At 65.9% G+C, this 55103-nt stretch carries 45 protein-coding genes and 2 pseudogenes; 21 read left to right on the top strand and 26 right to left on the bottom strand.

Annotated elements, in window-relative coordinates; all coding sequences use genetic code 11:
* Window positions 1-294: 294 nt before the first annotated feature.
* The 3 genes from C7C56_RS26375 to lpxC all read left to right on the top strand — a co-directional run bounded on the left by C7C56_RS26375 (window position 295) and on the right by lpxC (window position 3060).
* Window positions 295-801, top strand: a complete 507-nt coding sequence (locus C7C56_RS26375; RefSeq protein ID WP_106760316.1) for a peroxiredoxin — start codon at window positions 295-297, stop codon at window positions 799-801.
* A gap of 168 nt (window positions 802-969) precedes the next feature.
* Complete coding sequence (locus C7C56_RS26370) at window positions 970-1812, top strand: DMT family transporter (RefSeq protein WP_106760317.1); 843 nt, start codon at window positions 970-972, stop codon at window positions 1810-1812.
* Between the two features lie 312 nt (window positions 1813-2124).
* A complete protein-coding gene (gene lpxC / locus C7C56_RS26365) occupies window positions 2125-3060 on the top strand; it encodes a UDP-3-O-acyl-N-acetylglucosamine deacetylase (protein ID WP_106760315.1) in 936 nt (311 codons plus the stop codon).
* 39 nt (window positions 3061-3099) lie between these two features.
* Here lpxC and C7C56_RS26360 read toward each other — a convergent pair whose 3' ends face one another.
* Window positions 3100-3492 carry a DciA family protein gene (locus tag C7C56_RS26360; protein ID WP_307719085.1) on the bottom strand — a complete coding sequence of 131 codons (393 nt, stop codon included), beginning with the start codon at window positions 3490-3492 and terminating at the stop codon, window positions 3100-3102.
* Between the two features lie 337 nt (window positions 3493-3829).
* Here C7C56_RS26360 and secA point away from each other — a divergent pair, with 337 nt between their 5' ends.
* The 5 genes from secA to C7C56_RS26335 all read left to right on the top strand — a co-directional run bounded on the left by secA (window position 3830) and on the right by C7C56_RS26335 (window position 10423).
* Window positions 3830-6574, top strand: coding sequence for a preprotein translocase subunit SecA (secA, locus tag C7C56_RS26355; RefSeq protein WP_106760313.1), 2745 nt, complete (start codon window positions 3830-3832; stop codon window positions 6572-6574).
* A 101-nt stretch (window positions 6575-6675) separates the two neighbouring features.
* Window positions 6676-7599, top strand: a complete 924-nt coding sequence (locus C7C56_RS26350; protein ID WP_106760312.1) for a hypothetical protein — start codon at window positions 6676-6678, stop codon at window positions 7597-7599.
* A 271-nt stretch (window positions 7600-7870) separates the two neighbouring features.
* A complete protein-coding gene (gene argJ, locus C7C56_RS26345; protein WP_106760311.1) occupies window positions 7871-9109 on the top strand; it encodes a bifunctional glutamate N-acetyltransferase/amino-acid acetyltransferase ArgJ in 1239 nt (412 codons plus the stop codon).
* A 7-nt stretch (window positions 9110-9116) separates the two neighbouring features.
* Window positions 9117-10004 carry an ATP-binding protein gene (locus tag C7C56_RS26340; RefSeq protein WP_106760310.1) on the top strand — a complete coding sequence of 296 codons (888 nt, stop codon included), beginning with the start codon at window positions 9117-9119 and terminating at the stop codon, window positions 10002-10004.
* Window positions 10001-10423 carry an NUDIX domain-containing protein gene (locus C7C56_RS26335; protein WP_106760309.1) on the top strand — a complete coding sequence of 141 codons (423 nt, stop codon included), beginning with the start codon at window positions 10001-10003 and terminating at the stop codon, window positions 10421-10423. Before C7C56_RS26340 ends, C7C56_RS26335 begins: the two co-directional genes overlap by 4 nt.
* Window positions 10424-10511: 88 nt before the next feature.
* Here C7C56_RS26335 and yacG read toward each other — a convergent pair whose 3' ends face one another.
* The 9 genes from yacG to uraH all read right to left on the bottom strand — a co-directional run bounded on the left by yacG (window position 10512) and on the right by uraH (window position 19128).
* Window positions 10512-10697 (bottom strand): DNA gyrase inhibitor YacG, encoded by a 186-nt coding sequence (yacG, locus tag C7C56_RS26330; protein ID WP_106760308.1) that lies wholly within the window; start codon window positions 10695-10697, stop codon window positions 10512-10514.
* 17 nt (window positions 10698-10714) lie between these two features.
* Complete coding sequence (gene zapD / locus C7C56_RS26325; protein ID WP_106760307.1) at window positions 10715-11470, bottom strand: cell division protein ZapD; 756 nt, start codon at window positions 11468-11470, stop codon at window positions 10715-10717.
* Between the two features lie 73 nt (window positions 11471-11543).
* Window positions 11544-12194, bottom strand: coding sequence for a dephospho-CoA kinase (coaE, locus tag C7C56_RS26320; protein WP_106760306.1), 651 nt, complete (start codon window positions 12192-12194; stop codon window positions 11544-11546).
* Window positions 12194-13060 carry a prepilin peptidase gene (locus C7C56_RS26315; RefSeq protein WP_106760305.1) on the bottom strand — a complete coding sequence of 289 codons (867 nt, stop codon included), beginning with the start codon at window positions 13058-13060 and terminating at the stop codon, window positions 12194-12196. Before C7C56_RS26315 ends, coaE begins: the two co-directional genes overlap by 1 nt.
* 155 nt (window positions 13061-13215) lie before the next feature.
* Complete coding sequence (locus tag C7C56_RS26310) at window positions 13216-14451, bottom strand: type II secretion system F family protein (protein WP_106760304.1); 1236 nt, start codon at window positions 14449-14451, stop codon at window positions 13216-13218.
* A 7-nt stretch (window positions 14452-14458) separates the two neighbouring features.
* Entirely contained in the window at window positions 14459-16186 is a 1728-nt protein-coding gene (gene pilB / locus C7C56_RS26305; protein WP_106760303.1) for a type IV-A pilus assembly ATPase PilB, read from the bottom strand.
* Between the two features lie 202 nt (window positions 16187-16388).
* Entirely contained in the window at window positions 16389-17678 is a 1290-nt protein-coding gene (locus tag C7C56_RS26300; RefSeq protein ID WP_106760302.1) for an HlyC/CorC family transporter, read from the bottom strand.
* A 385-nt stretch (window positions 17679-18063) separates the two neighbouring features.
* A complete protein-coding gene (locus C7C56_RS26295) occupies window positions 18064-18633 on the bottom strand; it encodes an ATP-dependent Clp protease proteolytic subunit (protein ID WP_106760301.1) in 570 nt (189 codons plus the stop codon).
* 141 nt (window positions 18634-18774) lie between these two features.
* Window positions 18775-19128 (bottom strand): hydroxyisourate hydrolase, encoded by a 354-nt coding sequence (gene uraH, locus C7C56_RS26290; protein ID WP_106760300.1) that lies wholly within the window; start codon window positions 19126-19128, stop codon window positions 18775-18777.
* Between the two features lie 121 nt (window positions 19129-19249).
* Here uraH and puuE point away from each other — a divergent pair, with 121 nt between their 5' ends.
* From puuE to C7C56_RS26260, 6 genes are all read left to right on the top strand, one after another.
* Entirely contained in the window at window positions 19250-20203 is a 954-nt protein-coding gene (gene puuE, locus C7C56_RS26285; RefSeq protein WP_106760299.1) for an allantoinase PuuE, read from the top strand.
* A gap of 606 nt (window positions 20204-20809) precedes the next feature.
* Window positions 20810-22285, top strand: a complete 1476-nt coding sequence (xdhA, locus tag C7C56_RS26280; protein WP_106760298.1) for a xanthine dehydrogenase small subunit — start codon at window positions 20810-20812, stop codon at window positions 22283-22285.
* 30 nt (window positions 22286-22315) lie between these two features.
* On the top strand, window positions 22316-24655 hold the full coding sequence (gene xdhB, locus C7C56_RS26275; protein WP_106760297.1) for a xanthine dehydrogenase molybdopterin binding subunit: 2340 nt from the start codon (window positions 22316-22318) through the stop codon (window positions 24653-24655).
* Window positions 24655-25674 (top strand): xanthine dehydrogenase accessory protein XdhC, encoded by a 1020-nt coding sequence (gene xdhC, locus C7C56_RS26270; RefSeq protein ID WP_106760296.1) that lies wholly within the window; start codon window positions 24655-24657, stop codon window positions 25672-25674. The genes xdhB and xdhC overlap by 1 nt, the downstream gene beginning before the upstream one ends.
* Before the next feature lie 82 nt (window positions 25675-25756).
* Complete coding sequence (gene guaD, locus C7C56_RS26265; protein WP_106760295.1) at window positions 25757-27070, top strand: guanine deaminase; 1314 nt, start codon at window positions 25757-25759, stop codon at window positions 27068-27070.
* A 72-nt stretch (window positions 27071-27142) separates the two neighbouring features.
* Window positions 27143-28615 (top strand): amidohydrolase family protein, encoded by a 1473-nt coding sequence (locus tag C7C56_RS26260; protein ID WP_106760294.1) that lies wholly within the window; start codon window positions 27143-27145, stop codon window positions 28613-28615.
* Between the two features lie 155 nt (window positions 28616-28770).
* Here C7C56_RS26260 and C7C56_RS26255 read toward each other — a convergent pair whose 3' ends face one another.
* On the bottom strand, window positions 28771-29136 hold the full coding sequence (locus C7C56_RS26255) for a response regulator (RefSeq protein WP_106760293.1): 366 nt from the start codon (window positions 29134-29136) through the stop codon (window positions 28771-28773).
* An 11-nt stretch (window positions 29137-29147) separates the two neighbouring features.
* Window positions 29148-29471, bottom strand: coding sequence for a hypothetical protein (locus tag C7C56_RS26250; protein WP_106760292.1), 324 nt, complete (start codon window positions 29469-29471; stop codon window positions 29148-29150).
* Between the two features lie 287 nt (window positions 29472-29758).
* Between C7C56_RS26250 and C7C56_RS26245 the strand changes: the two genes are divergently transcribed.
* From C7C56_RS26245 to C7C56_RS26225, 5 genes are all read left to right on the top strand, one after another.
* Window positions 29759-31489, top strand: coding sequence for a hypothetical protein (locus C7C56_RS26245; protein ID WP_181373368.1), 1731 nt, complete (start codon window positions 29759-29761; stop codon window positions 31487-31489).
* 437 nt (window positions 31490-31926) lie between these two features.
* Window positions 31927-35364, top strand: coding sequence for a TonB-dependent receptor (locus tag C7C56_RS26240; protein WP_106760290.1), 3438 nt, complete (start codon window positions 31927-31929; stop codon window positions 35362-35364).
* Between the two features lie 146 nt (window positions 35365-35510).
* Window positions 35511-37205: a bifunctional metallophosphatase/5'-nucleotidase gene (locus C7C56_RS26235; protein ID WP_106760289.1), complete on the top strand. Its 1695-nt coding sequence runs from the start codon at window positions 35511-35513 to the stop codon at window positions 37203-37205.
* A gap of 29 nt (window positions 37206-37234) precedes the next feature.
* On the top strand, window positions 37235-38308 hold the full coding sequence (locus C7C56_RS26230; protein ID WP_106760288.1) for a S1/P1 nuclease: 1074 nt from the start codon (window positions 37235-37237) through the stop codon (window positions 38306-38308).
* A 398-nt stretch (window positions 38309-38706) separates the two neighbouring features.
* Window positions 38707-39540: a MipA/OmpV family protein gene (locus C7C56_RS26225; RefSeq protein ID WP_106760287.1), complete on the top strand. Its 834-nt coding sequence runs from the start codon at window positions 38707-38709 to the stop codon at window positions 39538-39540.
* Between the two features lie 39 nt (window positions 39541-39579).
* Here C7C56_RS26225 and C7C56_RS26220 read toward each other — a convergent pair whose 3' ends face one another.
* From C7C56_RS26220 to tal, 5 genes are all read right to left on the bottom strand, one after another.
* The gene (locus tag C7C56_RS26220) at window positions 39580-40545 is read right to left on the bottom strand and encodes an ABC transporter permease (RefSeq protein ID WP_106760286.1); all 966 of its coding nucleotides are present in this window, start codon (window positions 40543-40545) and stop codon (window positions 39580-39582) included.
* A gap of 3 nt (window positions 40546-40548) precedes the next feature.
* Window positions 40549-41631, bottom strand: coding sequence for an ABC transporter permease (locus tag C7C56_RS26215; RefSeq protein ID WP_106760285.1), 1083 nt, complete (start codon window positions 41629-41631; stop codon window positions 40549-40551).
* A 10-nt stretch (window positions 41632-41641) separates the two neighbouring features.
* Window positions 41642-43171 carry an ABC transporter ATP-binding protein gene (locus tag C7C56_RS26210; protein ID WP_106760284.1) on the bottom strand — a complete coding sequence of 510 codons (1530 nt, stop codon included), beginning with the start codon at window positions 43169-43171 and terminating at the stop codon, window positions 41642-41644.
* 128 nt (window positions 43172-43299) lie between these two features.
* Window positions 43300-44304, bottom strand: coding sequence for a BMP family lipoprotein (locus C7C56_RS26205; RefSeq protein WP_106760283.1), 1005 nt, complete (start codon window positions 44302-44304; stop codon window positions 43300-43302).
* 67 nt (window positions 44305-44371) lie between these two features.
* Window positions 44372-45460, bottom strand: coding sequence for a transaldolase (gene tal / locus C7C56_RS26200; protein ID WP_106760282.1), 1089 nt, complete (start codon window positions 45458-45460; stop codon window positions 44372-44374).
* A gap of 518 nt (window positions 45461-45978) precedes the next feature.
* Here tal and C7C56_RS30580 point away from each other — a divergent pair.
* Window positions 45979-46992 (top strand): annotated as a pseudogene (locus C7C56_RS30580) (cyclic di-GMP-binding domain-containing protein, MshE-related); the annotation flags it as partial.
* A 153-nt stretch (window positions 46993-47145) separates the two neighbouring features.
* A pseudogene (locus C7C56_RS26195) lies at window positions 47146-48401 on the top strand (GspE/PulE family protein); the annotation flags it as partial.
* A 388-nt stretch (window positions 48402-48789) separates the two neighbouring features.
* Here the strand turns inward: C7C56_RS26195 and C7C56_RS26190 are convergent.
* The 9 genes from C7C56_RS26190 to rpsF all read right to left on the bottom strand — a co-directional run bounded on the left by C7C56_RS26190 (window position 48790) and on the right by rpsF (window position 54969).
* Window positions 48790-49302 carry a hypothetical protein gene (locus C7C56_RS26190; protein ID WP_146204649.1) on the bottom strand — a complete coding sequence of 171 codons (513 nt, stop codon included), beginning with the start codon at window positions 49300-49302 and terminating at the stop codon, window positions 48790-48792.
* A gap of 161 nt (window positions 49303-49463) precedes the next feature.
* Window positions 49464-49793: a hypothetical protein gene (locus C7C56_RS28440; RefSeq protein ID WP_146204648.1), complete on the bottom strand. Its 330-nt coding sequence runs from the start codon at window positions 49791-49793 to the stop codon at window positions 49464-49466.
* 234 nt (window positions 49794-50027) lie between these two features.
* Window positions 50028-51038 carry an inorganic phosphate transporter gene (locus tag C7C56_RS26185; protein ID WP_106760280.1) on the bottom strand — a complete coding sequence of 337 codons (1011 nt, stop codon included), beginning with the start codon at window positions 51036-51038 and terminating at the stop codon, window positions 50028-50030.
* Between the two features lie 13 nt (window positions 51039-51051).
* Window positions 51052-51678 carry a DUF47 domain-containing protein gene (locus tag C7C56_RS26180; protein ID WP_106760279.1) on the bottom strand — a complete coding sequence of 209 codons (627 nt, stop codon included), beginning with the start codon at window positions 51676-51678 and terminating at the stop codon, window positions 51052-51054.
* Between the two features lie 174 nt (window positions 51679-51852).
* The gene (locus C7C56_RS26175; protein WP_106760278.1) at window positions 51853-53238 is read right to left on the bottom strand and encodes a replicative DNA helicase; all 1386 of its coding nucleotides are present in this window, start codon (window positions 53236-53238) and stop codon (window positions 51853-51855) included.
* A gap of 168 nt (window positions 53239-53406) precedes the next feature.
* Window positions 53407-53859, bottom strand: coding sequence for a 50S ribosomal protein L9 (gene rplI / locus C7C56_RS26170; protein ID WP_106760277.1), 453 nt, complete (start codon window positions 53857-53859; stop codon window positions 53407-53409).
* Window positions 53860-53907: 48 nt separating this feature from the next.
* Window positions 53908-54198, bottom strand: a complete 291-nt coding sequence (rpsR, locus tag C7C56_RS26165) for a 30S ribosomal protein S18 (protein ID WP_008450941.1) — start codon at window positions 54196-54198, stop codon at window positions 53908-53910.
* A 33-nt stretch (window positions 54199-54231) separates the two neighbouring features.
* Window positions 54232-54525: a primosomal replication protein N gene (gene priB / locus C7C56_RS26160; protein WP_106760276.1), complete on the bottom strand. Its 294-nt coding sequence runs from the start codon at window positions 54523-54525 to the stop codon at window positions 54232-54234.
* 42 nt (window positions 54526-54567) lie between these two features.
* Window positions 54568-54969 (bottom strand): 30S ribosomal protein S6, encoded by a 402-nt coding sequence (gene rpsF, locus C7C56_RS26155; protein ID WP_106760275.1) that lies wholly within the window; start codon window positions 54967-54969, stop codon window positions 54568-54570.
* Between the last annotated feature and the right edge of the window lie 134 nt (window positions 54970-55103).

The following is a 55103-nucleotide window of genomic DNA, read 5'->3' as shown; positions in this document are numbered from 1 at the left end:
CGTTAAGTCCGGTGGATTGGGTCTGACCCCCACTTATGTACACGATCAATATTCCGCAAACGGGGTCTGACCCCACTTATGAAATAAGTTGCGCCAAACCGGCCCTGCTCGCGCTGAACGCCGGGCTGTCGCGCTTTTTTTGCCTGAAACGTTTCGCTATCGGGGTCTGACCCCGGTAGCGAAATTGATTTGGTTTGGCAATCGTTTTTGCGGGGGGCGCTGCAGAAATTATTGGGATCAGGCATACTAGTTGGCTAAGCTTGTTGTTTTCCACCATATTCACAGGAGTCTTGAATGACCATCAAAATCGGCGAGCGTCTGCCAGAAGGCGCACTTTCGGAATTCATCGAGACCGAATCGGCAGGTTGTTCCCTCGGCCCAAACACGTTCCAGGTCGCCGATTTGGTCAAGGGCAAGAAGATCGCGATCTTTGGCCTGCCAGGCGCATACACCCCGACCTGCTCCGCGCAGCACGTGCCGGGCTATGTCAAACATGCCGACGAACTCAAGGCCAAGGGCGTTGACGAAATCTGGTGCATCTCCGTCAATGACGCTTTCGTCATGGGCGCCTGGGGCCGCGACCAGAAGTCGACCGGCATCGTGCGCATGATGGCCGACGGTAACGCCGCCTACAGCAAGGCCCTCGGCCTCGACGCCGATTTCTCCAAGTTCGGCATGGGCACGCGCTCCCAGCGCTACTCGCTGCTGGTCGACGACGGCGTCGTCACCGAGCTCAACGTCGAGCAGGGCGGCGCCTTCGAAGTGTCGAACGCCGAAACCATGCTCAAGCAACTGGGCTGATCCCGCCGCCGCACCACCCGAAGACGGCGCCGCGGCGCCGTTTTTGTTTTTGCCGGCTATGCGCCTTCTTTGCGCCCGCTTTGTGCCCGCTTTGTGCCCATTCTTTAACCGCTCGACGAGGAAGCTGCCGTGACCGCGCGCTCCAATAAATTACGCAGCATCTACGCGATGCTGCTGGCCGTGGCCATGTTCTCGCTGATGGACACGGCCATGAAGCTGCTCTCGGCCCACTACCCGGCGATGCAGGTCGCCGCCCTGCGCGCGCTCACGTCGCTGCCGCTGGTGTGCGCCTACCTGGCCTGGCGCGGCGCCTTCGCCGGCATCCTCAAGGTGCGCTGGGCGCTGCACCTGAGCCGCGCCGTGATCGGCGTGGCGATGCTCTCGCTGTTCGCCTTCGGCCTCAAAAAACTCTCGCTGGCCGAGGCGTATTCGATCTTTTTCATCGCGCCGGCCCTGATCACGGCGCTCTCGGTCGTGCTGCTCAAGGAGCGCGTCGACGCCGCGCGCTGGAGCGCGATCGCGATCGGCCTGCTCGGCGTGCTGGTGGTGCTGCGCCCCGACGGCGCCGGCTTCCTGACTATCGGCGGCCTCGCGATCCTGGGCGCCGCCGTCTGCTATGCGGTCTCGGCGATCATCGGGCGCATCATGAGCGCCACCGAGCGCAGTGAACACATGGTGTTCTGGCTGATGCTGCTGATGGCCATCGGCGGCTCGGTGCTGGCCGCGCCCAACTGGGTCGCGCTGCGCGCCGGCGACATCGCGCTGCTGTGCGCGCTGGCGGTCACCGGTTTCATCGGGCAGCTGGCCATCACCGAGGCGTTCCGGCTGGGCGAGGCCTCGAGCGTGGCGCCGTTCGAGTATTCGGCGCTGGCCTGGGGCGTGGCGCTCGACTGGCTGCTGTGGCACACGCTGCCCGACCAATACACCCTGCTGGGCGCGGCCATCATCATCGGCAGCGGGATTTACCTGGTCCGCCACGAACGGGTGCACGCGGCGGCTGAACACCCCTGAGGCCGGCGCCGCCGTTCACGAATTTTTCCGTCGGTCGGGGTACGATTTTGCGAACAAAAAAAACCCGCCCCGACGAAGGGGCGGGCCGGTGGTCGCATACAAGCACAGCCCGCAGTTCAAGGTGGCGGCCGGGCCAGCGATCCGGAGCGGGGTCGGGGGTGATGATGGTGGCCGCGCCGCTCGATCTGCTCAATAAATAGTGGAATCGAAGGCGCGCGGTTTTCCAGCGGTGAGGCGTAACTGTTTGATTTTTTGGTAATAATTGCGCTGGAGGCGTCAGCGCCAACTTTCCAAGTTGGATATAATCGGCGGATGCTAAAACAAAGAACAGTCAAACAGTTGATCCGCACCACCGGCGTCGGCCTGCACTCGGGCACCAAGGTCGAGCTGACCCTGCACCCGGCCGCGCCCGACACCGGCATCGTGTTCCGGCGCGTCGACCTCGATCCGGTGGTGTCGTTCCCGGCCAGCGCCGGCATCGTCGGCGACACCCGCATGGCCTCGGTGCTGGTGCGCGACGGCGCGCGCGTGTCGACGGTCGAGCACCTGATGTCGGCTTGCGCCGGCCTCGGCATCGACAACCTCGTGGTCGACATCTCGGCCGAGGAAATCCCCATCATGGACGGCTCGGCCTCGTCCTTCGTGTTCCTGCTGCAGCAGGCGGGCGTGCAGGAGCAGGACGCGGCCAAGAAGTTCATCCGCGTGCTCAAGGACGTCGAGGTGCGCCAGGGCACCGGCAACGCCGAGAAATGGGCGCGCCTGTCGCCGTTCGACGGCTTCAAGCTCGATTTCTTCATCGAATTCAACCATCCCGCGGTCGACGGCACGATGCAAAGCGCGGCGGTCGACTTCGGCAGCGTGTCGTACGTGCACGAGGTCGCGCGCGCGCGCACCTTCGGTTTCATGCAGGACGTCGAAAGCCTGCGCGGCATGGGCCTGGCGCGCGGCGGCTCGCTCGAGAACGCGATCGTGATGGACGAATACAGGATCCTCAATTCGGACGGCTTGCGCTACGACGACGAGTTCGTGCGCCACAAGATCCTCGACGCCATCGGCGACCTGTACCTGGTCGGCCACCCGCTGTTGGCGAGCTACCACGCGCACAAGTCGGGCCACGCGCTCAACAACCTGCTGCTGCTCGAATTGCTCAAGGATCCGAGCGCCTATGAGATCGTCGCGTTCACCGCGCCCGGCTCGGCGCCGGCGTCGTACGTGCGCCAGATGGCGCGCGAGTGGGCGCTCACATAGTTTGCATGGGATTGGCGGCGGGCTTTGGCGCGGCGCTCTTCAGCGGCGGCGCGCGGCCATCGCCCTGACGGCGGCGATCAGGGTCTTGTTTTGTTCGGTCTCGGGCAGCGCGTCGCCCAGTTCGGCGAAGGCGTTGACTGCCTGCGCCGGCAGCACCAGTTGCTGCGTGTGCACCACCGGGGCGATGCTGCGCGTGACCTGCACCTTGAGGCGGATCGCGTTGATCTGCCAGCCCTTGGCGCGCAGCGCGGTCTGCAGCTTCGGGATCTGCTGCTTGAGCTTGGCCGCGACCGCCGAACTCGGCGTGGCCAGCACCAGCTGGGTGTCCTCGAAGGAGAGGATGTCGCAGTTGTCGAACATGGCGGGCAGGGCGGCCGCGCAATCTTTCTGCAGACTGGCCATGCGCATCACGGTCGGCAGCAGGCTGGCCATGCGGTCATTTCTTTGAAGGAAAGCCGTGGCGTCGAGCGTGGTCCTTGGCGCCTTGGTGCCAAAGATGTGGGTCGGGCGTTGGTTGGTGGAAGTAAACCGCATGAGGCGCAACATATCACAGCTGGACCCGGCGTGGTGAAGCGCGGGCGCGGGCTCCCGCTTGCACGCCCGAAACAGATTGTTTTGGGCGCGCCACTTGTTATCCGGGCCAATATCCCCAATTGTGGCCGGACCGCATGATAAAATCACAGTCTTTTTGCCATAGTCGGCCTGCGAGCGATATGTTTTTGATATCATCCTGGCTTCTTTTTGCGGCGTTTTTTTCAAGAATTCAAGCATGTCATTACTGACCCAGATTTTCGGCAGCCGCAACCAGCGTCTGCTCAAGCAATATCAAAAGACCGTGCGCGAGATCAATGCGCTCGAGCCGCAGATCGAAAAGCTGACGGATGACGAGCTCAAGGCCAAGACGCCGGAATTCAAGAACCGCGTCGCCAAGGGCGAGAGCCTCGACGACCTGTTGCCTGAGGCGTTCGCGGTCTGCCGCGAGGCCGCCAAGCGCGTGCTCAAGATGCGCCACTTCGATGTGCAGCTGATCGGCGGCATGGTCCTGCACCAGGGCAAGATCGCGGAGATGGGGACGGGCGAGGGCAAGACGCTGATGGCGACGCTGCCGACCTACCTCAACGCGCTGGCCGACAAGGGCGTGCACGTGATCACGGTCAACGACTACCTCGCGCAGCGCGACGCCGAGTGGATGGGCCGCCTGTACGGCTGGCTCGGCCTGACGACCGGCGTGAACCTGTCGCAGATGGCGCACGACGACAAGCAGGCCGCGTACGCGTCCGACATCACCTACGGCACCAACAACGAATTCGGCTTCGACTACCTGCGCGACAACATGGTCTACGAGTCGAGCGAGCGGGTCCAGCGCGGCCTGAACTTCGCCGTCGTCGACGAGGTCGACTCGATCCTCATCGACGAGGCGCGCACGCCCCTGATCATCTCCGGCCAGGCCGAGAACCACACCGAGCTGTACCACAAGATCAACACCGTGCCGGGCATGCTGGTCAAGCAAATCGGCGAAGAAACGCCGGACGGCAAGGGCGTCATCGAGGTGCCGGGCGACTACCTCAAGGACGAGAAGGCGCACACCGTGCTGCTGACCGAGGCCGGCCACGAGAACGCCGAGGCGATCCTGACCAAAATGGGCCTGCTGCCGGAGGGCGCGTCCCTGTACGACGCGGCCAACATCACCCTGATCCACCACCTGTACGCCGCCCTGCGCGCGCACGTGCTGTATCACAAGGACCAGCATTACGTGGTGCAAAACAACGAAGTCGTCATCGTCGACGAATTCACCGGCCGCATGATGACCGGCCGGCGCTGGTCCGATGGCCTGCACCAGGCGGTCGAGGCCAAGGAGGGTGTGCGCATCCAGAACGAGAACCAGACCCTGGCCTCGATCACCTTCCAGAACTATTTCCGCATGTACACCAAGCTCGCGGGCATGACCGGCACCGCCGACACCGAGGCGTACGAATTCCAGGAAATCTACGGCCTCGAGACCGTCGTGATCCCGCCGAACCGTCCGTCGCAGCGCAAGGACCGCCAGGACCAGGTCTACAAGTCGTCGGAAGAGAAATACAACGCGATGCTGATCGACATCCGCGACTGCTACGAGCGCGGCCAGCCGGTGCTCGTGGGCACGACCTCGATTGAAAACTCGGAGCTGTTGTCGGGCATCCTGGCCAAGGCCAAGCTGCCACACAACGTGCTCAACGCCAAGCAGCATGCGCGCGAGGCCGAGATCATCGCCCAGGCCGGACGTCCGAAGATGATCACGATCGCCACCAACATGGCCGGCCGCGGCACCGACATCGTATTGGGCGGCAACGTCGAGAAGCAGATCCAGATCATCGAGGCCAACGCCGAAATGGTCGAGGCCGCAAAAATCGCGCAATCGAACATCCTGCGCAACGAATGGAAGTCGCTGCACGCCCACGTGGTCGAGGCCGGCGGCCTGCACATCATCGGCACCGAGCGCCACGAATCGCGCCGCGTAGACAACCAGTTGCGCGGCCGTTCGGCGCGCCAGGGCGATCCCGGTTCGTCGCGTTTCTACCTCTCGCTCGACGACGCGCTGCTGCGCATCTTCGCGGGCGACCGGGTGCGCGCGATCATGGACCGCCTCAAGATGCCCGAGGGCGAGCCGATCGAGGCGGGCATCGTGTCGCGTTCGATCGAGTCGGCCCAGCGCAAGGTCGAGGCGCGCAACTTTGACGTGCGCAAGCAATTGCTTGAGTACGACGACGTCGCCAACGACCAGCGCAAGGTGATCTACACGCAGCGTAACGAATTGCTCGAAACGACGGACATGTCCGAGATGATCAACTCCCTGCGCGCCGGCGTGTTCACCGACATGGTGCACAGCTTCGTGCCGCAGGAGTCGCTCGAGGAGCAATGGGACGTCAAGGGCCTGCAAGACACGCTGGCCAACGAGTGGCAACTGCCGGTGCCGCTCGAGAGCATGCTGGCGAGCGAAGCCAACCTCACCGACGAGGACATCCTCGAGCGCGTGATGACGGCGGCCGACGATTCGTACAACGACAAGGTGGCCATTGTCGGCAAGGAATCGTTCAGCGGTTTCGAGCGCAACGTGATGCTGCAAAGCGTGGACAGCCACTGGCGCGAGCACCTCGCCGCGCTCGACCATCTGCGCCAGGGCATCCACCTGCGCGGCTACGCGCAAAAAAATCCGAAGCAGGAATACAAGCGCGAAGCCTTCGAACTGTTCGGCACGATGCTCGACCTGATCAAGAACGACGTCACGCGCATGGTCATGACGGTGCGCATCCAGTCGCGCGAGGAAATCGACGCGGCCGAATTGGCGATGCAGCAGTCGGCCCTGGCGAATGTGCACTACCAGCACGCCGACTTCAATCCGGACGCCTCGCCCGAAGAGTTGCTGGCGCCGTCCTCGCGCCAGGGCGACGACCAGGGCCCGAAGGTCGGCCGCAACGACCCTTGCCCTTGCGGCAGCGGTAAGAAGTTCAAGGCTTGCCACGGCCGCCTCGCGTAACAGCGTGCGTGCAGGCGGTGCGTAAAAAAGAGGCGGAGACACTTCCCGCCTCTTTTTTTACGCCTTTTTCCCGGTTTTTTGACCCCCTCAGAGCATTTTTCATGAACAAAAAACGATTGGCCCTGCTTGCCTTGGCGCTCGTGGTGGTCGGCCTCGGCCTGTTTATCCGTCACAAGGCCAAGGGCGGCGACCCGTTCTGGATCGCCGCCGGCTGGCTGCTGACCGCGGTCGTCGTGCTGCGCGTGGGGCTGGCCCTGCGCCGGGGCTTGAAGCTGTTCCGCGCGCAAACGGCGGCCGAGGGCGTCACCTTGCAGGGCATCGACAAACTGACCACGTCCGCCATGCCACCCTGGATGCGAAGCTACTACACGATAGAGAAAAAGGTCTATGGTGGCTTCTGGCGCGCGTTGACGCGCAAACCGCTGGCCGCGGCGCCGGGATTCACGGTCGCCAACGGGCCCAGGGGGACGCTGGTGCGTGTCGGCTTGCTGCTAGGCATAGCGGTGCTTCTGTGCGCGCCGTCCGGATTCGGTCATCTGGTGCCGGAAACGCGGCTCGGGCTGCTCGCCGGCGTGTTGTATTACGGCCCGGTGCTGTACGCGCTGGTCTGGGTGATCGGCATGCGCCGCGTGCTGCGCGAGAGCGCGCACCGGGTCACCGCCGACGCGGTCGAACTCGACCTCGGCGTGCGCGCCAGCGCGACCGTCGCGGCCGCGCGCATCGTCCGCTGCGGCGCGCTGCTGGTGCCGTTGGCGCAATACCGCGCGATGCACCAGATCGACTCCAACCAGGTCTGGACCGTGGCGCCGCTCGAGAAGGCCAATGTGCTGATCTCGCTCGACGCGGTGGCGGCGCTCGAGACGGTCTGGTTCGGCTATCCCAAAACCGTCAACACGCAACACATCGCGCTGTATGTCGACGAGCCGCACGCCTTCGTCGACGCGCTGTCGGCGCTGATCCCGGCCGGCGCCGACGAGCGCGGTATGCAAAATTGCATGGACTTCGGCCCGGCTCTGCATATTTGAATAGTGCGCCGGGGGCGGGAAGGGCCCGCGCGGCCGCCGCCTCGTTTGTTTGCCATGTTCCTCGTTCGGTCTCGCGGCGGAACTTTCCTCGGCGTCGTTTTCATAGGGAAGGCGGACGAGGATCGCGCAAAGCGGCGAGACAAAACGAGGATTCGCGCGGCGAAACGAGGCGTCGGTCCCGGCGCGGGTGTCCGGCCCCGCGCGTTCGCGCGCGTTTGTTGCCTCAAGCGTTACAATAGCGGCTCCCCATTTACCCGCTAGAGAACCCGCCATGGCCGTTAATTCCCCCTTGCCCGTTGCCGCCGACCTGAAACCGGTCAACGGTATCGAAATCGGCTTTGCCCAAGCCGGCATCAAAAAGCCCAACCGCAAGGACTTGCTCGTCATGAAGCTGGCGCCCGGCGCCACCGTGGCCGGCGTGTTCACCAAAAACCGCTTCTGCGCCGCGCCCGTGCAGGTCAGCAAGGCCAACCTGGCGGCGGTCGCCGACGGCGGCGCGCCGATCGTCGCGCTGGTGGTCAACACCGGCAACGCCAACGCCGGCACCGGCGAGAGCGGCCTGGCCAACGCCAACCAGACCTGCGCCGCGCTGGCCGCGTTGCTCGGCTGCGGGGCGCAGCAGATCCTGCCGTTTTCGACCGGCGTGATCCTCGAGCCGCTGCCGGTCGATCGCATCGTGGCCGGCCTGCCCGCCGCGGTCGCGAATCTGACGCTTGATAACTGGTTCAACGCGGCCGAAGCGATCATGACCACCGACACCCAACCGAAAGCGGCCTCGCGCACGGTCGTCATCGACGGCCACAGCGTGACCATGACCGGCATCAGCAAGGGCGCCGGCATGATCAAGCCGAACATGGCGACCATGCTCGGCTACCTCGCGTTCGACGCCAAGGTGGCGCAACCGGTGCTCGACCAGCTGGTGCGGCACGCGGCCGACCACTCGTTCAACTGCATCACGATCGACGGCGACACCTCGACCAACGACTCCTTCATGCTGATCGCCACCGGCGCCGGCTCCCTCGAGATCGCCGACATCGACAGCCCGCACTACGAGGCGCTGCGCGACGCCGTGACCGACCTCGCGCGCGGCCTGGCGCAGATGATCATCCGCGACGGCGAGGGCGCCACCAAGTTCATCACGATCACCATCGAGCAGGGCGGCAGTGTCGAGGAGTGCCGCAAGATCGCCTATTCGATCGCCCATTCGCCGCTGGTCAAGACCGCCTTCTTCGCCTCGGACCCGAACCTTGGGCGGATCCTGGCCGCGATCGGCTACGCCGGCGTCGACGACCTCGACGTGACCAAGCTCGACATGTACCTCGACGACGTCTGGGTGGCCCAGAGCGGCGGGCGCAATCCCGACTACCAGGAGGCGGACGGCCAGCGCGTCATGCAACAAAGTGAAATCACGGTGCGCGTCACGCTCGGCCGCGGCAACGCCAGCGCCACGGTGTGGACCTGCGACCTGTCGCACGAGTACGTGACCATCAACGCCGACTACCGCTCGTAGGCCCGCGATGACGCCCCTGGAGCAGTTCCTGCTGCGGGTCGAGGCGCTGCTGCAGCGCGTCGAGGCGGTGTTGCCGCCGGCGGTGGCGCGCGAGCCCGACTGGCGGCTCGGGCCGGCCTTCCGATGGCGCAAGCGCGCCAGCGGCGGCGGCAGCTATCTGCAGCCGGTCGCGCACGTCTCGAGCATCCGGCTCGAAGACCTGCGCCACGTCGAGGTCCAGAAAAACCAGATCGAACGCAACACGCGCCAGTTCGTGCAGCGCCGTCCCGCCAACAACGTGTTGCTGACGGGTGCGCGCGGCACCGGCAAGTCGTCGCTGATCAAGGCCTGCCTGAACCGGTTCGCGGCCGACGGCCTGCGCCTGATCGAGGTCGACAAGGCCGACCTGTGCGAGCTGGCCGACATCGTCGACCTGGTCGCGGGCCGGCCCGAGCGCTTCATCATTTTTTGCGACGACCTCTCGTTCGAGGCCGGCGAGGGCGGCTACAAGGCGCTCAAGGTGGCGCTCGACGGTTCGATCTCGGCGCAGTCCGACAACGTGCTCATCTACGCGACCTCGAACCGGCGCCACCTGATGCCCGAGCGCCTCTCCGACAACGCCGCCGCCACCCACGACGGCGACGGCGACCTGCATCCGGGCGAGACGGTCGAGGAAAAAATCTCGCTGTCGGAGCGCTTCGGCCTGTGGCTCTCGTTCTACCCGTTCAAGCAGGACGACTACTTGGCGATCGTGGCGCACTGGCTGGCCAGCTACGGCTGCGACGCGGCGCAGATCGCGGCGGCGCGCGGCGACGCCCTGCGCTGGGCCCTGCAGCGCGGCTCGCGCTCGGGCCGGGTGGCGTGGCAGTTCGCCAAAGACCATGTGGGGCAACTGCCGCCACTGGAGGCCCCATGAACGCGGCGGCGGCGTGCCCGATCGACGTCGCGGTCGGCATCCTGATGCGCCCGAACGGCGACGTGCTGCTGGGGCAGCGCCCGGCCGGCAAGCCGTACGCGGGGTATTGGGAGTTCCCGGGAGGGAAGGTCGAAGCGGGCGAGGCGATCTTCGACGCGCTCAAGCGCGAGTTCGTCGAGGAGCTCGGGATCGAGATTCGCAGCGCCGAGGCGTGGTGCGGGGTCGAGCACGTGTACGAACACGCGCACGTGCGCCTGCATTTTTACATCAGCCGGGAATGGCGCGGCGAGCCGCAGTCGCTCGAGGGGCAGGCGTTCGCCTGGCAGGGCGCGGTCGGGGTGGCGCCGCTGCTGCCGGCGACGATCCCGCTGCTGCACTGGCTTGACCTGCTGCGTTACGACGGCAACGACACCATTTGATCAGATAGCAACGTCGTCCTCGGGCCCGCCGCCCCACCTTGGCGGGGACGACGTTGTTCAAGTTTTGGCTTTGCGATTCTTGCGGCGGCTACCGCGGCAGATTGTCGTCATCCAACAAAGGATCCGACGGCGCGGCGCCGGGGATCGTGTATTTCTCCTCGGCCCAGGCGCCCAGGTCGATCTGCTTGCAGCGTTCCGAGCAAAACGGGCGGTACTTGTTGGCCTCGGTCCATTCGACTTTTTTGGCGCAGGTGGGGCAGCTTACAACGGTCATGGCGTTCACTTACAGTATTAAAAATTGCACAGCGTGAGTTCGAACGGGACGTCCTCTTCGAGCGGCTTTGGCTTGAGGTCGCCCCCCTGGCGCGTGAAGCGCACCCACAGCATGTACTTGTTGGCTGAAATTTCGGGGATCGCGCCCAGGGTCTCGTCCAGGTTCAGGCGCAACATCTGGTAGACCTTGCCCTGCAGCATTTGCTGGTAGCTGCCGGCGCCGGCGATCATTTTGACCGGCCCGCCCGAGTCGCGCAGCAGGCGCAGCACCAGCGCGAGCGCGTCGAACAGCGGCGCGAGCGGCGCGAACCAGTGCATGATGTCGGTGTGGCGCTGTCCGGCGCTGCGCATCTGCCAGGCGTGGTACGAGGGCAGGTCGAATTCGCAGGCGCCGCCGGGGATGATGGTGCGCCCCCGGATGCTCATGAGCCATTCGTTGTCGCGCACGTTCTGGCCCGTCTTGCCCTGCGCCGCCACCAGCGCGTGGCTTACCTTTTCGAGCTCGCCCAGCACGGAATCGAGCATCTCGGCGGCCACGTTCGGGTTCGAGCGGTACGCCATCAGGCTTTGCTTTTGCCGCTCGAGCTCTTGCAGCAGGTCGGACTTGAGGTCGGCGCGGCCGGCCACTTCGAGCATGTCGAAGATGGTCGCCAGCGCCACGTGGTGCTGCATGGGATGTTCTTGCTGGACAAAGAATTTGAACTTCTCGTACAGGTCTTCCAGCCGTAACAACGTGCGTATGCGCTCGTTGAAAGGGTATTCGTAGACGATCAAAATGACATCCCTTTATAGGTGGGCGCGTGAATCTAGGCTCAATCCCCGTGATTTTGAACCAAGCGGCGCAAAATTACAAACGCTCGATTGAGTTTGCGTCCGGTGCCGCGTCCGTCGCGCCGAAAAAGCGCAGGTAGAACTGGTGCAGGCGCTCGACCTGCGGCGCCAGCGCGGCCAAGCCGTCGTCGTTGTCGATGACGTCGTCGGCCGCGGCCAGTCTGGTCTGGCGCGGCACCTGCGCCGCCATGATGGCCCTTACCTGCGATTCCTGCAAGCCGTTGCGCGCCATCACGCGCGCGATCTGGGTGCTCTCCTGGCAGTCGATCACGAGCACGCGCGCGACCCGCTCGCGCCAGTTGCCCGACTCGACCAGCAGCGGCACCACGAAGATCGTGTACGGCCCTTGCGCGGCCAGCGCGGCCGCCTCGGCGGCGGCCCTGATGCGCGGGTGCAAAATGGCTTCGAGCCGGGCCCGGGCCCGCTCGTCGCCGAACACGCGCGCGCGCATCGCGGCGCGGTCGAGCGCGCCGTCGGCGCTGGCGCAGCCGGGGCCGAATTCGGCCACCAGCGCGGCCATCGCCGCCCCGTGCGGGCCGGTCAGCTCGTGGGCGATCAGGTCGGTGTCGACCAGCGTCGCGCCGCGCGCGGCGAACAGGTCGGCCACCGTGCTCTTGCCGCAGCCGATGCCGCCGGTCAGGCCGATGCTGCGCGCGGCGCGCTCCATCAGGAAAGTGTGGTCTGGATGAGGGTCGACACCTGCTCGCCGTAGAACATGGCTATCAGGCCGGCGCCGGCCAGGTAGGGGCCGAACGGGATCGGCACTTCGCGTTTGTGTTTGCGAAACACGATCAGGCCGATGCCGACGGTCGCGCCGACCACCGACGACAGCAAGATGATGGGCACCAGCATGTTATAGCCCATCCAGGCGCCGAGCGCGGCGAGCAGTTTGAAGTCGCCGTAGCCCATGCCCTCCTTGCCGGTGGCCAGCTTGAACAGCCAGTACACCGACCACAGGGCCAGGTAGCCGGCGGCGGCGCCGATGACGGCCTCGTGCAGCGGCACGAAGGTGCCGTTCAGGTTCATCAGCAGGCCGGCCCACAGCAGCGGCAGGGTCAGGTCGTCGGGCAGCATCTGGGTGTCGAGGTCGATGAAGGTCATCGCGATCAGCAGGAAGCCGAACAGCAGCGTCGCAAGCCCGGCCCAGCCGCTGCCGAAATGCCAGACCAGCGCGGCCGACAACAGGCCCGTGAACGCCTCGACCAGCGGATAGCGCGCCGAGATCGGCGCCTTGCAGGCGCTGCACTTGCCACGCAGGGCGAGCCAGCCCAGCACCGGCACGTTCTCGTACGATTTGATCTGGTGGCCGCAGTGCGGGCAGCCCGAGCGCGGCACCATCAGGTTGAATTTGTCGGGGTGGGGCGAGGGCTTGCCGGCCTCCTCGGCGCAATAGCAGTCGGACTCGCGCTGCATCATGATCGGCAGGCGGTAGACCACGACGTTCAGGAAGCTGCCGATGAGCAGGCCGAACACGCCGGCGACGATGGCGGGGAGGAGGGTGCCCGGCGGGGCGAACAGCAGTGTTTCCAGCATGGTCGGATGGGCGGGCTAAGCCGCCACGGTAAGTGGGTGGGTCGGACAAGCGTAGGCGAGCCCGGGGCAAGCCGGGGACAAGACCGGCGGGGGTCAGCTTACAGGCCAGGCGCGGGCGGGGGCGCACCCCCGCCCGCGCCGGCCCGGCCGCGGCGTCAGACCACTGCGCCGAGCTTGAAAATCGGCAGGTACATGGCGATCACGAGGCCGCCGATCAGGATGCCCAGCACGGCCATGATGATCGGCTCCATCAGCGAGGCCAGGCCGGCCACGGCCTCGTCGACCTCGTCCTCGAAGAAGTCGGCCACCTTGCCCAGCATGGCGTCGAGCGCGCCGGACTCCTCGCCGATCGAGACCATCTGGGTGACCATGCTCGGGAACACGTTGGAGTTGACCATCGCCGCCGTCAGGCTGGTGCCGGTGCTGACCTCGTTCTGGATTTTTTTGGTCGCGTCGAAGTAGATCGCGTTGCCGGCCGCGCCGCCGACCGAGTCGAGCGCCTCGACCAGCGGCACGCCGGCGGCGAACATGGTCGCCAGCGTGCGCGTCCAGCGCGCGATCGTCGCCTTGCGGATCACGGGGCCGAAAATCGGCGCCTTGAGCAGCGTCACGTCCATGAAGCGCTGCACCTTGGCCGAGCGCTGCCAGGCCCGCATGAAGAAGTAGATCGCGCCGCCGATGCTGCCGAAGATGGCCCACCACCACTGGACGAAGTATTCCGAGATCGCCATCACGACCAGGGTCGGGGTCGGCAGGTTGGCGCCGAAGCTGGCGAACACCGATTTGAACGCCGGCACCACGAAGATCATGATGACCGCGGTGACCACGAAGGCGATCACGAGGATCGAGATCGGGTACATCAAGGCCGACTTGATCTTGGCCTTGATGGCGATCGTCTTCTCCTTGTAGATCGCCAGGCGCGTGAGCAGGTCCTCGAGGATGCCGGCCTGCTCGCCGGCGCCGACCAGGTTGCAAAACAGCGGGTCGAAGTACAGCGGATACTTGCGGAATGCGTTGTTGAGGCTGGTGCCGGTCTCGATGTCGCCGCGCAGGTCCATGATCAGCTTGGCCATCGACGGGTTGGCGTGGCCCTTGCCGACGATGTCGAACGACTGCAGCAGCGGCACCCCGGCCTTCATCATCGTGGCCAGCTGGCGCGTGAACAGCGACAAATCCTTGTCGGTGATCTTCTTGCCGCTGCGCAGCGTCTTCTTCTTGACCTTGGTGACCATCACGCCCTGGCGCCGCATGGTGGTCTTGACGATGGCCTCGCCGCCGGCGCGCAGCTCGCCGCGCACGGTCTTGCCGGCCTTGTCCTTGCCCTCCCAGGCGTACATGGTTTCCTTGAGCGCGCCCGCGCCCCCGGCTTTCATCGGTGGTGAAGTGGCCATACAGTTCCTATTCGTTGGTGCATCCGAGCACTTCTTCAAGGCTCGTCAATCCCTGTTTCACTTTCATCAGGCCGGAGCGGCGCAAGGACTTGACGCCCTCGAGTTCTGACTGGGCGGCGATTTCCATCGAGTTCCCATGCGCCAGGATGATTTTTTCGATGGCGGAGGTGATCGGCATGATCTGGTAGATGCCGACCCGGCCCTTGTAGCCGCCCTGCATGCAGCGTTCGCAGCCGACCGGTCCGTACGGCTTCCAGCCGCCCTCGAGCTCCTCCTCGAGGAAGCCGGCCCCGAGCAGCACCTCGCGCGCGATCTCGACCGGCTTCTTGCAGGTGCACAGGCGGCGCGTGAGGCGCTGCGCGGTGATCATGATGACCGAGGAGGCGATGTTGAACGGGGCCACGCCCATGTTCATCAGGCGCGTCAAGGTCGACGGCGCGTCGTTCGTGTGCAGGGTCGAGAACACCATGTGGCCGGTCTGCGCGGCCTTGATCGCGATGTCGGCCGTCTCGAGGTCGCGGATCTCGCCGACCATGATGATGTCCGGGTCCTGGCGCAGGAACGACTTGAGCGCGACCGGGAAGGTCAGCCCGGCGCGGTCGTTGATGTTGACCTGGTTCACGCCCGGCAGGTTGATCTCGGCCGGGTCCTCGGCGGTCGAGATGTTGATGCCCGGCTTGTTGATCACGTTCAGGCAGGTGTACAGCGAGACGGTCTTGCCGGACCCGGTCGGGCCGGTCACGAGCACCATGCCGTACGGGCGCTGGATGGCGTCGAGCAGCAACTCCTTCTGGTCCGGGTCGTAGCCGAGCGCGTCGATGCCCATCTGGGCCTGGGTCGCGTCGAGGATCCGCATTACGGTCTTCTCGCCGAACAGGGTCGGGCAGGTGCTGACCCGGAAGTCGATCGCCTTGGTCGCGGTCAGGATCAGGCGCATGCGCCCGTCCTGCGGGATGCGCTTTTCGGAGATGTCGAGTTTGGACAGCACCTTGATGCGCGAGACCAGCTTGTCGCGCACCGACACCGGCGGCTGGGCGTGCTCGCGCAGCACGCCGTCGACGCGCAGCCGGATCCGGTAGAATTTCTCGAACGGCTCGAAGTGGATGTCGGAGGCGCCCAGGTTGACCGCGTCCATCAGGATCTTGTTGAGGAACTTGACGATCGGCGCGTCCTCGATCTCGTTGGCGCCGGTGTCGACCACGGCCTCGGTGGTCGGGCCGTCGTCGAACTGGATGTCCTCGTCGTCGCCGACGAGGTCGCTGATCTTCTGTTCGGTGCTCTTGCTCAGGTTCGCCAGCAGCGCCAGCAGCACGTCGTGCGCGACGATCACCGGCTCGACCGACGATTCGCTCTGGAACTTGATCTGGTCGAGCGCCTGGGTGTTGGTCGGGTCCGAGATCGCGACCGACATCTTGTTGCCGCGCTTGGCCAGCGCGATCACCCGCTGCGACTGCATCAGCCTGGCGTCGATCACCCCGGCCGGCAGCTGGTCGACGCTGAACGCGGCCATGTCCATGATCGGATAGCCGAACGTGTCCGAGCAGAAGGTGGCGAGCGCCGCGCCGCTGAGCGTGCCGCTGCTGATGAGCGTGTCGATGAACTGGAGCTTCTCGGTCGAGGCCTTCTTCTGCAGTTGTTCGGCCTGGACCGATGTGATCTTGCCAGCCTGAATCAGCGCGCGCGCGAGCCCGGAGATGGCCTGGCCTGAAACGGGGGTGGGAAGAACTGCTGCCATAGGTTGCTTACGCTCGGTATGTGTTTAGTTTATTAACTGCCAATTAACTTGTCAAACGAACGACGACGGCGCCGGCCCATTGGAAACTGTCTCGACGAACTGTTGTCGATCATGCCTCCGGGCATCACATTTGTAAAGAGTTTGTCGCAGGTAAGAGGCGTCCATACCACGGGCGGACCCGGCCGGCGCGCGGGCGCCGCGCTCAGCGCCGTTGTTTCGCCCCGTGCCGGGCCAGCTTGCACACCTTGATCGACTGGTTCTGCACCTGGATCACCTCGATCACGCAGGCGCCGATGCGCAGGCTGATCGGGGCGTCGGGGATCTCCTGCAATTGTTCGAGCATCAGGCCGTTGAGCGTCTTGGGGCCATCGAGCGGGAAGTCGAGCCCGAGTTGCTTGTTGATGTCGCGCAGCGGCGTGCCGCCCTCGAGCAGGCATTCGCCGTTGGCGTCCCAGCCGAAGGTCTCGCTGCGCGCCGCGCCCGGCACCGAGGTCGTGAACTCGCCGATCATCTCCTCGATGATGTCGTCGAGCGTGACCAGGCCCTGCACCTCGCCGTACTCGTCGACGATGATGCCGAGCCGCTCGCGGTTCTCCTGGAAGTACTGCAGCTGGGCGAACACGCCCGTGTCCTGGGGGATGAAATACGGCTCGCTGAGCAGTTCCCGGAAATGCCCGGCCGTGAGCGGCTCCTGCGCGTTGAGCAGGGCCACCGCCTTGCGCACGTGCAAAATGCCGACGATGCGGTTGATCTCGCCCTCGTACACGGGCAGCTTGTTGTGGTAGCAGGTGGTGAGCTGCTGCAGGATCTGCCCGGCCGGCACGGCCAGGTCGAGCGCCTCGATCTGGGCCCGCGGCGTCATGATGTCCTCGACCGAGATCGTCTCGAGGTCGAACAGGTTGAGCAGGATGCTCTTGTGCTTTTGCGGCACGAAGTTGCCGCCCTCGAGCACGATCGAGCGCAGTTCCTCGAGCGAGACGCGCTGCTGTTCGATCTGGCCGGCCAGCTTGACGTGGAACACGCGCAGCACCAGAGCGGCGAACAGGTTGACGAACCAGATCACCGGCTTGGCCACGCCGATCATCGCCTTGAGCGCGAGCGCCGAGCGCAGCGAGATGGTGTCGGGGTAGGTGGCGCCGACCACCTTGGGCGAGATCTCGGCGAACACGATCAGCACGAAGGCCAGCGCGGCGGTGGCGAGCAGGATCACGCTCATGTCCTGGCCAAAATACATGATCGCCACCGCCGTCACCAGCGCCGTCGCCAGCGCGTTGACCAGGGTGTTGGCGATCAGGATCAGCGAGAGCAGCTTGTCGGTGCGCTCGAGCAGCCACAGCGTGGTGGCGGCGCGCGCGCTGCCGCGCTTGGCGCGCTGGCGCAGGCGGTATTTGTTGGCCGCCATCAGGGCCGTTTCGGCCATCGCGAAAAAGCCCGAGCACAGCACCAGGATGACGAGGCCGAGCACCAGGGCCCAGGGTTCGATGATGTCCACGCTCAGGCGGCGGCGCCGGGCGGCCGGGCAGGCATCGGGGCGCGGGTCGGGGCGGAAATCGGAGCGGAAATCGGGGCGGAAATCGGGGCGCGGCGGTGGTGACGGCGACGTGGTGGCATGGCAAGCGGGCCGGGCCCAGGAGTCCGGCCGGATGCCGGCCGCAAGGCTTTGAATTCTAAGCCATGCCCCCGGTCATTGCAAGTTTGTCTATCGTGCGGGCGGCTCAGAGGCTGAGAGTTTTTCGGACGTGGCCGAGCAGCGCGCCAGAAGGTGGCCGATCGAGGCGCAAAGCACAGCCATAGCTCGGGCTATGGCGAGCATTTGCAACGACGAGCGGGCGCTTTCCGGCGTGCAGAGCGGGCATGGTCGAAAGACTCTCAGCCTCTCAGCCGCTGGGGCCGTTCCACCAGTGCGAGGTCGCGCCGTGGCTCGGGATGCGGGCCTGGACCGCCTGTTCGATGATGCCCGCGTCGAGCGCCTGGGCGGCGTCGTAGATGCGCGCGGTGCCCTTGAGGTGGGAGCGGATGTCGTCCGGGTGCGCGCCGCCGGCGGTGGCCTCCTCGAAGATGCGCACGTAGCGCTCGGCGTCGAAATCGAGGCAGTCGCGCCACTCGCTCACGCGCGAATGGTCGGCCGCGACAAGCTCGCCGAAGCCCCAGTTCAGGGGATGGACCAGGAAGCGCGTGCCTGGGCAGGCGTAGCGCCTGGTGCCGGCCAGGAAAATGACGACGCCGACCGATTCGACGCTGCCGATGTTGTGGGTGGTCAGCGGCAAAGGCAGCGACTTGAGGAAGAAGTACAGCGCGAAGCCGGCCGTCATGTTGCCGCCCTCGGTCGACATGTGCAGCTCGATCTCGGTGGCCCCGCTTTGCAGCGCCTGCAGGCACAGGTTGCGGATGGTGCAGACCGCGCTGTGGTTGATCGGCCCGATGAAATGAACGATGTGCAAGGCCATGGCGTCTCCTGTTGGCCGGCGTGCCCGGCCGCCCTCCAGGAGGGGTGGCGGGTGCCCGATGCCCAAGGATAGCAACTTTCGTCGCCGGGCACGTTTTTCAGGAAGATTGCCGTGCGGCCACGGCCGAAAGATCCGAGCCTTTCAGCTGCCCCGGTAGGTCGAGTACGACCACGGCGTGACCACCAGCGGCACGTGGTAGTTCTGGTCGGCATGGGCGATGCCGAAGGCGATCGTGACCCGGTCGACGAAGCGCGGCGCCGGCAGCGCCAGCCCCTGCGCGGCGAAATAGTCGCCCGCGCAAAACACGAGCTCGTATTTGCCGGGCCGCATGGCGTCGCCCTCGAGCAGCGGCGCGTCGCAGCGCCCGTCGGCGTTGGTGGTGGCGCGGTGAAGCAGGGTGCGCGCCGCGCCGTCGAGCGCGTACAGCTCGATCTCGACGCCGGCGCCGGGCCTGCCCTGCGTGGTGTCGAGCACGTGGGTGCTAAGTTTCGCCATCGGGTTTCCTATCGGGTTGCGTATATCTGCGCGGGGGGCGCGCGTATGGCGCAGATCATATACCGGTTGCGCGCGACGCAATATATGATGGCGCATATACTTCCGATCACGGGGCCACCGCATGCACACAAATCCATCCTATCCGCGCGACCTGGTCGGCTACGGCCCGACCCCGCCGCACGCGCAGTGGCCGGGGCGCTCCCGCATCGCGCTCCAGTTCGTGCTCAACTACGAGGAGGGCGGCGAGAACTGCGTGCTGCACGGCGACCCCGCCTCCGAGACCTTCCTGTCCGAGATCATCGGCGCGCAGGCGTTCCCGATGCGCCACATGAGCATGGAGTCGCTCTACGAGTACGGCTCGCGCGCCGGCCTGTGGCGCGTGCTGCGCCTGTTCGAGCAGCGCCGGCTGCCGCTGACCGTGTTCGGCGTGGCCAGCGCGCTCGCGCGCAACCCCGAGGCGGTGGCCGCGTTCGCCGAGCTCGGGCACGAAATCGCCTGCCACGGCCTCAAGTGGATCTCGTACCAGCACGCCGACGCCGCCACCGAGCGCGCCCACATGGCCGAGGCGGTGCGGATCATGCGCGAACTGACGGGCGCCGCGCCGCGGGGCTGGTACACCGGGCGCGACTCGCCCAACACGCGCCGCCTCGTCGTCGAGCACGGCGGCTTCGCCTACGACGCCGACCACTACGGCGACGACCTGCCGTTCTGGCAGCAGGTGAGCCACTGCGACGCCGACGGCCACGCGGCCGTCGCGCCGCACCTGGTGGTGCCGTACACGCTCGACACCAACGACATGCGCTTCGCGGCCGCGCAGGGGTTCAACTCGGGCACCCAGTTCTTCGACTATCTCAAGGACGCGTTCGACGTGCTCTACGCCGAGGGCGACCCGGACGGGCTGGACCGGCCGAAGATGCTGTCGGTCGGCCTGCACTGCCGCATCGTCGGGCGCCCGGGCCGGGCCGCCGCGCTGGCGCGCTTCCTCGACTACGTGCAGGGGCACGACAAGGTCTGGATCACGCGCCGCATCGACATCGCCGACCATTGGCGCGCGACGCACCCGTTTACGATCTGAATACGATCCCTGAATACGATCTGAATACGATCTGAACCGATACCGCAAGCCTCCTCACCGTCATTTCCGCCATTGGCGGACATGACTTTCCGCGCTCGGCGCCCCCCTTGTCGGCAACCCATACTGAGCGGGCATGCACCTTCAGTATGGGTTCACGCTTTCGCGGAAATGACGTGGAGGAGGTGGTGGTGGCGCGCTCGCTGTCGGCCGTGGACCCCCACCGTCATTTCCGCCATTGGACATGACTTCCCGGGCTCGGCGCCCCCCCTTGGCGGGAACCCATACTGAGCGGGCATGCACCTTCAGCATGGGTTCCCGCTTTCGCGGGAATGACGTGGAGGAGGTGGTGGAGGAGGTGGTGGTGGTGGTGCGTTCGCTGTCGGCCATGGGCTCCCCGCCGTCATTTCCGCCAGGGTCGGGAACCCATACTGAGCGGTCATGCACCTTCAGCATGGGTTTCCGCTTTCGCGGGAAGGACGTTGATTTTGATATTCAAAGGCGCTTGGTATGGGATGTCGCTGATAAGTGACATCGTCAATTTTATATAATCGTGGGCGCCGCCGGATGTTAGTCTGGCATGCTGGGATTCCACCGCCTGAGGCATGCATGTCAACACCGATCCGTTTCTACCATCAAGGCGCCGTGCGCGAGGTGGCCAATGTGGCCACCACGCAGACCGTGCTGCAGCACCTGCGCGGCGACCTGCACTGCAGCGGCACCAAGGAAGGCTGCGCCGAAGGCGATTGCGGCGCCTGCACCGTGGTGATCGGTTCGCTGGTCGGCGGCAGGCTCGAGCTGAAGGCAGTCAACAGTTGCATCCAGCTCACCCCCACGCTTGACGGCAAGGCCCTGTTCTCGGTCGAGGACCTGCAGCAGGCCGACGGCGCGCTCCATCCGGTGCAGCAGGCGATGGTCGAATGCCATGGCTCGCAGTGCGGCTTTTGCACGCCCGGCTTCGTGATGTCGTTGTGGGGCATGTACCTCGAACAGGAAGGCCGGGCCGAACGCCAGCCGAGCCGCCGCCGGATCGACGACGCCCTCTCGGGCAACCTGTGCCGCTGCACCGGCTACAAGCCGATCATCGAGGCCGCGCGCCGCATGGGCGAACTGCCGGCGGTAGGCTTCGACCGCGACGCCCTCGCGGCTCGGCTGCGACCGCTCCAGCGCGACACGCTGGCCACCTACAGCCATGGCGGCCGGCGGTTCCACGCGCCGCGCACCATCGACGAGCTGGTGCAACTGCGCGCGGCCCATCCCGACGCCTGCCTGCTGGCCGGCTCGACCGACGTCGGCCTGCGGGTCACCAAGCAGCTGCGCGATCTGGGCGACATCATCTACCTCGGCCAGGTCGACGCGCTCAGGGGCGTCGCCGAGGCCGGCGGCATGCTCGAGATCGGCGCCGGCGTCACGCTCGAGGACGCCTACGCGGCCCTGTGCCGGCACTACCCGGAGCAACTGTCCGAGATGCGCCAGCGCTTCGCCTCGCTGCCAATCCGCAACGCCGGCACGCTTGGCGGCAACGTCGCCAACGGCTCGCCGATCGGCGACTCGATGCCGTGGATGATCGCGCTCGGCAGCGAGGTGGTGCTGCGCGGCGCGCAAGGCGAGCGCTCGCTCGCGCTCGAGGATTTCTACCTCGGCTACCAGAAAAAGGACCTGCGGCCCGGCGAATTCGTGCGGGCCGTGCGCGTGCCGCTGCCGCGCGGGGGCGTGCAGTTCCGCACCTACAAGCTGGCCAAGCGCTTCGACCAGGACATCTCGGCCGTGTGCGCCGCGTTCGCCTTCAGCTTCGACGGCGGGCGCGTCGCGCAGGCGCGGATCGCCTTCGGCGGCATGGCAGCCACCCCCAAACGCGCCGCCAGGACCGAGGCGTTGCTGCTCGGGCAACCGTGGAGCGAGGCGGTGCTGGCCGAGGCCATGGCGATGCTGGCGCAGGACTACGCGCCGCTGTCGGACATGCGCGCATCTAGCGGCTACCGCATGAAGGCGGCGCAAAACCTGCTGCGCCGCTTCTGGTTCGAAACCCGCCCCGACGCGCCGCTGCCGGCGGCCGCGCTCAACGCCTTTGCCGCGCCCGCCTGAGGTGAGCCCGATGAACCTGAGGAGAATCCGATGAACCATCCAGGCACGCCTGTCCTAAAGGCCGTCCCGTGGGCCCAGGTCGGCAAACCCCTGCCGCACGAGTCGGCCCGGCTGCACGTGCTCGGGCAGGCCACCTACACCGACGACATCCCCGAGGTGCAGGGCACCCTGCACGCCGCGCTCGGGCTCTCAAGCAAACCGCACGCGAAAATCGTCGTGCTCGACCTGGCCGCGGTGCGCGCCAGCGCCGGCGTGGTCGCGGTGCTCACCGTCGACGACATCCCGGGCACCAACGACTGCGGCCCGATCATCCACGACGACCCGATCCTGGCCGACGCCCTGGTGATGTACGTCGGCCAGCCGATCTTTATCGTGGTGGCCGACACCCACGACAACGCGCGCCGCGCCGCGCGCCTCGGCGCCGTGACCTACGACGAGCTGCCCGCGATCCTCACGCCGCAGGCGGCCAAGGCCGCCAATTCCTATGTGCTGCCGCCGATGCGGCTCGCCCGCGGCGACTACCAGGGCGCGTTCGAGCGCGCCCCGCGCAAGGTCGAGGGCCAGTTGTACGTGGGAGGGCAGGAGCAGTTCTACCTCGAGGGCCAGATCTCGTATGCGATCCCGAAGGAGGACAGCGGCATGCTGGTGCTGTGCTCGACCCAGCACCCGAGCGAGATGCAGCACGTGGTCGCGCACGCGCTCGGGCGCCATTCGCACCACATCGTGGTCGAATGCCGGCGCATGGGCGGCGGCTTCGGCGGCAAGGAGTCGCAATCGGCGTTGTGGGCGGCCGCCTCGGCGATCGCAGCGGCCCACCTCAAGCGCCCGGTCAAGCTGCGCGCCGACCGCGACGACGACATGCTCGTCACCGGCAAGCGCCACTGCTTCCATTACGAGTACGCGGTCGGCTACGACGACGAGGGCAAGATCCTCGCCGCCAAGGTCGACATGGTCACGCGCGCCGGCTATTCGGCCGACCTGTCTGGACCGGTCGCGACGCGCGCCGTGTGCCATTTCGACAACACCTATTACCTGTCCGACGTCGACATCCGCGCCGCCTGCGGCAAGACCAACACCCAGTCCAACACCGCCTTCCGCGGCTTTGGCGGGCCGCAGGGCGCGATCGCGATCGAGTACATCATCGACGAGATCGCGCGCGCGCTCGGGCGCGACGCGCTCGACATCCGGCGCCTCAATTTCTACGGCGCCGGCGGGACCGACGTCACGCCGTACGGCCAGGTGGTGGTCGACAACGTGATCCACGAACTGGTGGCCGAACTCGAACAGAGCAGCGATTACCGCGCGCGGCGCGACGCCATCGCGCGGTTCAACCGCGACAGCCCGGTGCTCAAGAGGGGGCTCGCGCTCACGCCGGTCAAGTTCGGCATCGCCTTCAATGTCACGCACCTGAACCAGGCCGGCGCGCTGGTGCATGTGTACGTCGACGGCTCGATCCTGGTCAACCATGGCGGCACCGAGATGGGGCAGGGCATCAACACCAAGGTCATGCAGGTGGTCGCGCACGAGCTGGGAGTGGACCTGGCCCATGTGCGCGCCAGCGCCACCGACACCAGCAAGGTCGCCAACACCTCGGCCACGGCCGCCTCCACCGGCGCCGACCTCAACGGCAAGGCGGCGCAGGACGCGGCGCGCCAGATCCGCGAGCGGCTCGCCGCCTACGCCGCCAGGCAGTACGGCGGCGCCGCCGCGCTGGTGCGCTTTTCCAACAACACGGTGTTCGCCAACGGCCACGAGGTGGCGTTTTGCGACCTTGTGCAAAAGGCCTACCTGGCGCGCGTGCAACTGTGGTCCGACGGCTTCTACGCGACCCCGGGCCTGCACTGGGACCCCAAAACCATGAGCGGCCATCCGTTCTCGTACTACGCCTACGGCGCGGCGGTGGCCGAGGTCGTGGTCGACACCCTGACCGGCGAATGGAAGCTGGCGCGCGCCGACGTGCTGTATGACGCCGGCCAGTCGCTCAATCCGGCGATCGACATCGGCCAGGTCGAGGGCGCCTTCATCCAGGGCATGGGCTGGCTCACCACCGAGGAGCTGTGGTGGAACCCGGGCGGCAAGCTGATGACGCACGCGCCGTCGACCTACAAGATCCCCGGCGTGTCCGATTGTCCCGAGGACTTCCGGGTGCGCCTGTTCGAGAACCGTAACGTCGAGGACAGCATCCACCGCTCCAAGGCGGTCGGCGAGCCGCCCCTGCTGCTGCCGTTCTCGGTGTTTTTCGCGATCCGCGACGCCATCTCGGCGCTCGGCGGCCACCGGGTCGACCCGCCGCTCAACGCGCCGGCCACCAGCGAGGAAATCCTCAGGGCGGTCGCCGCGGTCGAGGCGGCGCTGCCGGGGGCGGCCTGATGGACGACTGGCGCGCAGCGGTGCAGGGGCCGGCGGTGCTGGTCACCGTGGCCGTCGTCGAGGGCTCGGGCCCGCGCGAGCCGGGCGCGCGCATGCTGGTCGGCGCCTCCGCGACGTTCGACACCATCGGCGGCGGCCACCTCGAACTGCGCGCGCTGGAGATCGCGCGCGCGATGCTGGCCGGCGGCAGTGGCGCGGCCGCGCGCCGCCTCGAGCGCTTCGCGCTCGGCCCCAGCCTGGGCCAATGCTGCGGCGGCGTGGTGCACCTGGCGTTCGAACTGTTCGATCCGGCCGCGGCCGCGCTGCTGCGCCGGCGCCGCAATGAGGACAGCTTCCGCGTCGTCGCGCTCGACGGCGCGCTCGACGCCGGCCTGTTCGACGCCAACGGCGCGCTGCTCGCCGGCGCCGCCACCGCCGCCTTCGCGCGCGCGCGCGGCACCCATGTGATGCGGGACCGCGACGGGCGGCGCTGGCTGGTCGACGCGGTGCCGGCGCCGCGCGCCCACCTGGTCCTGTTTGGCGCCGGCCACGTCGGCGCGGCGATCGTGCGCGCGCTGGCCGAGCTGCCGTGCACAGTGACCTGGGTCGACGAGCGCGACCACATGTTCCCGCCCATCGTGCCCGGCAATGTCAGGGTCGAGGCCAGCGACACCCCCGAGGCGCTGGTGGCCGCGGCGCCGCCGGGCGCGAGCTTTCTGGTCATGACCCACAGCCACGCGCTCGACCAGCGCCTGGCCGAGGCGATCATGGCGCGCCCCGACGCCGGCTGGTTCGGCCTGATCGGTTCGCTCACCAAGCGGCGCCAGTTCGAGCACCGGCTGCGCGCGCGCGGCGTGCCCGAGGCGCGCATCGGCGCCATGGTGTGCCCGGTCGGCATCGCCGGCATCGCCAACAAGGCGCCGGCCGTGATCGCCGCGTCGGTGTGTGCCCAGCTGCTCATGGTGTGGGAGGCGGCCGAGGCCGCCGGCGCCGCGCGCGAGGCGATCGCCGCGCCGCTGCGGCTGGTCGCGCACCGCTGACACCCACGCTGACACGCCCCCGCTGACACCCCCCCGCTGACACCCCCAATATCAAGAATAACAAAGAATCACAAGGAAACAGATGTCGATCGCCCCCAGCCCCACCTTGCAGGCCTACCGCGCTAGCGTGCTGCACTTCCACGCCGACCCGGCCTTCAGCGATCAGGCCTTCGACTGGTTCGAGGACGGCCTGCTGCTGGTCGACGGCGGCAAGGTCGTCGCCGCCGGCGACTTCGCCAAGCTGGCGCCGGCGCTGCCCGGGGGACTGGCGGTGCTTGACTATCGCGGCAAGCTGATCATGCCCGGCTTCATCGACACCCACCTGCATTTCCCGCAGACCGACATGATCGCCTCGCCCGCGCCGGGCCTGCTGCCCTGGCTCGAGACCTACACCTTCCCGACCGAGCGCCGGTTCGGCGACCCGGCCCACGCGCGCGGGGTGGCCGAGTTCTTCCTCGACGAGCTGCTGCGCTGCGGCACCACCACCGCGATGGTCTACTGCACCGTGCACAGGGAATCGGTCGACGCCTTCTTCGAGGCGAGCGCTGCGCGCAACCTGCGCATGGTCGCCGGCAAGGTCCTGATGGACCGCAACTGCCCCGGATTTTTGCGCGACACGGCCGAGGGCGGCGTGCGCGACAGCGAGGAGCTGATCAACAAGTGGCACAAGCGCGGGCGCGCGCTGTATGCGATCACGCCGCGCTTCGCCCCGACCTCGAGCCCGGCCCAGCTGCAGCTGGCGGGCGAGCTGGCGCGCGCCCATCCGGACACCTTCATCCAGACCCACGTGTCCGAGAGCGACGCCGAGTGCGCCTGGGTCAAGGACCTGTTCCCCGGGGCGCGCAGCTACCTCGACGTCTACGACGGGTTCGGATTGATGCGCCCGCGCGCGGTGTTTGGCCATTGCATCTGGCTCGACGGGCCCGACTTCGCGCGCATGGCCGAGACCGGCTCGGCGGCGGCGGTGTGCCCGACCTCGAATCTGTTCCTCGGCAGCGGCCTGTTCGACTTCGACCGCGCCGACGCGGCCGGCGTGCCGCTGTCGCTGGCGACCGACGTCGGCGCCGGGACCTCGTTCTCGATGTTGCAAACTATGAATGAAGCCTATAAAGTAGCGCGGTTGAAAGGCAGCTACCTGCCCGCCGTGCGCATGTTCTATCTGGCCACGCTGGGCGCTGCGCGCAGCATGCAACTCGAAGGCACCATCGGCAATTTCGCGCCGGGCGCCGAGGCGGACTTCATCGTGCTCGACCCGCAGGCGACGCCCTTGCTGGCGCGCCGCGCGCAGCGCTGCGCCAAGCTCGAGGAACTGCTGTTTGCGCTGGCACTGCTGGGCGACGACCGCGCCGTCTTGGCGACCTACAGCGCCGGCGTGAAGGTGCACCAGCGCCGCTAGCGCCTAGCTTGCGTGGGGCGGTAGCTTGCGGCCGTCTTGAGCGTTTTGCAGTCCCTACCGAGAGAAGATCCGATGCACATGAAACTGAGTTGCCTGATGATCGCGCTGGCCTTCGCGGGCGCCGCCCAAGCGGGCACGCCGCGCCAGAACGAGGCCGCCACCGCGCGCCACCTTGCCGCGCTGACCGCCGGCGCCAAGCCGCAATTGTCGGCGCTGACGCTGTTCTTCTCGCGCATGCCCAAGGGCGGCGACCTGCACCACCACTATTCGGGCTCGGTCTACGCCGAGCACTACCTGCCATGGATCGACCAGCAGGGCTGGTGCGTCGACAAGCAAAGCTACCGGATCACCACCGACCAGGCGGTCGCGGCGAGCCAGCGCGCGCTGGCGCCGCCCGCGCGCACCTGCCTCTCGAGCGCCGAGGTGCTGGCCGACGACTTCACCTACCGCGAGCTGCTGCAGCGCTGGTCGAGCAAGGATTTCGACAACCACGGCGCGATCCAGCCGCCGCCGGACCGCCAGTTCTTCCAGACCTTCGGCTACTTCGGCCCGGTCTCGAACGTCAATTTCAACACCGGCCTGCTGCAGCTCAAGGCGCGCGCCGTGGCCGAGAACGTCGGCTACATCGAGACCATGTTCAAGATGGCGCCGCCGTTCAAGAACGACGCCCTCGACGCCGCCTTCGCGACGACGGCCGGCAACGACGCCGCGCTGACGGCGCAGCTGCGCGCGGCGGTGGCCGCGCTCGAGCGGGACCCGGCCTTCGGCGCCGGCCTGGCCGATTACGTGGGCAAGATCGAGGCGGCCGCCGCCGGCGTGGACGACGCCGACTTCACGATGCGCTACCAGGTCTACGTGCTGCGCCTGCTGCAGCCGTCGCAGGTGTTTTCGTCGATGCTGGCCGGCTTCAAGGCGGCGTCGATGAATCCGCTGATCGTCGGCGTCAACATCGTCGGCCAGGAAAGCAACCACGTATCGATGCGCGACTACAGCCTGCACATGAAGATGTTCCAGTTCCTCAAGGCGGTGTATCCGGACGTCAAGCTCGCGCTGCACGCGGGCGAGCTGGCGCTGGGCGACGTGCCGCCCGAGGGCATGGCCTTCCATATCGACGAGGCGCTCAGGCTGGCCGGCGCCGACCGCATCGGCCACGGCCTCGACCTCGCGCACGAGTCGAACGCGCTGGGCATCATGAAGTCGATGCGCGAGCGCGGGGTGCCGGTCGAAGTCAATTTGACGAGCAACGCCTTCATTTCGGGGATCCGGGACGAGAACCATCCGGTCACGCTGTACCGCAAGTATGGCGTGCCGATGGTCATTTCGACCGACGACGCCGGCGTCACGCGCCACAACCTGTCGCGGGAATACGTGTTGTTCGCCAGCCGCTACAAGCCCGCCTACGCCGAGATCAAGAAGATCTCGTACAACAGCCTGCGCTACGCCTTTCTGGACGAGGCGAACCGCAAGCGCCTGATCCGGCAACTCGACGCGCGCTACGCGAAGTTCGAAGCCGAGATGGCGGCGCTGCGGCCGGTCAGGCAATAAAGGGGGCGGGGCGGGGGGGAGGGGCGGCGCGGCGACGCCGCCCGGGGCCGGGCCGACGCTATGGGAAGGTATGGGCAGGTATAGGCAGGCACGGGCCAAGCGGGCGCGCGCGCCGGCGGCGGGCTCCGGGGCGTGCGCGCGCGGCTGCCCGAGGCTTACTCGAGGCTGTTGATCAGCCCGATGAGGGCGTCGTGGTCGAGCGGCTTCTTGAGGAAGGCGGTCGCGCCCTGGCGCAGGGCCCAGATGCGGTCCGAATCCATGTCTTTGCTGGTGAGCAGGATCACCGGGATGTGCCAGGTGGTCTCGTCGTTGGTGATCGCGCGCGTGGCCTGGAAGCCGTTCAGGCCGGGCATGATGATGTCCATGATGATCAGGTCGGGCAGTTCGGCCTTCGCCTTGACCACCGCCTCCTCGCCATCGTTGGCCATGATCACCGTGTGGCCGAGCTGGGTCAGCAGCGCGGACAGGACCAGGCGCTGCGACATGGAATCGTCAACTACAAGTATTTTTTGGTTTGCCATGGTGCGTGCTTTTAGGATGCTGAAACCGTGGGAGCCGAGGAATCATCCGCTGCTTTCTCTTCGGGCAGGTAGCGCCAGTAAAAGGCGTGCGGGTGCAGCCCGAATTCCTGGTGTAGTTCTTTGCAAATCATTTGTTCGGCCAGGTACAGCGCCTTCAGGTTGGTCGTGCGGCTCAGCGTGACATAGGCGCGCAGCGTCTTGGTCAGCGACGAATTGTGCAATTCAAGGTCGGTGACGTCGATCTCCATGGCTTTCAATTTTTTCCGGATGTGGCGGGCCACGTCCTTGCGGACCGTATTGAAGAGCTCAGGACTGAGGACCTTGACAATCGACATGTCTGTTACCTAAAAAATGAAAGTTGCTGAATGCGAAAAAGAGGCGCCACAGCGCACTTGCATTCAGTAGATATTATTTGTTGTAGTTCGTCAACCCGTTGCGACAACGGAGGCGGGCATTGACGCAACACAGAAGGGAAACTCGTCGCTGGCGCGACATAAATGCGCACGGCAGGCAGTATCGCCTCCCGCCGCCTTCCCGTCAACCAAAAACTTGCTTTGCGTAAACATTTGCTGTCTTTTTCGCCAAACGCCGCCGGGCGGGCCCGTTTTCGGGGAACTCCTATATGATTGGGCAACTAAACCAGCCACCGTCCCCATCCGTGCACATGCTGCAATCCTTGCTCCGCTTCGTGGTCCGGCATGTTCTCATGTTCGTGCTGGTGGTGCTCGTCCTGCTGGCCGGCGGTTGGGCGCTGGCGCAATGGTCGGCCCACCGCGCCGGGGCCGCCGGGCTCGCCACGCTAGAGCGCGGCGACGCCGAGCTCGGCGCGCACCGGGCCCGCCTCGGCGCCGAGCTGGGCGCGCGCATGGCGGCCATGCAAAAAGCCTCGCTGGGCACGATCGACGCGCGCATCGTCGCCGTCAGCGCCCTGATCGGGGCCAGGGCCGGCGCGCCGGGCGCGCCGCTGCTGGTGTTTCCGCTGCCGGCCGGCGGCGCGCTCGCGCAGGCGGCCCTCGGGCACGCGCGCGGCGCGCTCGAACTGGCCCTGCTGCGCCAGGAGCGCGACTACCTGGTGGCGCTGCGCGCCGCCGTCAGCGCCGGCCTCGACCTGGACGGCGCGCGCGCGCAACTGGCGCGCCTGCACGCGGCCCATGTGGCGGCCTACGCGGCGGTGGTCGACAACGTGCACGGGCAGCGGCGGCTGCGGCGCGACCATCCGCTCGCGAGCTGGCTGCCCGGCACGCCCGAATACGGCCGCTTTTCGGCCCTCAAGGACCAATACCTCGTGCTGCGCGCGGCCAACGGGCGCGCCGCCGAGGCCTACCTCGCGCACAAGGCGCTGCTCGGGCGCATGCTCGCGCTGAGCGCGCCGGGCCGCTTCGCGATCGCCGAGCCGGCCGTCGACGCCGCCCTGCTGCCGCTGCGCGCCGGGATCGCCGACGGCCGGCGCGCCGTGCGCGAGAACTGGGTCGCCCGCGCCGCCGGACCGGTGCGCGAGGTGGCCCCGGCCGCGGCCGTCCTGGTGCTGTTGATCATCCTCACGCCGGTCGCGGTCAAGGCGCTGTTCTATTTCGTGCTCGCGCCGCTGGCCGCGCGGCGCCCGCCGATCATCCTCGACCCCGGCGCCAGCGGCGCCTGCGAGCCGCCGGCCGGGGCCCGCTCGCGGGTGGCGCAGTCGCTCACCATCGGCAGCGGCGAGCAATTGCTGATCCATTCCGACTACATCCAGAGCTCCTCGATCCGGGGCGAAAAGGCGACCCAGTGGCTGCTCAGCTGGTCCTGCCCCTTCACCAGCATCGCCGCCGGGCTGGTCGCGCTCACGCGCGTGCGCACCGGCGCCACCGAGTCGATCGTGGTCTCGGCCAGCGACGACCCGTTCAGCGAGGTCGTGCTGCTGACCCTACCCAAGGGGGCGGCCATGGTGTTCCAGCCGCGCGCGCTGGTCGGCGTGGTGGTCGCCGACGACGCGCCCCTCGTGATCGACCGTTGCTGGCGCCTGGGCAGCCTGCACGCCTGGCTCAGCCTGCAGCTGCGCTACCTGGTGTTCCGCGGGCCCGTCACGCTGGTGGTGCGCGGCTGCCGCGGCGTGCGCAGCGAGGCCGCCGGCGGCGGGCGGCGCATCAGCCAGTTCGCCACGCTCGGCTTTTCGGCCAACCTGGCCTATTCGACGATGCGCTGCGAAACCTTCTTCCCCTACCTGCGCGGGCGCGAGTCGCTGTTCCACGACCGCTTCGAGGGCGGGCCCGGCCAGTTCATCTACGAGGAGACGCCGCGCGCCGGCGTCGGCGGCGGCGCGGCCAGGCGCGGGCTCGAGGGCGTGGCGGACGCGCTGCTCAAGGTGTTCGGGATCTGAACGGGAGCCGGACGGGCGCTTAAGCTTGCCACTTCGACAGGATGGCGCGCCCGGTATGTGGCCTTCTCGCTACACAATTGGGACCGACGTCGTCCAATTCCAAAAAACTAGGCGAAACAATTTCAGGCGGGAATGGCCCATTTTATAATCGGGGCACTCGCCTCCCCCGTGCGGGCGCGGGTTTTAGGTAAATATTCACCCTTCTTCCAAGCTATTTATATCTTCAACATCTAAATTGCTAAGCGAAAACGTATTTGCCATCGCAGTAACGTTACTGCATAGTGAATTGAGAATGGGCGGCAACGCGTTGCACGGCGTGTCATGAGCCTGTCGTAAAAATCATGCAATATGGTAAGAGATGGGACGCATGCCCGCGCCCGATGATGGGTGCAGGCAAGAAATGCCTACATAAAATTAGTCTTCTTTGGGGTTACACAATGATCATTCAGAAACAGATTCGGCTCACAAAGCTGGCGCTGGCCTTGTCCGTCGCACTGGCGGTTTCGCCCACGTTCGCACAGAACACCACCTCCGCGGTCGGCGGCCGCGTCTCGGGCGCCGACGGCAGCCCTGCCAGCGGCGCGACGGTGTCCATCGTCCACGCCGAGTCTGGTTCGGTCAGCCGCGTCACGGCAGGCGCCGACGGCCGTTACAGCGCGCGCGGCTTGCGCGTCGGTGGTCCGTACACGATCACGATCGAAAAGGGCGGCGTCGTCGAGAAGGTCGACAACGTCTACCTGACCCTGGCCGAGACGGCCACCGTCGACGCCACGCTTGGCGCGCCGGCCATGCAGGTCGTCACCGTCACCGGCCAGGCCCAGTCGGCCAAATTCAACAAGTCGAACATGGGCGCCGGCACCAACATCGGCCGCGCCGAGATCGACAACCTGGGCTCGATCGACCGCAGCCTGGCCGACTATGCGCGCAAGGACCCGCGCCTGTCGCAGACCGACAAGGACCGCGGCGAAATCTCGGCCGCGGGCCAGAACTCGCGCTTCAACTCGATCACCATCGACGGCGTGAGCATCAGCGACACCTTCGGCCTCGAGGCCAACGGCCTGCCGACCGAGCGCCAGCCGATTTCGATCGACGCGATCCAGTCGGTGCAGGTGAACATCTCGAACTACGATGTCACGCAAAAAGGCTACACGGGCGCCAACATCAACGCGGTGACCAAATCGGGCACCAACACCTGGCACGGCAGCGTCTACTCCGTTTTCCGCGACGAGCAGATGGTCGGCGAACGCTACAGCCCTGGCAACAACACCTATACCCCCGAAGAAGCATTCAAGCAATCGACCACCGGCCTCACCCTGGGCGGGCCCCTGATCAAGGACAAGTTGTTCGTCTTCGCCAGCCACGAGGAGTCGTCGAGCTCGCGCGACGCGCCGCAGTTCGGTCCGATCGGCGGCAGCCTCGACCAGGTGGGCATCACCCAGGACATGATCAGCAAGACGATCGCCGTGGCGCGCGATAAATACGGCATCGACATCGGCGACAGCAACGTCGCCTTCGGCCCGCAGACGACCAAGGAAAGCCTGGTCAAACTGGACTGGAACATCAACGACGACCACCGCGCCAACCTGCGCTGGCAGAAGACTGACCAGGCCGAGCCGAGGTTCACTGGCCTGAGCCGGACCGGACTTTCGCTGAGCTCGTACCATTTCCGCACCACCAGCGTCACCGAATCCGTGGTCGGCCAGTGGTTCGCCGACTGGACGCCGAATTTCTCGACCGAGTTGAAGGTGTCGCGCCGCGATTGGCATAAAGGAAACATCAACAATTCGAATCTGCCGCAGGTCGAACTCGAGTTCACCGGCCCGTTGCCGGCAGGTGCCGACGCGAGCGTGGCGACAGGGGCGCGCCGCCTGCTTTTCGGCACCGAAGGCAGCCGCCATTTCAACGACTTGAGCACCAAGACCGACGACATCTACGCAAGCGGCACCTGGGTGCTCGGAAGCCACGAGATCAAGTTCGGCGGCGATTACGCCAACAACGAGATGTTCAACGCGTTCCTGCAAAACACCAAGGGCAACTACAAAATCGGTTGCACCAACCAAAGCGCCACCTTCCAGTACCAGAACCCGGCCCTCCTCGGTCTCAACTGCAGCACCTCGTCGTCGGAATTGATCACGGCGGCGGTGCTGGAGAACTTCCGCCGCGGCCGCCTCACCTCCTATTCGGCGACCCTGCCGGTGGAAGGCTACACGCTCGACGACAGCGCCGCCAAATGGAGCCTGATGAACGTCGGCCTGTTTGCGCAGGACACCTGGGCCGTCAGCCCGCGTCTGAACCTCACGTACGGCGTGCGGCTCGATCAGGCCAGCACCGGCGAGCGTCCGTCGCGCAACGCCACCGCGGCGCTGGCAAGGATCCCGGCCGGGACCGTCGTCAACGGCGTGGCGACCACGCGTGACACGGGTGGTTTCGGAGTCGACAACACCAACACGGTCAGCGACGAGATCCTGGCCCAGCCACGCCTCGGTTTCAACTACAAACTTGACTGGAAGCGTCCGACCCAGTTGCGCGGCGGCTTCGGCCTGTTCGGCGGCTCGGCCATGAACGTCTGGCTCGGCAACCCGTTCCAGAACTCGGGCGTGGGCGTGTACACCGTCAATTGCGGCGGATCGTCCAACCCTTGCGCCGACGAAGGCATGTTTGAACCGAATCCGGATGCGCAGCGTCCGGCGCGCGACAACACGCGCGCCGCGATTCTCGACGTGATCGCGCCGGGTGTCGGCCAGCCATCGATCTGGAAAGCGAACTTTGCCTTCGACCACGAGTTGCCATGGTACGGCATCGTGTTCGGCGCCGAGTACATGCACACGAAGGCCAACAGCTCCCTGTTCTTCGAGAACATCAACCTTGGCGCCCCGACCCGCACCAACGCCGACGGACGCGAAATGTACTGGACCCCGTCCGGCTACAACGCGAGCTGCTTCAACACATCCAACGGCACCTTCAAATCGGGCGGCGTTTGCGGTACCCACCGGTCCAAAGCGCTCAGCAATGAGAAATTCGGGAATGTGATCCGCATCAGCGAGTCGTCAAAAGGCGGCGGCAACCTGGTGACGCTGTCGCTCACCAGCGGCCGCGGCAAGGAATTGAACTGGGGCGTGGCGTACACCCGCACCGACATGAAAGAGGTCAGCAATCTGGGCTCGTCGACCGCCGCGTCGGTCTGGGCCGCCCGCGCGACCTTCAATCCGAACGAAAACGTCGCCGCCAATTCGGCCTACCTGGTCAAGGACCGTTTGAATGCCAACCTGACCTGGAGCCACCAGTTCTTCGATGGCTACAAGAGCAGCTTCGGCGTGTTCTATGAAGGCCGCTCGGGCAAACCGTACAGCTGGACCTACTTTAACGACATGAACGGTGACGGCCTCACGGGCAACGACCTGATGTACATTCCTAGCAAGTTCGGTTCCGGCGAGGTCATCTTCCTCGGCGACACCCCGACCAACAGGACCAACGAGACCAAGTTCTGGGAACACGTCAACGCCAACCCGTCGCTGCTCAAGAGCGCGGGCAAGACGACCCAACGCGGCGACTCGCTGTCGCAATGGAACAACGGCTTCGATCTGCGCTTCAGCCAGCAAATTCCGGGCTTGTTCAAAGGTAACAAGGGTGTCTTCATCCTCGACATCCAGAACTTCGGCAATATGCTCCACAGGAATTGGGGCCATATCCAGGAAATCAATTTCGACGCCAGCGGCAGCGGCGGCCGGGGCGGCGGAAACGCACGCAGCTTTATGGAATATGCCGGTATGCAAGATGGTAAGTATGTTTACAACTTCAGCAGGGAGCCTGAATTCGTCTCGCACAAGTCGAAATCGCAATGGGCGGTGCAGGTGACCGCGCGTTACGAGTTCTAAGCAGGTCGGACACGTGGCACAAGAACGGTTGGTGGCGACACCAGCCGTTTTTTTTATTCCGGCAATATGGACATCGATATCCATCCAATACACACAGGCAAACTCCGACGCGCATTTGCCGCCCGACCTCGGTTATTCTTAGGCCTATGAAAAACAACCACCTTTCCCTCTGCGCCGCGCTCGCCGCCGCGTGCCTGCTGGCCGGCTGCGCCACGCCGCCGCCGGTCCCGCCGATCGAACTGAACCTGGTCGCCTTCAACGACTTCCACGGCCATCTCGAGGCGACCAAATTCAGCTACACCGACCGCGCCAGCGGCCGGCCGGTGTCGATCCAGGCCGGCGGCATCGCCGCCATCGGCGCCGCGCTCAAGGCGTGGCGGCAGGAGGACAAGGACCTCATTTTCGTCGGCGCGGGCGACCTCGTCGGCGCCAGCCCGGCCATGTCGTCGATGTGGGCCGACGAGCCCTCGATCACGGCGCTGGGCAAGCTCGGCCTCAACGCGAGCTCGGTGGGCAACCACGAATTCGACGCCGGCCGCGCCGAACTGCTGCGCCAGCAATACGGCGGCTGCGCCTCGCCGCGCCCGGCAAAGGCGTGCCAGCTGGCGCCCGGTTTCGCCGGCGCCCCTTTCCGCTACCTGGCCGCCAATGTGCTCGACAGCGCGACCGGCAAACCGATCCTGCCGGCCTACACCATCGTCGAGGCCAAGGGCGTCAAGGTGGCCCTGATCGGCGCCGTGCTCAGGGACACCGCCTCGGTGGTGATGGCCTCGAGCATCGTCGGCCTGTCGTTCACCGACGAGGCCGAGGCGGTCAACCGGGCCGTGCTTGACGCGCGCGCCCAGGGCGCGACCGTGTTCGTGCTGATGATCCACGAGGGCGGGCACACCGTCGAAGCGTTCGACGAACCCAATTGCAAGCAGCTCAAAGGGCCGATCGTCGACATCGCGGGCAAGCTCGATCCGGCGCTGCGCCTGATCGTCAGCGGCCACACCCACAACGGTTACCAGTGCGAGCTGGGCACGCGCGTGATCACCCAGGCCGAGATGGGCGGGCACGCGCTCTCGCGCATCAAGCTCACGCTCGACCCGGCCACCCGCACGCTGCGCCAGATCGCGGTGCGCAACGTCGCCGTCAGGCCGGGCCAGTATCCGGCCGACCCCGCGATCGACGCCTATCTGGCGACCGTCAAGGCGCGCAGCAAGGACGCCTTGACGCGCCCGGTGGCGCGGATCGCGGTGCCCACGGTCGGACGGGTCGCCTCCAAATCGGGAGAGACCGCGCTCGGCGACCTGGTCACCGACGCCTTCCTGGCCGCGACCAGGGCGCAGGGGGTGCAGATCGCCTTCACCAACATGGGCGGCATCCGCAAGGACCTCGACGTCGGCGACGACCTCTCGGCCGAGTACGGCGAGGCCCAGATCGTGCTGCCGTTCGCGAACACGCTGGTGGCCATGGACATGACCGGGGCCGAGCTGCGCGCGCTGCTCGAGCAGCAATGGATGCGCGCCCACGCCGACGCCAAGCACTCGATGCTGCAGGTCTCGCACGGCTTCAGCTACCGCTGGAACCCGGCCGCGCCGGCCGGCAAGCGCCTCGTCGCGGGCAGCGTCAAGCTCAATGGCGAGGCGCTCGACGACAACAAGAGTTACCGCATCACGACCAACAACTTCCTGGCCGACGGCGGCGACGGCTTCCCGCAGTTCGCCAAGGGGCGCAACCGGGTCGACACCCAGATCGTCGACCTCGACGCCTTCGTGGCCCACCTCGCCGAGGCCGAGCGCGCGGGCAAGCCGGCCGGCAGCCACAGCACGGCCGGGCGCATCGAGCAGGGCAAATGAAACCATCGAACCCATCCAAGGAATCCGCCATGAAACCGCAAGCCAGATTGACGTGCAAGGCGCTCGCCTGCGTGCTCGCCGTCGGCGCCGCCTTCGCGGCCCAGCCCGCGCACGCCTGGGGCAACGACGGCCACCGCGCGGTCGGCGCCATGGCCGATAAACTGATCAAGGGCAGCCGCGCCGAAAAGCGCGTCAGGGAGCTGCTGCTGCCGGGCGAGACGCTCGCCTCCGTGGCCAATTGGGCCGACTGCGTCAAGGGCAGCTATTGCGGTCCGCAGACGCCCGAGATGGCCGCCTATGTCGGGGCCAACGCCAAGCACACCGAATACCACTACACCGACATCCCGTTCCAGAACACCGAATACAAGGACGGCGCGGTGGGCGGCTTCGGGCACGACATCGTCAAAACGCTGGAGCAGGCGATCGCGGTATTGCAGGGCAAGACCGATCCTGCCTCGAACCCGCACAAATTCACGCCGCGCCAGGCGCTGCTCCTGATCGCCCACATGGGCGGCGACATCCACCAGCCGCTGCACGTGGGCGCCGCCTTCGTCGGCAGGGACGGCATGTTCATGGTGCCGCACACGCACGCCGAGATCGATGGCGAGAACATCGTCGACTCGCGCGGCGGCAACAGCCTGCTGCTGAGCGACGAGAAGATCGCCAGCACCAGCGCGGCGCTGATCCCGGGCGAGGAGAAGGCGCTGCCGGCCGGCATGACCCGCTCCAAGACCAAACCGTTCCACTCGTACTGGGATAGCACCGTGGTCGATTACGCGATGCGCCGGGTCGGCGCCAAAACGCCCGAGCAGTACGCGCAGATGATGATCGACGCCAAACCCGATGTCGTCATGAACACCGGCGCGCCGGGCGGCTGGCCGGTGCAGTGGGCCAACGACGCGCTGCTCGTGTCCAAGGTCGCTTACATGCACGTCACCCCGGGCGCGCGCACGGCGCAAAAGAACCGCAAGGGAGAGACCTTCTACACCTTCGGCATCGACGTGCCGGACAACTACCCGGTGCCAAGCTCGGCGCTGGCGCGCATCCAATTGACCAAGGGCGGCTACCACTTGGCGGCCCTGCTGCGCGCGATCTGGCCGTAAGCGCGGTCCGCGCCACTCCCCGGGTCGGTCGCCATGGCGCGTCCAGTGCGCCGGGGCAAGGCGCGGCGGGGATCCGGCCATCGGTTTGCAACCGAAAGGTCCGCACGTTTCACAACCGGGGTCTGACCCCGGTTTCGCAATTGATTGCCATCGGTCCACGCCGTAGCCCTTGAAAGGTCCCGGATCGGGCAAAAAACCGCAAAACCGGGGTCAGACCCCGGTTTCGAAAACACGGTCTCGATATCACTTCTTTCGCGCCGGCTGAAATGGGCGAGCCCAAGCGTTCACTCATGCGGATGTCGTATGAACTTCGGCATCCGTGCAAACATGATAGGCTGCCCGGGCACCCGTCATAGCCCACACCGCGCGGGCTGACGCGCCACCGGAGCCCGCCCAAGATGAACCGCCCGCCATTGCTACTCGCCGCCCTGTTTGCAATTGTGCCGGCCACGCCCGCCGCCGCCGCGGCCGCGCCGCCGGTTGAACCCCTGTGGGAGCTCATGCTCGGCGCCGGCGCCGCGTCCACCCCGGCCTATCCGGGCGCGCGCGAGTCCTCCTCGCGCGCGATCCTGGTGCCCCTGCTCATTTACCGCGGCAAGGTTTTCCGCTCCGACGAGACCGGCCTCGGCGCGCGCCTGCTGCGCACCGACCGGTTCGAGCTCGACCTCGGCTTCGCCGGCTCGCTGCCGTCGCGTTCGCGCGACGTCGCCGCGCGCGAGGGCATGCCCGACATCGGCCTTGGGTTTGAAGTCGGCCCGCGCCTGACCTACCGCATCACCAAACCGGCGCCCGACAGCGGCCTGCGGCTCGAGCTGCCGCTGCGCGCGGTGCTCGAGGCGAGCGGCGGCCTGAAACACCGCGGCTGGATCTTCGAGCCCAAGCTGGTGCACGAGCTCCGCCCGGCCGGCGCCGCCTGGAGCGTCGAGACCAGCGCCGGCCTGGCGCTTGGCAACCGCGCCATCAACGCGCATTTCTACGGGGTGCGGCCCGAATTCGCCACGCCAACGCGCCCGGCCTACCGGTCCGACGCCGGCCTGATGTTCGTGCGCGTGGGCCTGTCCGGCAGCTACCGGGTCAACCGCGACCTGCTGGTGTTTGGATTCATGCGCCACGACAGCCTGGCCAACGCGGCCAACCGCGACAGCCCGCTCGTCAAGAGAGGCAGCGGCACCTCGGCCGGGGTCGCGCTGGGATGGACGCTGCGCCGTTCGAGCCGGCCAGCCGAGAATTGATGGCGCCGGCGCCATCGCGGCGCCGGGCCCAGGGATCGATCAGCGCGACTTGACGAACGGTCTGCCGAGCGCCTTGGGCGCGACCGACTTGGCCATGAAGCCGGCCAGCACGATCACCGTGACCACGTACGGCACCATCTGGATCAGCGAGCCCGGGATGCGGCCCACCAGCGGCAGGTCGACCCCTTCGATCTGGATCTGCACCGCCCCGAAGAAGCCGAACATGATGCAGCCGAGCACCGTGTAGATCGGACGCCAGTTGCCGAACACGAGCGCGGTCAGCGCCAGGTAGCCGGCGCCGGCCGACATGTCGCGCAAAAAGAAGCCGCTCTGGACGATCGCCAGGTAGGCGCCCGAGAACGAACACAGCACGCCGGCCACCAGCATCGCGATGTAGCGCGTCGCCTCAACGCTGACGCCGGCCGCGTCGGCCGCGTGCGGGTTTTCGCCGCAGGCGCGCAGGCGCAGGCCGAAGCGGCTGTGGTAGAGCGTCCAGTGCACGATCGGCACCAGCAGGAACGCGAGGTACACAAGGATCGAATGGCCGCCGATCACGTGGCCGTAGAACCAGCCGAGGAAGGGGACGCCCTCGAGCGCGGCGGTGCCGGGCAGGACGATGTCGAACAGGCGCGCCTCGCCCAGGTCGGGCGTGCGGCCGCCCTGCTGGAAGAAGAACTGCGCCAGCACGAAGGTCAGGCCGCTCATGGCGATGTTGATGGCGATGCCGCCGACGAGCTGGTTGCCCTTTTGCGTGATGCTCACGAAGCCCTGCAGCAGCGCCAGCGCGGCCGACACGGCCATGCCGGCGGCCACGCCGTACCACGGGTTTTGCGTGACGAAGGCCACCGCCGCCGAGGCGAACGCGCTGGCCAGGATCTTGCCCTCGAGGCCGATGTCGACCACGCCGCTGCGTTCGGCGAACAGGCCGGCCATCGCCGCGAACATGAGCACGGGCGCGTTGCGGATGGTCGAGACCACGATGCTCGATAGTTGGATGTCGTCCATGGCTTATCCCTTGCGCAGGTTGAGCGTTTTGAGGACCGCGGGAGCGTACAGATTCTCCATCGCGCCGCAGAACAGGATGATCAGGCCCTGGATGAAAATGAAGGTCTCTTGCGGGATGTTCGGTTTTTCGAGCGACAGGTCGAAACCGCCCTGGATCAGCGCGCCGAACAGCACCGCCGACAAAAAGATGCCGACCGGGTGCTGGCGTCCCATCAGGGCGATCGCGATCCCGACGAAGCCGGCGCCGGCCGGGAAGTTCAGGCTCAGGTAGTGGGTCGAGCCCATCACCGAGTTGACCGCGGCCAGGCCGGCGAGCGCGCCCGAGATCAGCATGACGACGATGATCATGCGGCTGATCGAGACCCCCGCGTAGTGCGCGGCGTTGTGGTTCAAACCGGTCGCGCGCAGCTTGTAGCCCCACGCCGAGCGCCCCACCATCACGCCGTAGACGGCCAGCGCGGCGATCGCGATCAGGAAGCTGATGTTGAGCGGGGTGTCGCCGAGCGCCGGGAGCCAGGCGTTCAGGCGCGGCATTTCGGCCGCGCTCGAGAACACCCGGCTGGCCGGATTTTGCTCGCCCGCGGGGATCAGGTATTTGACGATGATGAAGTTCATCAGGCTGGCGGCGATGAAGTTGAACATGATCGTCGTCACCACCACGTGGCTGCCGCGGCGCGCCTGCAGGTAGCCCGGCAAAAAGGCCCACAGCGCGCCGAAGGCGGCGCTCGAGACCATCGCGATCGGGATCAGGAGCAGCGCCGGCAGCCTGCTGTCGAGCGTGAGCAGGGCGATCGTCAGGCCCAGGCCGCCGAGGTACATCTGGCCCTCGCTGCCGATGTTGAACAGGCCCGCCTTCATCGCGATCGACACCGACAGGCCGGTGAAGATGAAGGTGCTGGCGTAGAACAGGGTGTAGCTCAGGCCCTCGGGGTTGATGATTGCGCTGTCGACCAAAATTTTGAGCGACTCGAGCGGGTCCTCGCCGAGCAGGTGGATCACGAGCGCGGCCACCAGCAGGGCCGACAGCAGGTTCAGGACGGGCAGGACGAAGGCGCTGGCCCAGCGCGGGAGTTCGGTTGTTTTCATTGTGCCGGTTTCATTTCTTGTGCATCCCGCCCATCAGCAGGCCGATGCGCGTGGTGTCGAATTCTTCAATCTTGAGTCCACCCGTGATGCGCCCGCCGGACATGACGACGATGCGGTCGGCGAGCGCGCGCACCTCCTCGAGTTCGACCGACACGAGCAGGATCGCGACGCCGGCGTCGCGCAGCTTGAGCAGCTCCTTGTGGATGCTTTCGATGGTGCCGATGTCGACCCCGCGGGTCGGCTGCCCGACCAGCAGCAGCGCTGGCTTGGCCATCACCTCGCGCCCGATCACGACCTTTTGCTGGTTGCCGCCCGAGAGCAGGCCGATGCGCATGTCGGGGTCGGCCGGGCGCACGTCGAAGTTCTTGATGAGGGCGCCGCAACGCTGCGCGATGCGCTTGAAGTCGAACAGGCCCCAGCGGTTCGCGACCTTGTCCTGGTAGCCGAACACGCTGTTCTGCATCACCGAGAAGTCCTTGATCACGCCGTCGCGCAGGCGGTCCTCGGGCACGTGCCCGATGCCGAGCTCGCGGAACTGCGCGGGCAGGCCGTCGGCGTCGCGCCGCCTGGCGAACGGCAGCGCGACGCCGTTGAGCGCGACCGTGCCGGACGAGGGCAGGCGCATGCCCGACAAAATTTCGAGCAGTTCGCTCTGGCCGTTGCCCGACACCCCCGCGAGCGCGACGATCTCGCCGGCGTGGATCGTCAGGTCGATCTCGGCCAGGCGCCGCACCTTGTCCTTGTCGTCGAGCTGCAGGCCCCTGACCTCGAGCACCGGCGCGCCCGGCGCGAACGGCGCGCGCGCCAACTCGCTCTCGATCGGGCGCCCGACCATCATGCCGGCCAGCGCCTCCTTCGAGCTCGCCGCGGTGGCGGTGGCGCCGGCCACGCGCCCGCCGCGCATGACCGTGACCTGGTCCGTGATCTCCATGATCTCGCCGAGCTTGTGGGTGATCAGGATGATGGTCTTGCCCTGCGCCTTGAAGGTGCGCAGGATCTCGAACAGCGACGCCGTCTCCTGCGCCGTGAGCACCGCGGTCGGCTCGTCGAGGATCAGGATGTTGGCGCTGCGGTAGATCTGCTTGAGGATCTCGACGCGCTGCTGGGCGCCCACCGACAGGTCGGAGACCACCGCCAGCGGGTCGATCTCGAGCGCGTAGCGCTGGCAGATCTCGCGCAATCTCGCCTCGACCGCGGCGCGCTTGGCGCCGAGCCGGAAGCCGCCCTCGGTGCCGAGCATGACGTTGTCGAGCACGGTGAAATTCTCGACCAGCATGAAGTGCTGGTGGACCATGCCGATCCCGAGCGCGATCGCCTCGTGGCTGCTGCGGATGTCGCGCTGCTGGCCGTCGATCAGGATGTGCCCGCCGCTGGCGCGGTAGTAGCCGTACAAAATGCTCATCAGCGTCGACTTGCCGGCGCCGTTCTCGCCGATCACGCCGTGGATCGAGCCCTTGGCGATGGTGAAGCTGACGTCAACGTTCGCCTGCACCGGCCCGAAGGCCTTGCTGATGTTGCGAAATTCTACGGCTGGCTGCATAGGATCGGACACTTCGGTAGAGAACTGGTAAAGGAATGCATTCAAAAGGGATGCATTCAAAAGCGCGCCGGACCGGTGCTCCGGGGCGGCGCGCTTTTACGTGGGCTGCTGCGTCGAACGGGAAAAAATCAGACCGGGCACTTGCCCGCGACGCGGTAGTCGACCACCTTGGTTTTGCCGCTGATGATCGCTGCCTTGGCGGCGTTGACGGCCTTTTCCATCGCCGGCGAGACCAGCGCGCGGTTGTCCTTGTCGACCACCCAGTCCACGCCGCCCTCTTTCAGGCCGCGGTAGGCGACGCCAGGCTGCCAGGTGCCGGCCTTGACCTGGCTGAAGCTGTCGTAGACGGCGTTGCCGACCTGCTTGACCATCGAGGTCAGCATGGTGCCCGGATGCAGGTAGTTCTGGTTCGAATCGACGCCGATGCCCAGCTTGCCCTTCTCCTTGGCCGTCTGCAAGGTGCCCATGCCGCTGCCGCCGGCCACGGCGAACACGACGTCGACGCCGCGCTCGAACTGCGAGCGCGCCAGCTGGCCGCCCTTGGCCGGGTCGTTCCAGGCGGCCGGGGTGGTGCCGACCATGTTCTGGAACGTCTCGATCTTGGGATGGACGGACTTGGCGCCCTGCACGTAGCCGCACGAGAAGGCGCGGATCAGGGGGATGTCCATGCCGCCGATGAAGCCGATCTTTTTCGATTTCGAGGCCATGGCCGCGGCCACGCCGACCAGGTAGGAGCCCTCCTCCTCGCGGAACATGATCGAATTGACGTTGCCGCCCTTGGCGATGCTGTCGATGAGCACGAAGCGCACCTTGGGGAACTCGGCCGCGACCTTCTGGATCGCCTGGGTCTGCGAGAAGCCGACCCCGACGATGAGGTCGAGTTTTTTGCGCGCCAGTCCGCGCAGCACCTGCTCGGCCTGGGTGTCGCTGCTGGCCTGGGCCTCGATGAATTTGATCCCGGTTTCCTTCTTGAAGCGTTCGGCGCCCTCGAAGGCGGACTGGTTGAACGACTTGTCGAACTTGCCGCCGGCATCGTAGATGATGCCCAGTTTCGGCGCGGCGATGGGCGCCGCGCCGGCACTGGCGGCGACACAGAGGGCGGCGATCGAAAGGCTAAGTTGCTTCAATTTCATGTGTGGCTCCTGGGAATTGCATTATTGTACCCGGCGTGCCCGAGGGAACGGGCCGAACTGCGTAAGCTTAAACGGACACGACAACCAACGCCAGCAAATTGGCATGGGCCTGCTCGAATTGTGTCAGTCCTTTAAGTAATAGGTCGTTACCAATTGTATCGAGGTCGATGCCATGGCGGCCGAGCTGCGCGAGCACCGCCCGCGCCTCGTCGACGCCCTCGCCGAGCGAGGCGCGCGCCTCGCCGTGGTCGCGGAAGGCGGCCAGGGTGGCGTCGGGCACGGTGTTGACGGTGCCCTCGCCGATCAGCTCCTCGACATAGGCGACGTCGCGCATGGCCGGGTCCTTGGTGCCGGTGCTGGCCCACAGCAGGGCTTGCGGCGCGGCGCCGAACGCGGCGAACACGGCGAACGCGGCGTCGTTCTGCCACTCGCGGTAGGCCAGGCGCGCCGCGGCGATCGCGGCCTTGCCGCGCAGGTTGGCCGCGCTCGGCGGCAGCAGGGCGTCGACCACGGCGTCGACCCGGCTGATGAACACGCTCGCGACGCTGGCGATGCGCTGCACCGACAACTTGGCCTCGAGCCGGCGCGCCAACCCGCGGCGGTGCGCCGCGCGCACCGCCAGCACCTGGGCGCGGGTGAACAGCAGCGTCATGTTGACGTTGATGCCCGAGAAAATCGCCTCCTCGAGCGCGGCCACGCCGGCCGCCGTGGCCGGGATCTTGATCATCGCGTTGGGGCGGTCGATCGCGGCCCACAGGCGGCGCGCGGCTTCGACGGTGCCGGCGGCGTCGTGCGCCAGCCGCGGCGAGACCTCGAAGCTGACGAAGCCGGCGCGGCCCGCGCTGGCGGCGTGCACGCCGGCGAGCAGGTCGCAGGCGCGCCGGACGTCGGGCAGCACCAGCGCCTCGAAGCAGGCCTCGGGGTCGGCGTGCAGCAGGCGCAGCGCGGGCAGGGCGGCGCGGTAGGCGGCGTCGGTGCGGATCGCGTTGTAGAAAATGGCGGGGTTCGAGGTGACGCCCTGGATGCCGTCGTCGGCGATCCAGCCCTCCAGTTCGCCGCTGGTGACGAGTTCGCGGTTGAGGTTGTCGAGCCAGACCTGCTGGCCCAGCGATGCGACCGACTTCAGGCGGCTGGTGGTGGCGCTTGTTACGTTCATTAACAGTTTTCCCGTTCAGGCGTGCATCGTGAGGCTGGGCGGCGGCGCCGTCCCCTGGTTTTCCTGCCGGGCGGGACGCGCTTGTCGCATTGCCGCAACATTACCCGGTGGCTGGAGGCGGGCGCAAAGCCGGGGCCGCTGTAGCGGCGCCGGCCTACCGAAGACAAGTGCGTTTCGCCTCCCGTGCGGCGCGCCATTTTTGATGGCGCCGCCCGCGGGATGCCCATTGCCTGCCTCCAAGCGGTACAACTATGCATCAGCGCCGATATGTATGGCAAATACGTTTTTTGTTCGCCATTTATATGATGGAAATATAAATGTCCCCGAACGCCGCCGGCGATCTCGGATTCGCGCGCCGCGCCCGCCCGCCCGGATGCGCGGCGCGCGGGCAATTCTTATTACCTTGGCACAATTGACTGCAGTCTTGCACTTGCTTGGCCGATGCGCCAAAATGAAGCGCGCGGGCGCGCCCCGCCACCGGCCACCGCCGACGCCGCGCAACCTTAGATCGGGAGCACATGAGTACAGAATTCGAATGGCCGATTCCGCCGCATTTTGAGGTCGTCGTCAAACCGATGGTCGCCAACAGCAATTTCGCGCCGGCCGTGGTGGTCATGAACGACGGCCGCCGCCAGGTCGGCAACATGGCCGCGCTCGACCCGGTCGCCGAGATCCTCGAATTCCATCCCGAGCGCGGCGCCTCGAACGTGAGCCTGGGCTTTTCCACCTTCAAGAGCCTGCGCCTGAACGGGGCCGTCGAGCTGCGCCGGCTGGCGCTGCCGCTCGGCGCCGGCAACGTGCAGAGCCAGCCGGCCAACATCAAGCAAAAATGCATCGTCATCTTCAAGGACGGCGAGCAGCTCGTCTCGGAGACGGTAGGCTACGTGCCGCAACGGTACGGGGTGTTCCTGTTCCTGGTCAGCTACGGCGAGAACGTGCTGCGCTGGTTCATCCCGACCGACGCCATCGCCAGCTACCAGATCGGCGACCAGCTCGGAAAATTGCTGATCGACGAGAAGCTCGTCACCGAGGAGCAGGTCAACGCGGGCCTCGAGAAACAGGAGCGGCTGCGCACCCAGAAGCTGGGCGACTACCTGCAGCGCCAGCAGATCGTGAGCCAGAAGCAGGTCGAGTTCGCGCTGATGGGGCAAAGCGGCAAGCCGACCGTCAGGCTGGGCGAGGCGCTGCTGCAGGAGAACCTGATCACCGAGGAGCAGCTGCAGGAGGCGCTACGCATGCAGACGGCCGACCGCAAAATGCCGCTGGGCGACCTGCTCGTCGAGATGAACCTGGTCAGCAAGGAGACCATCAAACGCGTGCTGGCCCAGAAGCTGGGCATCCCGTTCGTCATCCTGAGCAAATTCGAGTTCGAGCCGAACCTGATCAAGGCGGTCTCGGGCGACATCGTGCGCAAGCACATGGTGATGCCGCTGTACCGCACCTCGACCCGCCTGGTGGTGGCGATGGAGAACCCGCTCGCCTTCGAGGCGCTGCAGGAGCTCGCCTTCTTCACCAAGCTCAAGATCGATCCCGTGATGGCCAGCGCCGACGAGCTCGACACGGTCATCAGGCAGTTCTACGGCGCCCCGGGCGCCAGCCAGAACATCGACTCGCTGGTGTCGGAGCTGGGCGCCGGCAAGGAGGCGGTGAGCGTGGCGAGCGCCGAGCTGATCACCGAGTCGGACAACACGCTGGTGCGCCTCGTCAACAAGGTGATCGTCGACGCCTACCGCCAAGGCGTCTCCGACATCCACATCGAGCCTTTGCCGGGCAAGGGCAAGACCGGCATCCGCTTCCGCAAGGACGGCACCCTGGTGCCCTACATCGAGATCCCGGGCAGCTACCGCAACGCGCTGGTGGCGCGCGTCAAGATCATGTGCGACCTCGACATCTCGGAGCGGCGCAAACCCCAGGACGGCAAGATCAAGTTCAAGAAATACGGCCCGCTCGACATCGAGCTGCGGGTCGCGACCATCCCGTCCTCGGGCGGGGTCGAGGACATCGTGATGCGGATCCTGGCCGCCGGCGAGCCGATCCCGCTCGACAAGCTCGGCGTGCTGCCGCACAACCTCGAGCGCCTGCGCGCGGCGATCGAGAAGCCGTACGGCCTGTTCTTCGTGTGCGGCCCGACCGGCTCGGGCAAGACCACCACGCTGCACTCGGTGCTGAGCTACCTGAACACGCCCGAGACCAAGATCTGGACCGCCGAGGACCCGGTCGAGATCACCCAGAAGGGCCTGCGCCAGGTGCAGGTCAACCGCAAGGCCGGGCTCGATTTCGCCACCGTCATGCGGGCATTGCTGCGGGCCGACCCGGACATCATCATGGTCGGCGAGATGCGCGACAAGGAGACCGTCCAGACCGGCATCGAGGCCTCGCTCACGGGCCACCTGGTGTTCGCCACGCTGCACACCAACAGCGCGGCCGGAGTCGATCGTGCGCCTGCTCGACCTCGGGCATGGACCCGTTCAACTTCGCCGACGCCCTGCTCGGCATCCTCGCCCAGCGCCTGGCCAAGCGCCTATGCGGCTCCTGCAAGCTGGCCTACCACCCGGACGACGAAGAGGTCGACCAGCTGCTTAACGAGTTCTGCGAGGAGCTGCTCGCGACCGAGTCGTTCAAGGCCGACGCCGAATTGGCGCGCGCGGCGGTGCTCGACGGCTGGAAGAAGCGCTACGCCAACCCGGCCGGCAAGCTGACCATGTACCGCGCGGTCGGCTGCGCCGAATGCAACAAGGGCTACCGCGGCCGGGTCGGCCTGCACGAGCTGATGATCGGCACCGACAAGGTCAAGAAGCTGCTGCAGGAGCACAGCCGGGTGGCCCAGCTGCTCGCCGCCGCGCTCGAGGACGGCATGCTCACGCTGAAGATGGACGGCATCGAGAAGGTGCTCGTCGGGATCACCGACATGAAGATGGTGCGCGCGGTGTGTATCAAGTAGGCATCAAGTAGGCGTCAAGCAGGCGTCAAGCAGGCATCGAATAGGCATCAGGCAAGCATCGAACAGGCCACAGGCAAGCGGCAGGCAAGCGTCCAGCAAGCATGTTGCGCGCGAGTTGTGTTGCGCGGCTCGGGGCGCGGACGGCACCGCCCCTGCCCGGCCCTCTCTGGCATTCATGCGCATTTCACGTCGCATTCGTGCGCGTTTTGTCTGGTTTGGTCGCGCAGAATTTCCCTCGTGGCAGCAGAGACAAAACGAGAAAAAAAGGGACTGGACGCGCATCCAAAAAGAGCACGAATGCCGGAAGCGCCCGTGCGGCCATGCCGCCCCGCCCCCGGTTCCGCGGGCGCCGGTTGAACCGGGGGAAGGCGGAAGCCCCGTATTGCGTTTATTTGGATGAATATTTCAAGGGGTGCTCAATACCAATTCGGTCAAGCTCGGCTAGTGAGTCGGCACTGGAAACAAACGCCAGCACGTCTTCCGGCACGTGATAGAACCCGCCGGCTCTTACCGAAAATTCATCCGCGGCGGCGACCACCCGTTCCGCTTCCGACCAGACACGCTGCAAATGCGTTAGCAGCAATGGACTCTTGGATATTTTCTCGTGGCCGGCGCGGTCGCTTTCCCTTGCCGCCTTGAGGTAGGCGACAACATACATCATCAAATCAGCCGTGCCGGCGATATTACCATCGAGTAATGTCACCGACTTGCGCAGCTTTGCATAGAGATCGGTCTGCGCAAAATCTATTTCCATCCGCCCGGCCCCGACATGCGCGTTCAATTCATCGAGCAGTATTGAAAAATCGTTTCCAGAAGACGCCTTGCTATTGATGATGTACCTGGTAAATCTCGAGCTGGGATTTCGTATCTTGAACCGTTCGGGGATCGCGGATTCGGCCACGGAATAATTCGCAGTGCTTCCAATTTCGTGCTAGGTTTTCCACACCTGCCCGAAAAAGAAATAGCTCGCCTTGCCGCCACCGCACGCGTCGAGTGCGAAGTCGACCGCATGGTTTGTCTCATGGACGGCGAGGGTCAGGGCTATGGCATGGTTAGTATGTTTTAGCGGTTCATCCACCACATTATCTGACCCGGAACTGCGGCGAACAATTTGGCCGGGTGCTTCGAGGCCAGTTTCTCCAAATCGGTGCGAACTTCCTCTGCTTCCTTGCTAGGCTTCTCATCGGAGCCATCGCGCATCAGCGAAATTAGTTCTGAACATGGAATTTTGCCCAGGTCAGGCCGCGGTGTGAATGGCGTTGGCAGAACCGGACGATTGGCGGCCTTTGATTGGGAAACCGGCCCGGCATTCGCGGCCGGCTGAGCGGTCGTGCAGGCCGATAGGGTAATTGCGCCCACCAGCGCAAGCCCGCGAATGAAAACCGAATTCATAAATTTGCATCCCTTGGTATAGGTACTTCAGCGACCTTAAGCCACCGCTTTTTGCAGCGTCAATCCAACTTCCGCTTCTGGTTTGCGGCCATTATAATATACATTTTGACAATCTTTCAAAGCCCCCCCCCCCGCTCCGCGTTCGCCATTGATGCAAAAACAAAAAAGGCCGGGCGGCGACGCATTGCGCGTCGCGGCCCGGCCCCTTGCGGCGCTTGCGCGCCCGCATGCCTCTTACATGATTAGGGTGCCGATCCACCAGGCGATCGCGGCCATGAAGGCCGAGGCCGGGATCGTGAAGACCCACGCCCACACGATGTTGCCGGCCACGCCCCAGCGCACCGCCGACATCTTCTGCGACGCGCCCACGCCGACGATGGCGCCGGTGATGGTGTGCGTGGTCGAGACCGGGATGCCCATCGCGGTGGCCACGAACAGCGTGATGGCGCCGCCCGTCTCGGCGCAAAAGCCGCCCACCGGTTTGAGCTTGGTGATCTTCTGGCCCATGGTCTTGACGATGCGCCAGCCGCCGAACAGGGTGCCCAGGCTGATGGTCGCGTAGCACGAGACGATGACCCACATCGGCGGCGCCTTGTCGCCCGAGGCGGTCACGCCGGCCACGATCAGGAGCATCCAGATGATGCCGATGGTCTTTTGCGCGTCGTTGCCGCCGTGCCCGAGGCTGTAGGCGGCGGCCGAGGCCAGCTGCATGCGGCGGAACCAGGTGTCGACCTTGCGCGGGGTCGATTTGACGAACGCCCACGACACGATGAGCATGATGATCGAGCCTAGCAAAAAGCCCATCAGCGGCGATATGACGATGAACATGACGGTCTTGAGCAGGCCGCCGCCGACCAGCGCCCCGGTGCCCGACTTGGCCACCGCCGCGCCGACCAGGCCGCCGACCAGCGCGTGCGAGGACGACGACGGGATCCCGTAGTACCAGGTGATCAGGTTCCAGACGATGGCGCCGACCAGCGCGCCGAAGATGACGTACTGGTCGACCACGGTCGGGTCGATGGTGCCCTTGCCGACCACCGCCGCCACCTTCAAGCCCACCACGAAGATGGCGATGAAGTTGAACACGGCGGCCATCGCCACCGCGGTCTGCGGCTTGAGCACGCCGGTCGAGACCACCGTCGCGATCGCGTTGGCGGCGTCGTGGAAGCCGTTCATGAAATCGAATACGAGTGCCAGCGCGATGAGCCCGACCAGCACATAGATACTCATTGTAAGATTTTCCATGGAGCGCTTTCGCCTACGCGTTTTCGACGATGATGCCTTCGATGATGTTGGCAACATCCTCGCAGCGGTCGGTCACGGTTTCGAGGATCTCGTAGATGGCCTTGAGCTTGATGAGGTTGCGCACGTCCGGCTCGTCGCGGAACAGCTTGGACATTGCGGCGCGCATGACATGGTCGGCGTCGGACTCGAGGCGGTCGATCTCTTCGCAGATGGCGACGATCTTGCGCGAGTTGTCCATGTTGTGCAGCAGGCCGACGGCCGCCTGCACCTTCTCGCAGCAGGCCAGGCACAGCTCGGCGAGCCGCTTGGCCTCTGGCGTGACGGCCTTGAGGTCGTACAGCGAGACGGTCTGGGCGGCGTCCTCCATCAGGTCGAGGATGTCGTCCATGCGCGTGATGAGTTTGTGGATGTCGTCGCGGTCGATCGGCGTGATGAAGGTCTTGTGCAGCATGTCGACGCACGCGTAGGTGATCTTGTCGGCTTGCTTCTCCAGGCTCTCGATGGCGTGGGTGCGGTTCTCGAGGTCGTCGAAATTGGTCATCAGGCCGACCATCTCGTGCGCGCCCTTGACGCACAGCGCGGCGTGCTGGTTAAACAAATCAAAGAATTTGCCCTCGGTGGGCATCAAGCGTCCAAACATGGTTCTCTCCGTTAAATCGTAGTGGTGCTGCAGAAGGCTGCGGGTGGCGCCTTGCTCTTCGTACTAAAAAATGACAATGAAACCGGGTGCAAAAACTGGCCTGCGAAAACCGGGCGGAAGATCGGGGCGCAAAACAAGCGGATCATTCGCCCTGGGGGTCAACCGCCCTGGGGATCAATCACCCTGATACAGGGCCAGTCCACCGCTGTAGTTGCCGAACTTGGTGTACTGCCCGATCCAGGTCAGCCGGATGGCGCCGATCGGACCGTTACGCTGCTTGCCGATGATGATCTCGGCGGTGCCCTTGTCGGGCGAATCGGCGTTGTAGACCTCGTCGCGGTACAGGAAGATGATGACGTCGGCGTCCTGCTCGATCGCGCCCGACTCGCGCAGGTCGGACATGATGGGGCGCTTGTTGGGGCGCTGCTCGAGCGAGCGGTTCAGCTGCGACAGCGCGATCACGGGGCAGTGCAGCTCCTTGGCCAGTCCCTTGAGGCCGCGCGAGATCTCCGAGATCTCGGAGGCCCGGTTGTCGCCGGGCTGGTTGCCGGTCATCAGCTGCAGGTAGTCGACGATGATCAGGCCGAGCTTGCCGCACTGGCGCGACAGCCGGCGCGAGCGCGCGCGCAGCTCGATCGAGTTGAGCGCGGGCGTCTCGTCGATGTAGAGCTGGGCGTCGTTCATCTTCTGGATCGCGTGGGTCAGGCGCGGCCAGTCCTCGTCGTTGAGGCGGCCGGTGCGCAGGCGGTGCTGGTCGAGCTGGCCGACCGAGCCGAGCATACGCATGGCCAGCTGGGCGCCGCCCATCTCCATCGAGAACACGGCCACCGGCAGGCCCGAGTCGATCGCCACGTTCTCGCCGATGTTGATCGAGAACGCGGTCTTGCCCATCGACGGGCGGCCGGCGACGATCACCAGGTCGCCCGGCTGCAGGCCCGACGTCATGCGGTCGAGGTCGATGAAGCCGGTCGGCACGCCGGTGATCTCGCTCTGGTTCTCACGGCTGTAGAGCTCGTCGATGCGCTCGACCACCTGCGTGAGCAGCGGCTGCACCGCGACCCAGCCCTGGGCCCCGCGCGAACCCTCCTCGGCGATCGCGAAGATCTTCGACTCGGCCTCGTCGAGCATCTGCTTGACCTCCTTGCCCTGCGGGTTGAACGCGTTGCCCGAGATTTCGTCTGCCACGGTGATCAGTTTGCGCAGGATGCCGCGGTCGCGCACGATCTCGGCGTAGCGCCGGATGTTGGCCGCCGACGGCGTGTTTTGCGCCATCGCGTTCAGGTATTGCAGGCCGCCGACGTCGTCGGCCTTGCCCAGGTTGGTGAGCGCCTCGAACACGGTGATGACGTCGGCCGGGCGCGCCATGTTGATCAGTTTGACGAGCTGCTCGAAGATGATGCGGTGGTCGTAGCGGTAGAAATCGTCCGCGTGCATGAAGTCGGCGATGCGGTCCCAGGCGGCGTTGTCGCGCAGCAGGCCGCCGATGACGGACTGTTCTGCTTCGATGGAGTGCGGCGGGATGCGGAGTGCGTCGAGTTGCGGATCTGAGGGGACGTTCATGGCGCGAATTATACCCGTTATGGGTGGACAGCTTGTGACTTTGAGGGAATAAAAACCGCCCGAAGCGGCCAAAAAAGACATAAAAAAAACCCGGGCGGACCCGGGTTTCTTGTGCTCCTTCCAGCGCGCCCGCCCGGCTTGCGGGGGGGCGCGCTAAAGGGTGGCTTCTTAGGCTGCTTCGCCCACGACGGCGATCGTGATGTCCACGACAACGTCGGTGTGCAGGGCGACGGCGACGGCGTGCTCGCCGGTCGTCTTGAGCGGGCCGTTAGGCATGCGCACGTTGGCTTTTTCGACGGCGAAACCGACTTTCGACAGCGCTTCGGCGATGTCGAAGTTGGTCACGGAACCGAACAGACGGCCATCGACGCCCGCTTTTTGGGCGATCGTGACGGTCATGCCGGCCAGCTTCTCGCCTTGCGCCTGGGAGGCTGCCAGCTTTTCGGCGGCCGCTTTTTCCAGTTCTGCGCGCTTGACTTCGAACTCGGCCACGGCCGAGGTCGTGGCACGGCGTGCCTTGCGTTGCGGGATCAGGAAGTTACGTGCGTAACCGTCCTTGACTTTGACCACATCGCCCAGGTTGCCGACGTTTACAACTTTTTCTAACAAAATGATTTGCATATTTCTCTCCAGGATGTTCTGACTGTCTTAGATCGTCTTTGGGACGATTTAAGCGTGGTGCAGATCGGTGTATGGCAACAGCGCGAGGTAGCGTGCGCGCTTGATGGCGGTGTCAACCTGGCGCTGGTAGTGCGCCTTGGTACCGGTCAGGCGTGCTGGCATGATCTTGCCGTTTTCCTGGACGAAGTCTTTCAGGGTGTCGACGTCTTTGTAGTCGACTTGCTCCACGTTTGCCGCGGTGAAGCGGCAGAATTTCTTACGCTTGAACAATGGGTTCTGTTGTTTGCGCTTTTCTTTAAGCTTGAGCTTGTTCTTGTCGAATTTTTTACCGAATGCCATTTGAGGCTCCTGTATCTAAAATGTGCGTCCGCTTCACGCGGCGGCACTGAAATCAATGATGTGAAACACCAGGGCTTTGCTTTTGCGGTTCTTCTTGGCCAAAAATCCCGTGAACTGGTGCGCAGCCCCCAACTCCGCCCGTCCGAACCGGCCCGAAATCTCGCCCGCGGCCAGCGCGGTGATTTCGAACTCGACCAAACGGTCCACGCCTGCTTCCATCTGGCGCGAACTGTGCGTCAGGATGGCCGATACGATGGGTATCCCCGCCGGCGTGTAGCGCAACACATCGCGCTCCGAGATAAAAGCTGCGAACTGGAGCTGATTCACCGAAGTGGACCGGCCGTGTTCACGAATACTGAGGCCGCGAAATTACGCAGCTGCTGGCGCCGGTGCCGGTGCTGCCGCTGGAGCCGGGGCTTCCGAACGGTGGCTCTTGGCTGCGTCTTCGCGTTGTACCGATTTCATCATCGGCGACGGCGCGGTTTCAGCCTTCTTCATCTTAACGGTCAGATGACGCAGCACGGCATCATTGAATTTGAATGCGGTCTCGAGCTCAACGAGGGTGTCGTTGTCGCATTCGATGTTCATGCAAATGTAGTGTGCTTTTGGCAGCTTCTGGATCGAGTAAGCCATCTGGCGACGGCCCCAGTCTTCGACTCGGTGGACCGAACCGCCGCGCGTGGACACGCTGGCTTTGTAGCGTTCGATCATCGCCGGGACTTGCTCGCTTTGGTCCGGGTGGACGATAAAAACGATTTCATAATGACGCATGCATAACTCCTTAGGGACGTTTAAACAAGTGCCCACCTCGGCGTCAAGACGAGTGTGGGAAGGGAAAGCCGGCAATTATAGCGCGGAACGGGGCACCCTGGCAATGATGTTCGGCGTCCGCCCCACGGTGAATT

The sequence above is a fragment of the Massilia glaciei genome, from assembly GCF_003011895.2.
GTDB lineage: Bacteria > Pseudomonadota > Gammaproteobacteria > Burkholderiales > Burkholderiaceae_D > Telluria_A > Telluria_A glaciei.
This window is presented reverse-complemented; position numbering and strand designations above follow the sequence as displayed.

Bases quoted from the DNA above. Each gene is read 5' to 3' on its own strand.
- C7C56_RS26375 (WP_106760316.1), top strand. From the start codon at position 295: ATGACCATCAAAATCGGCGAGCGTCTGCCAGAAGGCGCACTTTCGGAA.
- C7C56_RS26370 (WP_106760317.1), top strand. From the start codon at position 970: ATGCTGCTGGCCGTGGCCATGTTCTCGCTGATGGACACGGCCATGAAG.
- lpxC (WP_106760315.1), top strand. From the start codon at position 2,125: ATGCTAAAACAAAGAACAGTCAAACAGTTGATCCGCACCACCGGCGTC.
- C7C56_RS26360 (WP_307719085.1), bottom strand. From the start codon at position 3,492: ATGGCCAGCCTGCTGCCGACCGTGATGCGCATGGCCAGTCTGCAGAAA.
- secA (WP_106760313.1), top strand. From the start codon at position 3,830: ATGTCATTACTGACCCAGATTTTCGGCAGCCGCAACCAGCGTCTGCTC.
- C7C56_RS26350 (WP_106760312.1), top strand. From the start codon at position 6,676: ATGAACAAAAAACGATTGGCCCTGCTTGCCTTGGCGCTCGTGGTGGTC.
- argJ (WP_106760311.1), top strand. From the start codon at position 7,871: ATGGCCGTTAATTCCCCCTTGCCCGTTGCCGCCGACCTGAAACCGGTC.
- C7C56_RS26340 (WP_106760310.1), top strand. From the start codon at position 9,117: ATGACGCCCCTGGAGCAGTTCCTGCTGCGGGTCGAGGCGCTGCTGCAG.
- C7C56_RS26335 (WP_106760309.1), top strand. From the start codon at position 10,001: ATGAACGCGGCGGCGGCGTGCCCGATCGACGTCGCGGTCGGCATCCTG.
- yacG (WP_106760308.1), bottom strand. From the start codon at position 10,697: ATGACCGTTGTAAGCTGCCCCACCTGCGCCAAAAAAGTCGAATGGACC.
- coaE (WP_106760306.1), bottom strand. From the start codon at position 12,194: ATGGAGCGCGCCGCGCGCAGCATCGGCCTGACCGGCGGCATCGGCTGC.
- C7C56_RS26315 (WP_106760305.1), bottom strand. From the start codon at position 13,060: ATGCTGGAAACACTGCTGTTCGCCCCGCCGGGCACCCTCCTCCCCGCC.
- C7C56_RS26310 (WP_106760304.1), bottom strand. From the start codon at position 14,451: ATGGCCACTTCACCACCGATGAAAGCCGGGGGCGCGGGCGCGCTCAAG.
- pilB (WP_106760303.1), bottom strand. From the start codon at position 16,186: ATGGCAGCAGTTCTTCCCACCCCCGTTTCAGGCCAGGCCATCTCCGGG.
- C7C56_RS26295 (WP_106760301.1), bottom strand. From the start codon at position 18,633: ATGGCCTTGCACATCGTTCATTTCATCGGGCCGATCAACCACAGCGCG.
- uraH (WP_106760300.1), bottom strand. From the start codon at position 19,128: ATGGCGAAACTTAGCACCCACGTGCTCGACACCACGCAGGGCAGGCCC.
- puuE (WP_106760299.1), top strand. From the start codon at position 19,250: ATGCACACAAATCCATCCTATCCGCGCGACCTGGTCGGCTACGGCCCG.
- xdhA (WP_106760298.1), top strand. From the start codon at position 20,810: ATGTCAACACCGATCCGTTTCTACCATCAAGGCGCCGTGCGCGAGGTG.
- xdhB (WP_106760297.1), top strand. From the start codon at position 22,316: ATGAACCATCCAGGCACGCCTGTCCTAAAGGCCGTCCCGTGGGCCCAG.
- xdhC (WP_106760296.1), top strand. From the start codon at position 24,655: ATGGACGACTGGCGCGCAGCGGTGCAGGGGCCGGCGGTGCTGGTCACC.
- guaD (WP_106760295.1), top strand. From the start codon at position 25,757: ATGTCGATCGCCCCCAGCCCCACCTTGCAGGCCTACCGCGCTAGCGTG.
- C7C56_RS26260 (WP_106760294.1), top strand. From the start codon at position 27,143: ATGCACATGAAACTGAGTTGCCTGATGATCGCGCTGGCCTTCGCGGGC.
- C7C56_RS26255 (WP_106760293.1), bottom strand. From the start codon at position 29,136: ATGGCAAACCAAAAAATACTTGTAGTTGACGATTCCATGTCGCAGCGC.
- C7C56_RS26250 (WP_106760292.1), bottom strand. From the start codon at position 29,471: ATGTCGATTGTCAAGGTCCTCAGTCCTGAGCTCTTCAATACGGTCCGC.
- C7C56_RS26245 (WP_181373368.1), top strand. From the start codon at position 29,759: ATGATTGGGCAACTAAACCAGCCACCGTCCCCATCCGTGCACATGCTG.
- C7C56_RS26240 (WP_106760290.1), top strand. From the start codon at position 31,927: ATGATCATTCAGAAACAGATTCGGCTCACAAAGCTGGCGCTGGCCTTG.
- C7C56_RS26235 (WP_106760289.1), top strand. From the start codon at position 35,511: ATGAAAAACAACCACCTTTCCCTCTGCGCCGCGCTCGCCGCCGCGTGC.
- C7C56_RS26230 (WP_106760288.1), top strand. From the start codon at position 37,235: ATGAAACCGCAAGCCAGATTGACGTGCAAGGCGCTCGCCTGCGTGCTC.
- C7C56_RS26225 (WP_106760287.1), top strand. From the start codon at position 38,707: ATGAACCGCCCGCCATTGCTACTCGCCGCCCTGTTTGCAATTGTGCCG.
- C7C56_RS26220 (WP_106760286.1), bottom strand. From the start codon at position 40,545: ATGGACGACATCCAACTATCGAGCATCGTGGTCTCGACCATCCGCAAC.
- C7C56_RS26215 (WP_106760285.1), bottom strand. From the start codon at position 41,631: ATGAAAACAACCGAACTCCCGCGCTGGGCCAGCGCCTTCGTCCTGCCC.
- C7C56_RS26210 (WP_106760284.1), bottom strand. From the start codon at position 43,171: ATGCAGCCAGCCGTAGAATTTCGCAACATCAGCAAGGCCTTCGGGCCG.
- C7C56_RS26205 (WP_106760283.1), bottom strand. From the start codon at position 44,304: ATGAAATTGAAGCAACTTAGCCTTTCGATCGCCGCCCTCTGTGTCGCC.
- tal (WP_106760282.1), bottom strand. From the start codon at position 45,460: ATGAACGTAACAAGCGCCACCACCAGCCGCCTGAAGTCGGTCGCATCG.
- C7C56_RS28440 (WP_146204648.1), bottom strand. From the start codon at position 49,793: ATGAATTCGGTTTTCATTCGCGGGCTTGCGCTGGTGGGCGCAATTACC.
- C7C56_RS26185 (WP_106760280.1), bottom strand. From the start codon at position 51,038: ATGGAAAATCTTACAATGAGTATCTATGTGCTGGTCGGGCTCATCGCG.
- C7C56_RS26180 (WP_106760279.1), bottom strand. From the start codon at position 51,678: ATGTTTGGACGCTTGATGCCCACCGAGGGCAAATTCTTTGATTTGTTT.
- C7C56_RS26175 (WP_106760278.1), bottom strand. From the start codon at position 53,238: ATGAACGTCCCCTCAGATCCGCAACTCGACGCACTCCGCATCCCGCCG.
- rplI (WP_106760277.1), bottom strand. From the start codon at position 53,859: ATGCAAATCATTTTGTTAGAAAAAGTTGTAAACGTCGGCAACCTGGGC.
- rpsR (WP_008450941.1), bottom strand. From the start codon at position 54,198: ATGGCATTCGGTAAAAAATTCGACAAGAACAAGCTCAAGCTTAAAGAA.
- rpsF (WP_106760275.1), bottom strand. From the start codon at position 54,969: ATGCGTCATTATGAAATCGTTTTTATCGTCCACCCGGACCAAAGCGAG.